The organism is Caulobacter sp. S45, from assembly GCF_009765965.1.
In the GTDB taxonomy this organism is placed as follows: Bacteria; Pseudomonadota; Alphaproteobacteria; order Caulobacterales; family Caulobacteraceae; genus CAHJWH01.
On record NZ_LMUL01000001.1, the window covers coordinates 55,276 to 112,946 of the forward strand.

Consider the following 57,671-nt stretch of genomic DNA (forward strand, 5'->3'; position numbering starts at 1 on the left):
GGATGGTCACCGCCACGATCACCGCGCTTCGCAAATTGCCCAGGAACAACCACTGGATCACGAAGATCAGGATCATGCCTTCCAGCATGTTGTGCAGCACGGTGTGGGTGGTCACCGCGATCAGATCCGAGCGGTCGTAGATCTTCTCGATGTGCACGCCGGGGGGCAACACGTCGGTGGTGTTGATCTTCTGGACCTCGGCCTCCACCGCCTTGATCGTGGGCATGGACTTCTCGCCGCGGTGCATCAGCACGATGCCCTCGACCACGTCGTTGTCGGCGTCCTGGCCGGCGATGCCGAGGCGGGGCAGGTGGCCGACCTCGACCTTGGCCACGTCGCCGATAGTCACCGGCGCGCCGTTGGGCGCGGCGATCAAGGTGTGGCGCACCTGGTCCATGGAGTGGATCAGTCCCACGCCGCGCACGATGGCCGCCTGGGGTCCGATGTTCAGGGTCTGGCCGCCGACATTGACGTTGGCGTTGTTCAGCGCCGCGATAACCTGGCTCAGCGACACGCCGTAGGCCAGCAGGCGCGAACGGTCGATATCGACCTCGTAGGCCTTGGTCTTGCCGCCCCAGCCGGTGACGTCGACCACGCCCGGCACGGCCTTGAAGCGGCGTTGCAGCACCCAGTCCTGCAAGGTTTTCAGGTCGGTGACGGAATAGCCGGGCGGTCCGACGACGCGATAACGGTAGATCTCCCCGATGGGGCTCTCGGGCGAGATCAGCGGTTGGGCGTTGTTGGGTAGCTGGCCTAGCTGGGTCAGCCGGTTGATCACCCGCTGCTCGGCCTCGTCATAGGAGAAGTCGTAGGAGAACTGCACCTTCACGTCGGACAGGCCGAACAGCGAGATGGTGCGCACACTGGTGACATGCGGGATGCCGGCGAGCTGGATCTCGATCGGGATGGTGATGTAGCGCTCGATCTCCTCCGCCGACTGGCCGCTGTTCTGGGTGACGATCTCGACTAGGGGCGGGACCGGGTCGGGATAGGCCTCGATGTTCAACTTCAGGAAGGCGGCGATGCCGGCGGCGAACAGCACGGCCATGAACACGAGCATCAGCCCGCTGTGGCGCAGCGCGAAGGTGACGACCCGGTTCATCGGAGATCAGTCGCCCTTGGCCGCGCGGTCGATGAAGATGGCGCCGGAACTGGCGACCCGGTCGCCGGCGTTCAGGCCCGCGAGTACCTCGACCTGACCGTTCGCCGTGCGTCCGGCCTTGATTGGGCGCAACGCCAGGGTCCGATCCTGGCGCACCACCCAGACCCTGGCGGTGTCGCCCTCGAAGATCACCGCCGACGCCGGCGCCCCCAGCGCTTGCTCGGACGGTCCCGCGCCCAGCGCGAAGTCCGCGAACATCTCGGGCTTCAGCAGGCCGCCGGGATTGGCCAGGGTGGCGCGGACCGGCAGCCGTCGGGTGGCCGGGTCCAGCGTCGCGCCCACGAAGTCGATGCGGGCATGGAAGCTGCGATCGGGCAGGCCCGCCACCCGCACCTCGATCGGTTGGCCCACGTGGATGCGCGCGGCGTCCTCCTCGCGCACATTGGCCGTCAGCCAGACCTTGGACAGGTCGCTGACGGTGAAGATCGGCGTGGTCGCGCCGTTCGAGGTGGCGTTCAGATACTGGCCCGGGCCGACCTGGCGCTGGATCACCACGCCGGCGATCGGCGAGCGGAGGGCGGCAAGACCGTTGGAATTGATCTCGCCCTGGCTCACGACGCCCACGTCCAGCACTTTCAGCCGGTCACGCACGACCGCCAGGGCCGCGATATCGCTCTTCACCGCGCCCTGGGCGGCGGCGAGGTCGCTTTCGGATTGCTGCACGTCGCGCTGGGCGGCGCCGCTGAGTTTGAACAGGGCCTGCTGGCGCGTCGCGTTGGCGGAGGCGACCTGGAGCTGGGCCTTCGCGGTCGTCAGCGCAGCTTCGGCGGCGGTCAGGTCGTTGCGCGCCTGCGCCACCTCGGAGGCCTGGGCGGTCAGCATCACCTGCCTCTTCGCCACCCGGTCGCCCGCGCGGACGACCACCGAGATCACCCGACCGGAAAAGGGCGGGGTGATCTGCACGGTGGCGTCGTCGTCCACCGCGATCTTGCCGTCGGTGGAGACCTGGTCCGCGAAGCTCATCGCTCGGATCGGCGCAAAGGTCAGGGTGCGCCACTGCTCGGGGGTGGGCTTGAAGGTTCCCGGCGGGGGTTGCGGCGGCGCGACGTCCGGCTTGGCGGCGGCGGCGCGCAACGCCCAGGGGATCGTCACCAGCGCGAGGATCAGGACTGCTGCGAGTGCGATCAGCAAGCCGACCTGAGCCGGCGTCGACAACCGTCGCCGAGGCGGCGTCAACGAGGGCGTCTGGCTCAAGGTCGCGCTCCAGCAGGAATGGCGCGCGACCGCTGCTGGATGATTGCGGCAGCTATTTGTCCTGAGGCCAATCTAGCCAGCCATGCGCCGTTCGGCCGCTAAGCTAAGCTGTTAGGTCGCCTGCTGGGCAACGGATGCCTGTCGGACTCACTCGCCGGCTGTAAGCTCTGCGCGGCGGTCGAAGCGATGGGGGGCGATCATGGCGTCCCCGGCGTCCGTACTGAAGCGGAGCTGGCCAGCCTGGATGCGAACGCGCAGGCCACGATACCTCACCAGGTAGTGGAGTCCGACAATCGCCGCGGCGAAGCCCGAGGCGGCTCCGACGACCAGGGCCCAGCGTGGTCCAAACCTGTCGGCGATCCATCCGACCAGCGGTGCGCCAAGCGGCGTGCCGCCCAAGGCGATGGCGAGCAGGATCGCCATCACGCGTCCCCGCATCGCGGGCTCGGTGGCGAGTTGCACCGTGCTGATCGCGGTGGTGGTGAAGGTTTGCGCGGACACGCCGATGACGATCAGCGCCAGGCCGAACAGCCAGTAGTTGGGCATGACCGCGGCCAGTGTGAAGCCGAAGCCGAATACGGCTGCGGCGGCGAACAGGAGCGCGATGTGCGGCTTGGCGCGTCTGGCCGACAACAGGGCGCCGGCGACCGAGCCGATGGCCATGATCGAGGTCAGGAGCCCATACTGGCTGGCGCCCGCATGGAAGGCGGTGACGGACATGGTCGAGATGAAGATCGGAAAATTGACCCCGAAGGTGCCGATCAGAAACAGCATGAACAGGATGGCCTTCAGGTCCGGTCGCTTCCAGACGTAGCGGAATCCTTCAACGGAGCTGCCTCGGGTTCGAACGGCCTTGTCCTTCCGATGAAGCTCGCCGCCGCGAAGCAGGCCCAACGAGCAGAGCACCGCGACGAAGGACACAGCGTTGATCAGGAACACCCACCCCGTGCCGACCGAGGCGATCAACAGGCCGGCGACGGCTGGACCGATCATCCTGGCCGCGTTGAACGATGTGGAGTTCAGCGCCACGGCGTTCGACAGGTTCGCCTCCCCAACCAGGTCGGAGACGAATGTCTGGCGCGCGGGCGCATCGAAGGCGGTGACGCAGCCCAGCAGGAACGCGAACACGTAGACGTGCCACAACTGGACCAGGCCCGTGACGGTGAGCAGGCCCAGCCCAAGGGCCAGGGCCCCCATCGCCGCCTGCGTCGCGATCAGCAGCTTTCGCCGGTCGAGGTGATCCGCCGCGAAACCGGTCAGCGGCAGCAGCAGCAGCTGGGGTCCGAACTGGAGCGCCATGACCACGCCCATATCCGTTGCATTCTTATGGGTCAGCTGGGTGAGCACCAGCCAGTCCTGGGCGGTGCGCTGCATCCAGGTGCCCACATTGGATACGATGGCCCCGCCGGCCCAGACCCGGTAGTTGAAGCCGTGCAGCGAACGGAAGGCGCCGGCCGGACGATCGCTCATGTCTCGCCAGGCGAATTGCCGCCGTTGAACCGGCCAAACATGCGCGCCGTCATGATCCCGATAAGTAGAGCGCCCAATCCGGAGGCGACGACATCTTCAGTGGATCGGAGCTCGAAGGTTCCGACCCGGCATATAAGACCATACCCGACCGCCAGGTTCAGAAAACCCCAAAGTACATTTACCGTCGAGGAAGAAAGGCCCTGACCGGGCGGCTTCGCAAACGGGCTTTGGAAGGGCCGTCCCATCAAGCCGCTGACCAGGTGTGGAGTGGCGTTGACGAGAAAGGCCCCGCCGAAGAAGTAGGATATGTCGTGAAGCCAGTTCATCGTCGGCGCCTCATGCTCGGCTGCTGTCGAGCAGATCGATGATCTCCCGAGTCGTGCCGGTTTCACCCAGTTTCGGGAAGATGCGGGTGACGCTGTTGGTGTGGGCGTCGAGGTTCATGTCGGTCATGGCGTCGACGGCGAGGGTGACGTTGAAGCCGAGTTCGTAGGCCTGGCGAGCGGTCGACTCGACCCCGGCGCTGGACGAGACCCCGGCGATCACGACCTGGGTCACGCCCAACCTCTTCAGGTGTGCTTCCAAATCGGTGTTGGTGAATGCGCCCCAGGTCCGCTTGGTCACCACATGCTCCTGGGGCTGCTGGTTCAGCTCCGGGATGATGTCGGTCCAGCCGACCGGAAATTCGGCGGGGGGACGCGCTCGCTCCGTCCGACCCGGCGCGCCTCCGTCGACGTTGACGAGCACGACCGGCAAGCCTTGGCGCCGGAATGCGTCCGCCAGGGCGGCGGCCCGTTTCACGACTTCGTCGATGGGATGGACGGTCGGGTAGGCGACGATGCCCTTTTGCAGGTCGATGACGACCAGGGCGGTCTTCGGATCGAGGGTGGTCAAGGCCACGGGTGAATGCCTTTCGGGTTTCGGGGGATCACGTCTCGACGAGGCGTTTGAGCAGTTCGACGGCGGTCGCGAGGGTTTCCTGTTCACCCGGCGCCAGCTTGGTTTGGATGGCCCAGAACAGCCAGTCCTCCCGCGCCGTCCGGCTGGTCTTGATCATTTCCCGGCAAGGGGGGGTGAGGGACAGAAGGGTCTGGCGCCCATCGGCGGGGTCCGGCGCGCCGCTGATCAGCCCTGCCTGCTCCAGGACGGAGATGGTGGCGCCCATGGATTGCGGGCGCACGCCTTCGGCCCGCGCCAGGGTCGTCACCGTGGCCGATCCCTCGCGCTCCAGATGGACGAGCACCGCCTTCTGGGACCAGGTCAGGTCGCCGGGATTCGTCTGGTCGCGGAGCCGGCGGCTCAATTTCCCGAGCTGGACACGAAGGTCCACAGCCAAGGCCAAGGCGCGCGCCGCATCGAGATCGCCCTGGGGATCGTTCATTGCCGCAGTCTAGCAGGTAGGAAGGAAAACTACAAAGCTAACCTTCATATCGTGGCGATAGAAACGAACGCGGCGCCCCGGCGCTAACTGCTGAACCTCGGATTGTTCAGATCGCGGCGAGGCCGAAAGCCTGGACCAGCAGCACGAAATTGAGCGCCAGCACGATGAAGGCGCCCAGGATCGCGACAGCGTTCGTCAACAAGCTGTTCGCAAATTCACCCATGATGTCCCGGCGCGATGTGAACAGGACCAGCGTCACCATCGGCACGGGCAGGATAAACGAGAGGACCACCTGGCTCAGGATCAACGCCCGGGTCCCGTCGAAGCCGATGGCCACCACCGCGAACGCCGGCAGCATGACCACGCCGCGCCGCACCCAGATCGGGACGCGGACGCCCATGAAGCCCTGCATGATCATCTGACCCGCCATGGTGCCGACCACCGAACTGGAGACGCCGGAGGCGATCAACGCGCATAGGAAGACGCCAGCGGCTCCAGCGCCCAGGAGCGGCGTCAGGATACGATAGGCGGTTTCGAGTTCCGTCACCCCGCTGTGCCGGGCGTGAAAGGCCGAGGACGCCATCATCACCATCGACATGTTGATCATGCCCGCAAAGGCCAGGGCGACGACGACCTCCCGGTTCGAAAAGCGCAGAAGGGAGCGGCGCTCCCGTGCACTGCGTGCTGGGGCCCTGTTCTGGGTCAGGCCAGAATGGAGATACAGGGCGTGGGGCATGACTGTGGCCCCGACGATGCCGATGGCTATGGTCAGCGCCCCCGCCCCAGGCAGGGACGGGACGATCGCGTGCAGCCCCGCATCCTTCCAGGCGATGGGGGAGATGGCCAGTTCGACCAGGAAGCAAAGTCCGATCGCCGCGACCAGCGCGCCGACGATGAGTTCCATGACGCGATAGCCGCGCTTCTCGAACAGCAGCACGCCGTAGGTGACCGTCGCCGTCACCGTCATTCCGGCTAGCAGCGGAATCCTGAACAGCAGGGCGAGGCCGATGGCGCCGCCGACGAACTCGGCCAGATCGGTCGCCATGGCCGCGATCTCGCTGGCGGCCCAAAGGCCGTATACGGCCCACCGCGGAAACTGCGCGCGGCAGACCTCGGCGAGGTTGCGGCCCGTGACGATGCCGAGTTTCGCGGAAAGTCCCTGGAACAGCATGGCGATCAGGTTCGCCAGCACCACCACCCAGAGCAGGGCGTAGCCGTAGTGGGCGCCCGCCTGGATGTTGGTCGCGAAGTTTCCCGGGTCCATGTAGGCGACCGACGCGACCACCGCCGGCCCGGCGAACAGCAGGCTGGAGCGCACGCCCCGTTTACGGCCGGCGAGGACATCTCGGATGGCCGCCGTCGTCCGATCGGTGACGGGAAGGGCGCTGAGATCGGCTATTTCGCTCACAGCCCTCCGCCGCCTTCCGCGTCAGATCGTGGATTCGGCCACGGTGCGACCCGACGATGAGGCCGCGCCGCGTTCACCGCTCGCGAACGCGTGGGCCCCGCGGGCGCTCAGCCATCCCATCAGGCCGAAGAGCGCTGCCGATGAAGCGATTACGAGGCTGAACACGCCCAGGATGTCATAGAGAGGCCAGCGCCGCCTGAGGAGTTCGCCGAGCAGGAGTGGGCCGAAGATGGACCCGCCCTTGCCCACCCCCATCGCCCAGCCAAGGCCCGTGGAGCGCATGAAGGTCGGATAGAAGCCGCCCGCGTGGGCGTTGGCGCCGTGCTGACCGCCAGCCACGCAGAACCCGGCGACGAAGATCGTCGCGGTCAGGGGGAGGAACTTCACGCCCACAAGGCCGATCGAAACCGTGCTCACCGCCGCGACGAAAAGCACGAGCACCAGGACGCGGTAGGGATTGGCGCTGTCGATGAAGCGTCCGACGCCCACGGCTCCGCAGATGCCGCCGATACTGAAGACGGAGACTATGGCGGCGGCGTTGGCGATGCTCAGCCCCATGCCGTGGACCAGGGTCGGTAGCCACGGGATGAGGGTGTAGAGCGCCGCATTGTTGCAGAGGAAGGCCAGCCACATGACCACGGTCAGCGGGCCACGCCCTTCGGTGAACAGATGCTTCACCGGAAGCCCTGTCCGATGCATTTCCGATATGGAAAACACCGTGGAGGCGTCGAGGACCAGGTCGGGCGCCATGCGCCGGACGATCTTCTCGGCGGCGCGCCTTGATCGCTTGCGGATGATCAGAAACCGCAGGGACTCGGGCAGGAACCCTACCAGTACAAGCACGAGCGCGAGGGGCGCCAAGCCGCCGATATAGAAGACCGCTCTCCAGCCGAAGTGCGGCAAGACCTGCGAGGCGATCAGGCCGGCCAGCGTGGCCCCGACCGAAACCCCGGCGCCCACCGTGGTCATCATGGTGATGCGATGGGAGCGCGGCCCGTACTCGCCGGACAGGGCGATCGCGTTGGGCAGGGCGCCGCCGACGCCGAACCCCGTCAGGAAGCGCAGCAGGACCAGAGTGTCGATGGAGTTGGCGAAGATGGTGAGAAAGGAAAACAGCCCGAACAGCACCGTCGAAATGATCAGTATGGTCTTGCGGCCCCAACGATCCGCCGCCGTTCCCATCGCCAAGGCGCCGATGAGCAGGCCCGCGAAGCCGGCGCTGAAGACGGAACCGAAGGCGGCACGGCCCACGTGCCATGTGCGCGCCATGCCGCTGATGACGAAGCCGACGATCTGGGCGTCGTACCCATCCAGCAGCGCCGCCGAAAAGCAAAGGATCAGGACAGTCCACTGGAAGGGGCCGAATCTTTGTTTCTCGATCAGTCCTTGCACGTCAATGTCTGCTATCGCCGACACCTTTCCTCCCGCTGTGTTATTATTTCTATTTTATCGCAACGCTCTGCAAGGCTTCCCGTTCTGACCCGTGACGCCAGCCGCCGACAACGGGCGGGCGGTCAGTACATCAGATTTTTCCGAATGGTCGGTTCGAGATTGAAGATCCGGGCGGCGTTCAGGCCGAGGATGTTGCGCTTGGCTTGCTCGCTCAGATAGGGCAGGTCGTAGATCATCTGAGGGAGGTCGAAATCGAAATGCGGCCAGTCTGAAGCAAACAATAGCTGCGTCTCTGCATTTATCATTTCAAGTGTATTCTGGAGCGCCTTGGGGTGGGTCGTTTCCATGGGTTGGGTGGTATACCAACAGTTGTCGCGCATATATTCGCTGGGCAGGCGCTTCAGTTGCGGCGCTTCCGATTGGCGCATCAGGTACTGGTCGTCCAGGCGCTGCATCATGAACGGAACCCAGGCGAGACCGCTCTCCACCCAGATCGGCTTCAGCTTGGGGAAGCGCTCCGGGATGCCATTCAGGATCCAGTTGGTCATGTGGACCATGTTGCACCACACGAAACCGAGCGCATGCATGCCGATGAAGCGGTTGACTGTGGCCAGAGACGGGTCATGCCAATGATAACCGGCATGGAACGCCAGAGGTTTTCCGGTCTCTTCGATCATGGAATACAGCCGCATATAGTCGTTGTGATGCACCGGCTTGTAGCGTGTGCTCGGAACACAGAAACCGATCACACCCTTCTTGTCGGCGAATTCCGCCACCGTACGCTCGGCTTCCTTCGGTGTGTTGAACGGAAGGCAAAGCAGGGTCTTGATGCGGTCGTCCTCGGAAAGGATGCGGTCGATCAGCCAGCGATTATAGGCGCGGGTGAGCCAGACCTCCATTTCAGGTTGCGGATGCATGCCCAGGAACAGCATCGGCGTCGGGAATATGACCATGTTGTCGACGCCGATGGAGTCCATCGCTCGCCGGGTCAGTTCAACGTCGCGGTGCACGCCGGTGTCGGGGATTTTTTCCCTGCGCTCGTCCTGATGGGGGATGCGTCCACCGACCGAAGTATAGCGAAGACCCAGATCGCCGTTCAGTCCGTAAGGCGGTGCGCCTGTACGTTCCGAATGGAAACGCATGGCGTTGTCGCGGATGACGGGGTCCTCGATATATTTAACCACTTCGTGCCAGGAAATACTTTCGACATGGTGCGCGTCCACATCGCAGATGAACCAATCGGCCAATCCCCGCTTCAAGGCGTTCTTGCGCGCGTGGGCGAGCACATCGCGCGTATCGGTAAGGCCGTCGATAATTTGTATTGGAGCGGGATTGGCGTCGAACTTCGTTTGGATGTTCATCGTTGGTCTCCGAACTATATTATGTCTGAATCGGGGCGACGGCGATACCAGAGCGCCAGCTCCATTGGCCCCAGGCGCATGGCGCGAAGCAGCTCCGAGACGGCCGAAAGCAGTTCTGTCGGGCAGAGTTCGCTGTCGCGTTCGCCGGCGACGGGGCTGAACGTGCGCTCCTCGCCATCGGTCTTGGCGACGTAGAGGCGGATGGCGGCGGTCATGATCTGGGCGACCGACTGGTCCGACACCCGCGCCGCCTCGCCGTCGGTGAGCAGTTCACGCGAGGCGCTCAGAAGCTGGGGCGCAGCCTCATCGATCCAGGCGTAGCGATCGTTCCTGCGGTCGTGATCAGAGGCGAACATAGACCTGCCCCTCGCGCACAAAGACGTCCGCCGGGCGTAGTCTCACACGAGCATTTCCAGGGTGAGAGCCGGTCTTGATGCTGAATTCATAGCCGTGCCACGGGCAGACAATGTGCTTTTGACTGTCGTCGTATTGTTGTCCTCGCGTACAGCCCTCAGCGTCGGCGATCTCCAGCACCCGGCTCATCACCCGGCCTGTGCACACCGGGCCGCCTTGGTGCGGACAGAGATTGTGCCACCCATAGAATTCGCCATCGAGCTTGAAGATGCCGATCTCTTTGTCGTCGCAGGCGACGATACGCCGTTCATCATCGGCGAATATGTCGGCTGGGCCTACCTTGTATTCAGGCATTATCTGAACCTTCCATCCCTATAAGATTATCTACTTTGGAAGTGCAATTTCCTTCCATTCTCCCGTCGGGCGCGCATTCGGAATTCATTGGTCGCGCATGGCGATCCACGAAATGAGCGCGCTCATTTTCTCCACGATTGACACGCCGCCATGATGTCGTCAAGGGAGATCGAACCCGACGATCCGCAAAGCTCCCGTTGGCGATGACGCAAATGATATTCCAGATGGGAGCCGCAGTTGTCCGGCCGTCGTGAGAACAACAAGGTCGAACGGCGAGAACGTATCCGCTGCGCCACGCTCGATATTCTGGCGGAGAAGGGGTTCGAGGCTGCGACAACTCGCGAAATAGCGCGTCGAGCGGGGGTCGCTGCCGGGACTATATTTCTTTATGCTGAAAACAAGGTCGACTTGTTTTTGATGAGCTTGAATGATGAGTTGGATCGGCTTAACGACGCCGCCTTCGCCGGCCTGGAAGGCGACCAACCGCTCATCGAGCAGATCATCGTCTTCCTAAGGCCTCGCTATGAATTCTGGAGCCGGCACCCTGACCTCTACCGGGCGTCGACGGGCGACAGGGCGGCCTATTCCGTTGTCGAAACCAGTCAGGCGCTGGCGCCTGGCATCGGCCGCCGCGCCCATGCCCAGCAGAGGTTGGGCGAAATCCTTCGGCGAGGTTCGGCAAACGAGGAGGTGCGACCCGAACTCGATATCGATGGGCTCGCCAGGATAATACTCGACGTCTATCTGACCGAACTCAGGTTTTGGCTGAGCGCAGATTCTCGAGATATCGAGGACGGCCTTCAGAAGCTCCGGTACCTCTTGAACATGATCGTCGCCTCGATAGTCGAGGGGCGTTCAGCCTAACCCAGCGCCCGACCGGCTGGCGTGCGCCATCAACGCCGCCTTGGCTCCGGCGATGTTGGTCAGGCGCATCTCGGCGTATTTGCGCGACAGCACCACGCCCGAGGCGCCGGCTTCCAGGGCGGAAGCGGTGGCGGCTTGGACGTCTTCGGGACGGGTGCGCTTTTCGTCCAGCGCGGTCGGGATGTCGATGTCGATACCCGGATAGATCGGGATGGCGCCTTCGACATCGGCCACGGCGCGCCGGGTCTCCACCCCGACCGAGGCCCCCGACAGCCCGGCGGTCGGCAACTGCGCGAGCGTCGGCTCGCCGGACAGGCCCATCATCCGGTAGTGCATGTCGAGCACCTGCTCGGGCGTGGAGTCGCGGAAGATGGTCGACTGGACGTTGCGGATATACTGCGCCAGCCGTGGGCCGGCGCAGTTGTTGTAGGGCGACGGCTTGAGGAAGTCGGCGATGTGGGCCAGGCGGGCGTAGTCGGTGTCGGCGCTGTAGAAGGGGCTCATCGTCACCAGGTGCATGATGTGCCACCCGACCTGGAGTTTGGGCTTGATCGCCTTGGCGGTCCCATAGATCAGGCCGTACGCCTCTTCCTGGCTGGAGTACCAGAACCGCTCCCACGCCAGCAGTTCGGGATAGTTCAGCAGCACCCGCCACAGCGACACGAAGGTCCCGTCCGCCACCCGTGGACCGGCCAGGGTCTGGGTGACCCACCGGTCCAGCGCGAAGAAGCCCTCCTTGGCGCGCGGGCCGTCGATGCCCAGGTCGCGCGCCTTGCTCATGCAGTGCCCGCAGAAGCAGCCGATGGTGGACCGCTTTGCCTGCACCGAACCGAAATGCGCGCCGAGCATGTTGTTGAGCGGGCCCTGGCGCTCGGACTCCCACATCAGCCCGTCGATGTCGTTGCTGGTCACCCAGTCCGACACCATCGAGGCCAGGAAGCTGCGCGCATCGGGGTTGTTGAAACAGGTGGTGCGGCCGGTGCGGCCGTACAGGTCGACCTCGGCGATCTTGCCGAAGTTGGGGATCAACTTGGGGTTATAGTTCTCCTCGAACAGGGCGTAGGTCTGCATCCCCTTGGCCTTGGCGCGAGGGATGACGTCGGCGAGGATGTCGAACGATCCCAGGTCCGGCGCGCGGATGTCCTTGATCACCGAGCCGGCGTAGAACTCTGGATGCACCGCCGCATAGCTGCCGCCGTGGATGGTGTCGTAGGCCTGCACGCCGTGATCGGGCAGGGGCTCGTCGCTGGATTGGCGGCCGGCCAGCCCGGTTCCGTAGGTGAACACCGCCGCCATCACCACGTTGACGCCGCCGGTCTCGTGCAGGGTGTCCAGGCAGTGGTCCACCCCCTCGTCTACGAAGGAGCGTGCGCCGACCTGTAGGGCGACGAAGGGGTCTCGAGATGCGGGGCTCGAACCGTCTCGATGGGGGACAGGCGCTGGGGTCGCCCGGGCCGCCGTCGCGGCCAAGGCGGGCGCGGCGACCAAGCCCTGGAGCAGGTTGCGCCGCGACGTGTCCGTGGCTGATTCGTTCACGCCCGCCATCACCGCTCCCCGTTCATCGTATACGGTATCATCTGCGGGGCCGTTATCAACCGGCCTGATTTCCGACCTTCCGCTGTGGGCGTTCCAGCAGAGGAGACGTCACTGGCGCCTTGTCACTCCATCCGAATCCACCTGGTCCAGGGCCTGGACCACGCCTTCCCAAGGTGGGCGCGCCGCATTCTTGACCCGGTCGAAATGGCCTTTCGCGTCGTAGGCGGGCTCGGCCGGCAGGAGGTCATGGATTTCCAGCCGGCCGCTGGCCTCCAGCACCGACGCTTCCGCCAGGATGGTGTCGTGCCGGCTGCGGGCCAGGGCGAGCTGGGCGGAACGCAGGTTCTCGTCGGAAAGCAGCACGTCCCGGGTGGTGCGCAGGCCATAGCCGTACTCCGCCTGGGAACCCTTGAGCGCCAGGTCGGCGGCGGCGACCTGCGCCGCGTTGGCCTTTACCCCGGCCTGTCCCGACAGGAGTTGGTTCCAGGCCTGGGCGACGCTCTGAACCACTTGGCGGCGAACCATCTCGATGGCCACGCGATCACTGCTGTTGAGGGCCGTGGCCTGACGCACCTGGGACGCGGTCAGGCCGCCGGTCAGCAGGGGCAGCGTCATGGTCACGCCCGCCGTCACGTCCTGGCCGTAGTCGCGCGTGTCCAGCGGCGAGATCGGGCCAATGTAGCCATAGGTCCCCTGCAGCGCGACGGTAGGGCGATAGGCGGCCTTGGCGGCGGCGATCTCCGCGCGCGAGGACTGCTCCTTCAGCCGGCTCTGCGCGAGCAGGGGATTGGCGTCCTCGGCCAGTTCGAACGCCTGGTCCACCGAGATCGGCAGGCCCGGCAGTCCCGTGGGTTCGAGAAGCTCTCCTGGCGGCTCGCCCACGGCGGTGGCGTATTCGGCGCGGCTGATCTGGAGCTGTGCGTCGGCGGCCGCCAAGGCTGCGCGCGCGGATTCGAGCTGGGCTTCGGCCTCGGCGACGTCGGTCCTGGTCACCTGGCCGAGCTTGAACTTGGCGGAGGATTCCGCGACCTGACGTTCCAGCGTGGCCGCGTCCGCCTGGCGGACCTGTAGAATCTGCTGGTCGCGCAGTACGTCGACATAGCCCTGGATCACCGACAGCAGGACCTGCGACTCCGTGGAGCGCAGACCCTCCCGTCCGGCGCCGACGGACGCCTCGGCCGCCTTCACCGCCCAGGCCGTGCGCCCGCCCGTATAGAGCGGCTGGGTGACGGTGATGGCCGCCTGCCCGGAATTGCCGGACGCGAAGCCCTGGCTGAAGTCGGTCGAGTTCGGCCCGCGCTCGTACTGCGCGCCGGCGCTGAAGCTGGCGGTCGGACGCCATCCGGCCTTGGCCTGGACGTAACTCTCGTCCAGGGCCTGCTGCTGGAACCGCTGGCCGGCGAGCACCGGATTGGTGCGATAGGCCATAGCCAGTGCATCCTGTAGGGTTTCGGCGAGGGCCGACCCGGGAAAAGCCGAAACGGCCAGCCCAAGAAGCACCCACCCACGCCTATTCATGACGCAGCGCCTTGGCGGGTTCGGCCCGCGCCACCGCGAACGCCTGGCCCGCCACGGTAGCGAGCGCGATCGCCAGGGTCAGGGCGGTGGCGGCGAGGAAGTAGAGCGGGCTGAGCCCGATCCGCTGGTCGAACCCCGATAGCCAGTTCTGCATCGCCAGATAGGCCAGGGGCCACGCGATGAGGTTCGCCAGCAGAACCGGCCGCAGGAACTGGCCGACCAGCAGCTTGAGCACATCGCCGGTCGATGCGCCGAGCGTCTTGCGGATGCCGATCTCCTTCACCCGCCGCGCGGTGTTGAACGAGGCCAGCCCGTAGAGGCCGATGCAGCCGATGCCGACCGCCAGGACCGCGCCTATGGTGAACAGGCGTCCGTGCTGGTCGTCGGGGCGATAGTAGTGCTGGAGACTGTCGTCGATGGTCTTGGCGCGGAACGGCGATGTGGGCGCGATACGCCGCCAGGCCGTAGCCAGGCGCGCCATGACCGCCTGGGGATCTGCGCCGGAGAAACGCACGCCCGCCGCCGACTCCTCGATATTGACCAGCGAGAACCGGTAGATGGTTGGCGGCACCGGATCCCGGGGGGAGCGGAAGCGGATATCCTCGACCACGCCGATGATGGTGTGGGGTACGAAGGTGTTCAGCCCAGCGCCTTCGCCTATCGTCTTGCCGACAGCTTCCTGGGCGCTGTGAAAGCCCAGCGCGCGCACCGCGCTCATGTTCAGGACGACATTGCCAGGAAGCGGCTTGACCTTGGCGCCTTCCGGCGGCTTCGGCGGAAAATCGCCGCCGTGGCTGCGGTCCGGGAAGCGACCCGCGATCAGGCGGGCGCCATAGGTCTGCAGGAAGTCCTCGCCGCCCCAGACGTAGTTGAAGCTGCGACCTTCGCCCGGCGTCCCAGGCAGCTTGGTGTTGCCGGAGTTGGTGTTGTCGTCCACGCCGGGAGCGATGTCGCCCAGGGTGGCGTGCACGACCCCCGGCACGGCGCGCCAGGCGGCAAGTATGTTGGCGCGCTGATCCGCCGTCAGGGCCGAGTCGTTGATGGACTGGATAACGATCAGCCCCTCGCGCCGGAAGCCGAGGTCGGCCCGCCGAAGATAGCCGGTCTGGTTGACGATCACGCCGGTGCCGATGGTGAAGGCTATGGCGATGGCGAACTGGATCACCACCAGCACCTCGCGCACCCGCCCTCCGGCGCGGCCGCCGCCAGGGGTCCGCGCCGAAGCCAGCACCGCCGCCGCGTGGAACCGGGACAGCACCAGAGCCGGATAGAGCCCCGCGCCGAACCCGACCACGGCCACCACCAGAAGCACGGCCAAGAGCAGACCGTCCGAGCCGAAATAGTCGATCTTCAGCGACAGCCCGCCCGCGGCGTTCACCAGCGGCAGGGCGATTTCGCACATCGTCAGCCCGATCAGCGCGGCGAGCAGGGCCGTCGCCAGCGCCTCGCTCATGAACTGGACCATCAGCAGGGAGCGGGTCGCGCCCATCACCTTGCGCACGGCGACCTCACGCGCCCTTAGCCCTGCGCGGGCGGTGGCGAGGTTCACATAGTTCACCCCGGCCAACAGCAAGGTAAGCAATCCCACCGTGCTCAGGCCGGCGACTACGGCTGCATCCTTGGGGTTGAGCAGGTGCGCCGCCGTCAGCAGCAGCGTGCGGATCCGGATGGTCGTGTGCGCGGGCCCTGGACCGAGATCGGACCCCGCGTGCCGGTCGGAAAAGCGGTCGAAATCGTCGTCCAGCGCCTTGGCCTGCTCGGGCGTCTGGAACCGCAGGTAGGTTGAAAGCTGCTGGCTCCCCCAATGCCGCCAATACGGGTCTTCGGCGAGCGAGGGGATTTTCAGCGGAACCAGGAAATCAAGCTGGAGCTCGGTGTTCGGCGGCAGATCCTTCAGGACGCCAGCGACCCGGTAATCGTGCGCCTCGCCCCTGAAGAACAGCGTCAGAGGCCGGCCGATCGGGTTGGCCGCGCCGAAGTAGAGCTTCGCCTTGGCCTGGGTCAGCACCACTTCGTCGGGGCGGCGTAGCAGTGTCGCCTTGTCACCGGCGATCAGCGGCAGATCGAACACCTGGAAAAAGCTCGGATCGACCTGGGTGAAGCCCTCCGGCGTTATGCGCGCGCCCTGTCGAACCGAACCGCTCGCCCCCCAGGTGCGGACGCCGACGAGCTGCGGATAGTCCCCGTGCAACTCGTCCAGTATTGCGCCCATGCTGCTGTTCACGGGCGGCAAGCCGCCGCCGGGGCCCACCCATGAGGTGCGCAGCGTGTAGATCTGGCTGGCGTTGGGGATCCACCGCTCGAAGCTGGTCTCGAAGCGCACGTCGAGCCACAGCACGAGGAACACCGCGATCCCGACCGCCAGGCCGAACACGTTCAGCGCCGCGTATAGCCGGTGACGGGTCAGCGAGCGGTAGAGCGTCAGCAGGTAGTGGCCCCACATCGCCTGGACTCAGATCGCGCGGCGGGCGGAGACGACAACGCGGCCGTCCAGCATGTCGATCCGGCGCTTGGCCAGGTCCGCATGGCTGGGGGAGTGGGTGACCATGACGATGGTGGCGCCCTCCGCATTCAGGCCCTGCAGGATGTCCATCACCTGAGCGCCGTTCTCGGTGTCGAGGTTGCCGGTGGGCTCGTCGGCCAGGATCAGGCTGGGGCGGCCGACGATGGCGCGGGCGATGGCGGCGCGCTGCTGTTGTCCGCCGGAGAGCTGGTGCGGATAGTGCTTGGCCCGGTGCGCGATCCCTACTCGGTCCATCGCCGCCTCGACCCGCACACGCCGGTCCTTGCCTGCCCAGCGGCGGTAGACCAGGCCCAGCTCGACGTTCTCGGCGATGGTCAGTTCGTCGATCAGGTTGAAGCTCTGGAACACGAAGCCGAGGTTGTCGCGGCGCAGGCGGGCCAGTTCGGCCTCGGACAGCTCGGTGATCTCCTGGTCGCGGAAGCGGAATTTACCGGACGTCGGCCGGTCGATCGTGCCCAGGATGTTCAACAGGGTGGACTTGCCGCAGCCGGACGGCCCCATCACCGCGACGAACTCGCCCTCCTCGATGCTGAGGTCGATGTCGCGCAGCGCGGTCGTCTCCACCTCGTCGGAGCGGTACAGGCGATGCACGTCGGCGAGCGTGATCATGGGGCTCTCTTCTCGATTCAATGCAGGATCAGGTGGGTGAACTTGTCGAACCCGGCATAGCTGGAGACGATCACCCGCTCGCCGGGATCCAGGCCCGAGGTGATCTCCACCTGTTCTGGATTGCGGCGGCCGATGGCGATGGTGCGGCGGTCGGCGCGATGTCCGCCCGCAGCGACCACAAAGGCGTAGGTTCCCCCGCCGCCCTCCAGCCAGCCGCTGTTGGGCAGCACCACGGCGGGGCGGGTGTCGCCGAGCGTGATGCGGATATCCACGCCTTCCCCGCGCCGCAGACCCGCCGGGGGCTGACCCTTGAAGATCAGCTCGGCGCGGAAGCGGCCGTTGGTCACTTGGGGCAGCACCCGGCTGACGCTGAGCATCACGCTGCGACCGTCCAGGTCGGCGCTGGCCTGCTGGCCCGGCGTCACCCGGCCGAGATAGAATTCGTCCACGTCGGCGGTGAGCTTGTAGGCGCCTTCGGAGTCGATCTGGCCGGCCGGATCGCCGGCCTTGAGCGATTGTCCGGGCTCCAGGGTGAAGTTGGTCAGCCGCCCCGCCACCGGCGCGCGCACGACCAGGGCGTCGAGGCTGGAGCGGACCACGTCCAGGTTGCTGTTCAGCCGGCCGCTGGTTTGGTGGATCTGGGCGGCCTGGGCCCCGGCGATGGCGTCTTCCTGATGCTGCCCGGTCTTCAGGTCCTTCAGCCGGTTCTGGTAGTAGTTCGCCTCGTCGCCGTAGGTCTTCACCTCCGCGTCGGAGACAAAACCCTGTTCGTGCAACCGCTGGCGGATGTCCAGGTCGTGGCGGGCCTTGAGCAGGCTGTAGTCGGTCTCAGAAATCTCCTTCTCCCGGTCGAGGCGGTTGCGCTCCAGGGTGAGCTGCTGGGCGCTGGCGTCGCCCATGCGGCCGGCGATCTCGGCCTCCTTGGAGGTGACGTCGAGCTTGAGTTGGGGGTTGGTCAGGGTCGCGAGCGCCGTTCCGGCCGCCACCTCGGTCCCGTCCAGCACGATCACCTTGTCGACCTGACCGCCCTCCACCGCGGTGACGAACACGGTGTGAAGCGGCGCAACCTCGGCGCGGACGGGCAGGTAGTCCTGGAACGGCGTACGCGCGACCTGGCCGATCTCTACATCCGAGGTCTTGACCGTCAGGCTGCCTGGCGGCGGGATCAGGCGTACGGCCAGGGCGACCACCGCCACGGCCAGGACCGCCGCGCCCACGATCAGGGCCAGCCGGCGATGCTTCCAGCGCGGCTTGGCCACACGCCGGTCCATACCCTGTCCGGCGGCGGGGAGGGGAGGTGTCTGCGATTCCAGGTTCGGGCGGTCGGCGATATTCACCCGCACAGCTTACGATGGGCGGCCGCATAGGCTAACCATCGGTCTCTATTGACTTTTTCTTGTGTTGAACGTTGCATGTGTTCGGCTGAAGACAGGACTGTCCGGTTCCGAACATGCAAGACGAACTGTCAAGTGCGGCCAGCGCCGCGCGCCGCGACCATGTGCTGTTCGTCGACGACGACGCCGATGTGTTGAAGGCCGCCGGCCTCCTGCTCGATCGGCACGGCTTGCGCATGACCGGCGCGCGTCATCCGAGCGAGGCCTGGAGCGTCCTGGCGGCGGAGCCGGTGGATGCGATCCTGCTCGACCTGAACTTCGCGCGCGGCGCCGTTTCCGGCGAGGAGGGCTTCCGTTGCCTGGACGAGATCATGGCCCACGATCCGGATGCGGTGGTGGTGGTCGTCACCGGCCATAGCGGGGTCAATGTCGCTGTGGCCGCCATGCGGGCGGGCGCCAGCGACTTCGTCACCAAGCCCTGGAGCAACACCCGGCTGATCGCGACTTTGGAGACGGCGCTGGAGCTGCGTCGACGGCGGCGGGAGTCCGCGGCGTTGAAGGCCGATGGCGCCGCCCTGCCGCGCGAAGTGGGCGATACCGACATGCTGTTCGGCGACAGCCCCGCCATCGGTCGGGCGCGGGATCTGATCCGACGGGCGGCCCCTACGGACGCCTCGGTCCTGATCCACGGCGAACCGGGGACCGGTAAGAGCCTGATGTCGCGCATGCTGCACCGCCAGTCGGCCCGCGCGTCGGGCCCCTATGTGCCGGTGGACCTGACCGCCCTGTCGGCGGACGAAATGGAAACGGCCCTGTTCGGCGATCGGCGCAACGACGGCGAGACCTTAGGGGCCTTGGCCGACGCCCGCGGTGGGACCCTGTTCCTGGACGAGGTGGGCGCGTTGACCCCCGCGGTGCAGGCGCGCCTGCTCGCCGCGTTGGAGGTGCGCGGGGTCAGGTCGCCGGGAGCGGACCGGACGGTCGCGACGGATGTGCGTATCGTGGCGGCCACACGACGACGGCGCGAGGAATTGAATGGACGCGGCGGCCTGCGCGCCGACCTGTTGTATCGGCTGAACACGGTGGAGGTGTTCGCGCCGCCTCTGCGAGAGCGTGGCGGCGACACCTTGATGCTGGCCCACTATTTCCTGCGCCTATTCGCCCTTCGCTACGGCCGGCCGCTCAAGCCGCTGACGGACGAGGCGTCCGATGCGATCGTGGAGGCCTCGTGGCCCGGCGATGTGCGGGCCTTGCGCCAGGCCATGGAGCGGTGCGTGATCCTGGCGGAGGGCGATCGTTATGAGATCGCCGATATCCCCTTTCCCAATAACGGGGGGGAGGGTGAAGCGTCGATGCGTCCAAACCTGAACCTGGGCGAATCCGAACGCGCCCTGGTGGCGGCCGCCCTGAAGCGCAACAGTTTCAATGTCAGCCACGCCGCTAAGCAGCTCGGCCTCACGCGCGCGGCGCTCTATCGGCGCATGGCCAAGCATGGGCTTTAAGCGGGTCGTCCTGCTCGGCCTGGGCCAAGTCCTGCTGTTCGCCTGCGGCGTGGGCGCGACTGTTTCGATCCAGGCTGGACTATACGCGTGCGCCCTGGCCTTGGCCTTGACCGCGCTGTGGCTGGGCGCCTCAGCCGCCTGGGCCGGGCGTCCGAGCCCGCCCATGCGCGCCGCTCCACCGATGCCGGACATGGAGGCCGTCCGGGCGGATCAACGCCTGCTTCGCAGCCTGATCGACCAGACCCCCGCGCCCCTGCTGATGCTGCATCCCGACGGCGTGATCACGGCCGGCAATCGCGCGGCGAGGACCCTGTTTCGCACCGACGACCGCCTGGTCGCGCCGCCAACGGCCCTGACGGAGGCGCTGAAGGCCGGCGCGAGCGGCGGGCGGCTGACGGTGGAGTTGGTTGCGGAGACCAGCCGGCGCACCTACGCCATGTCGCTGGCCGATCTCGCCGGCCCCCATGGGACCATCCGATTGGCGGCCCTGCTCGATATCCAGCCGGAAATCCATGCGGCCGAGGCGGCGGCCTTGCGCGACCTGATGCAGGTGCTCAGCCACGAGATCATGAACGCCCTCACCCCTGTGGCCTCCCTCGCGGCGACGGCGACCGAACTGCTGGCCGACGAAACGCCAGCCTCGCTCGCCTTGGCGCGGGACGCCGTGGCGACCCTGGCCCGTCGCGCCGAAGGGCTGATGCGGTTCGTGGACGCGTATCGCACCCTCGCCCGACTGCCGCCGCCCGACCCTAAACCGACCAGTCTGGCGGGACTGATGGAGGAGACCGCGCGGTTGTTCCGCAGTCGCTGGGAGCCGCGAGGCGTCCGCTTGGAGTTGACCTGTCCCAGTCCAGACGTCGTGCTGGAGCTGGACGCCGACCTGGCTATCCACGCCTTGTCCAACATCCTTTCCAACGGCGCGGAGGCGGCGCTGGAAACGCCGGCCCGCACCCCGACCGTGCGGTTCGCCGCCCAGACCGATCCGGCGGGCGCGACCTTGACGATTTCCGACAGCGGACCCGGCGTATCGCGCGAACACCGCGAGCGCATCTTCCAGTCCTTCTTCACCACCAAGCCCGAAGGCGCCGGGGTGGGGCTGAGTTTCGCCCGCCAGGTCGCGCTCAGCCATGGCGGGGACCTGACCTTGTCGGCCCAGGCGCCGGGCGAGGGCGCGGTGTTCCTGATGCGGCTGTGAACGTCTCTATGCGTGCAGTCCGTTGTCGGCATGCGGCTCAAAGCGAAGCTGGTGGCGACGGCCCGGGGCTCCGGCTAGGCTCCCACGTGCGTTCGTGCGCTGGAGGGTAAGCTGATGAAGAGGTGGCTTTGGCCGATGATCCTGCTGGCGGCCGGATTCGCCGTTCAGATGAGCGGCGTGGCCTTGGCGGCCCTCCCTCCCGGTTCGACGGATGAGGAGCGCGCGTTCCTGCAGAAGAACGCGACCGCCGAAGGCGTCGTCACCTTGCCTGGCCTCCAGTACAAGGTGCTGAAATCGGGACCGGCCGACGGACCTCACCCGCTCCGGTCGGACGAGATCAAGGTCCGTTACGAAGGCAGGTTCATCGACGGCAAGGTGTTCAACACCTCTCCCGACGCGGGCGTGGGCGAGACGGACTTCCCCCTGCAGAAGCTGATTCCGGGCTGGATCGGCGCGCTGCAGATGATGCGTCCCGGAGACGTCTGGATGCTCTACATCCCAGCCTATCTGGCCTACGGGGCCGCCGGCAAGACCTACATCCCGCCGAACAGCACCTTGATCTTCCGGGTCGAGCTGGTGGCCGTCAGCAAGCCCCAGCCCGAAAAACCGTAGGGGACCGACGCCGGCTACTTCCCGGTGATTTCCTTGATGTGCGCCTGGACCTGGGCCTTGCCGCCGACGCTCCAGACCAGCTTGAGGTGCGCCAGGGTGCGGGCGGCGGCGCCTTCGAACTTCCACTCGCAGTTGTCGAAGCGGCATTGGTCGAAGATCGGAACCGCCTCGCCGGTGTAGACCAGGCGGCAGTCGCGGAATTCGCAGCCTTCGAAGCTCTCGCCGTCCAGGACGACGGTCTCATGATTGTAGCTGGTCGAAACTTGCATAGGGATTTCCTCAGGCCTCGTCGGTCGATGGCGCGGACGGGGCGTCGTTGATGGCGGCTTGGGCCAGGTCGTGTTCACGCTGCAGGCGCTTGGCGTCGGCCTTCTCGGCGGCCTTGGCCGCCTTGAGGCGCTCACGTTCCTTGCGTTCGAAAGAGTAGTTCGGCGGTCGCGCCATGCTGGTGACTTCCTGCTCGTAAGGGAGCGCGGACACCGGACATGGCGCGCAAAACCCGGCGGGGTGACGGTTGGATTAGACGGCGGAGCGCTTATCGCTCCCTCCGGCTCGTGTCGAGCTTACACTGGCTTGAAGCCGTCCGGCTGACATTTCGCCGACGCCTCGGCGACCATGGCCGAAACCAGGGTCAGGACACCGGGCGCCTGCCGGTCTGGTAGCGGACGATAGTGGTGGATTGCGGTGGCAGCACGAGGCGGAAGATCGGGCGGCCATCCTTGACCCCGGCCTCGTGATCGGCGCGCACGAGCGAAGAGCCGGCGGGCAGGGACAGGCGCAGTTCGAACGTGCGGGGTTGGGAGCTTGCATTGCTGATCTCCACGCGGTTCTCGTCGTCCAGGCGCGCCGAGATCGCCCAGAGCAGCCCAGGAATGATGGGTATGGGCTGTAGGTCGGTGCGGTCGATCGTGCGATGTTCGTGGGTCTGGACGATCTGCAGGTCCGGCGACTCGCCCAGCCGCCACTCCACCTCCTCGTCCTCGGCCAAGTCGCGGGTGTTGGTCTCGCCGACCAGCAGGGGCCGTCCGCCGCCTGGCTGGAAGATGGCGATGCGGCCCGACGGCAGGGGCAGGCCGAGGTGATGCGCGGCGTCGTTGCGGGTGCGCAGCAGCACCGATGCGGCTTGCGCGGGCCGGTCCAGTTGGCTGGGCAGGTCCGCGCCGTAGATGCGCTCGACGGGGACGGCGAACTTGTCGAGCAGGCGGACCTGCTTGGACTGGCGGGATGCGATGGTGGTGCGCGAGGGCGTGCGGTAAAGCTTCAGGTCGCCGAGCTGTTCGAGTTTCGCGCTCGCGGTGACAATGACTTCACGGACTGACATGGGCGCCGGCGCAGCACCGGCGGCAAAGGCGTAACCGCCCATCAGGAAGTTGGCCGACGCTCGTCTCATCTCGAGCCTGACCGGCTCTGGCGTATCGCTGGTCGAGCCTCGCGGCCAGCACTTGGCGAGGATCGCGGTCCCCGCGTCGATGGGCTCGACCTGGCCCGTCCGGTGGTTCAGCCGGCCAGCGACCACCTGGGTCCGCGCCTCGGGAAAGCCCGTCCCGTTCGAGTTGGCCAGGGTCAGCCATGCGCCGAGGTCCAGCGTGTTTCTGTCCTTCGACAGGGTCGCGACATAGTCGGCCGACCAGTCGAACCCGCGCGCCAGATAGGACAGGGTCACCGTGGCGGTCACCGGCTTGGGACTGCGGGTCAGCACCGACAGGGTGGGCGTGGCCGACAGTCCGGTGGTGTCGCTGGCGAAGCTGAAGCTCTCCGACAGGCCCGAGCAGCGCAGCGCCTCGATCCCGGCCGAGGTCTCGAACACCACCCCGCCCTCGGCGTCCGACAGGATCCGCCCCGCCACTCGCTCGGTCCCGCCGCCCTTGGGGTGGGTGCGCACCAGCTCGACCGGATGACCGACCGCGAGCGCGATCAGGGCCGAGGGGCTGAGCAGGTGGGCGTCGCGGTTCTTCTCGATCACCCCGGACGGCAGGCCGACGACGATGGCGCTGGCCGGATCGATCCCGTCCGCCACGCCCTCGAACCGCAGTCGGCTCTCGCCCGCCGGCAGGGTGACGACCCGCGTCTCGCTCACCAGCGCAAAGCCGTTGAGGAATCGGAGGTCGATTCCGCCCGCGCCGCGATACGGCGAGCGGTAGACGGTCACCGACAGGTCGCGGGGCGGCGAGGCGGCGATATCGGCGGCCCGGACCGGCGCCGCGATCGCCAGGGCCAACAGCAGCGCGAGGCCGGTGCGCACGCGAGGCTTCTTAGAATCGAGTGTCGAAGGTGGCGGTGACGTGCGCCTCCCCGTTGGCGGGTACGCTGACCTTCCAGACGGCGACATCGGCGCTGCGCCGCTCGCTCTTCTGGCTTTCGGTCACGATGCGGGTGTCGCCGACCAGGCCGTCCTGCAGCAGGTCCACGGTCACCGGATGGGGCATGGCGTTGGTCAGGGTGTAGCGCATGGCGGTCTTCCAGCGGAACAGCCCCTCCTGCTCGCGCGCCGTTTGGACGGGTTTGACCTTGACGTCGAAAGCGTCGCCGGTGGACAGCGACAGGGTCGAGCCCATGGGCGTGTGGTCGATGCGGCTCTCGCCGATGAACTGCGGATCGCCACGCCTGTCGCGCATGTAGAAGCGCAAGACGCCTGCCGGAAGCTGGTCGCCGAGCCCGGCCGTCGAGCCGGTGCTGAAGCGGTAGACGCTCTTGGCGCTCTGCGGCTCGTCGGAGGTCTGCAGCCAGCCGTTGCGGTACTCGTAGGCGTGTTCGGCCGGCACCCCGTGGACGTCGAGGAAGCTCACCTGCTTGGTCTGCTGGTTGGCGATCGTGGTCCGCTCCGCCAGCGGGTAGAGGTAGAAGTCGCCGAGCCGCTCGCGCCCGCCGCTCTCCACGCCGGCCTTGACCAGGGTTGGGCGAGATTGTCTCCACGGCTGGTAGACCGCTCCCTGGTTCTCGTCGCCAGGCGAGCCGGCGACGAGCACGGTCTCGGCGTTCTCGAACGTGGTCCCGGTGGTGTTGGTCAGCGTCACCCAGCCCTGCACGTCCAGCTTGCTCGCCGCCTCGTCGTAGGAGGCCACATAGTCCGCCCGCCAGCCGAGCCCCGGCGTCAGGTAGGACAGGGTCGCAGGCCGCGCGCCGCCACGCCTGGCGTCGACGATCACCGACAGGGTGGGGCGCGCGCGCAGGTTGTCGGGCACCTTCTCGAAGATCACCCGCACCGGCAGTCCGTCGTCGCGCAGCACCTCGATCCGCTGGCCGATCTTGAGCACCGCGCCGCCGTTGGTGGCCAGCACCTCGGCGGTTTCGCGGGTCTCGGCGCCGGTGGCGGGGTTGGTGCGCACGATGGTGACGGTCTTGCCCACCGCCTTCTCCATCAGCTTGGCGGGGGTCAGCAGGTCGAAGTCGAAGTTCTGCTCCACCACCCCCAGGTCGGGCGCGCCCAGCGACACCGTCTCGGGCCGGATCTTGCCGGACACGTCCTGGAACTCGATCCGCTGGCGACCGGCGGCGACGTCGATGTCGCGGCGGTCCTGCACCAGGGAGAGGTCGTTGTTGTAGATGGTCACCGCCAGGGTGCGTCCGGACTCGGCGGCGCCGGCGGAGGCGCATGACACAACCCAGGTCGTGGCCGCAACGACGGCGACAGCCGCAATTTGAAAGCGCAGCATCGTCTTCCCCAACTTCGAGGCGAAGATGGAACATGCCGCGCGCGCTGTCACCTGGGTGTTCGCCCTGCAGACCGCCTTCGTCTCGGCCGGAATGGGCCGTTCCCCTGGGGTTGGAACGCGCAAAGCGGTGGGTTCGGACATTCGCTAGGCGACGTCGGTAGCGGAGCGCACCATGAGGGGCAGTCGGTGTTCCGCTCGTGAGGTCTATGCAGAACGCCCTTTCCATCGGCGGGGCATGCAAACACACTGCCGCTGCGGAAGATTTCGGGGGCGAGATGAAGCGGGCGGATCGACTGAATGTGGCGCGGGCGATGGCGGTGGGGCTCGCCGGGCTGGCCTGGGCGAACACGATGGCGGTGGCGGCGCCTGCATCCCCTTCGCCCGCCGCCGACCCACCGACCAACCCGCTCTGGAGCGAGCAGAAGGTGCGCAACTACCTGCCGGACATGAGTTGGCCGGAGGTGGAGGACCTGCTCAAGCGCACCGACATGGTGATCATCCCGGTCGGGTCGTTGGAGGAGCACGGGCTGCACGGCCCCATCGGCACCGATTTCCTGAACGGGACCGAGCAGGCCAAGCTGATCGCACAGAAGACCGACGTGCTGGTGGCGCCGATCCTGATGCCCGGCAATTCGCCCTACCACATGGGTTTTCCGGGCACGATCACCCTGTCGGCCGAGACCATCGAGAAGGTGTATTTCGAGGCGGTGCAGAGCCTGATCAAGCACGGCTTCCGTCGCTTCCTGCTGCTGAACGCCCACGGCGGCAACGCGGCGACCACCCGCTTCATCGTCGACCGGATCAACCAGGAGACGCCCGGCGTGGCGGTTGAGCTGGGCGAGGCGGCTGGGCCCTTCATGTCGGGCGCCTACAAGGCCGCGGTGGCGAAGGGCGCGAAAGAGTTTCCGGAGCCCAGGGTGTTCGACCGCCATTCCGGCGTCGGCGAGACCAGCGATTCGCTCTACCTGATCCCCAACCTGGTGAACATGAAGGCGGCGCGCACCGCCAAGATGACCCTGCCGCCCCACCTCCAGGCCATGCTGCCCCAGGTGATCGCCAAGGACCGCACCGCCAACCTGGTCTTCCTGGCCGAGGCGCTGAAAGCCAAGGAGACCGGCAAGCACACCTCGACCCGCGAGATGTCGGACACCGGCGTCTGGGGCGTGGCCGACATCACCACCGCCAGCGCCGCCCAGGGCAAGGTCCAGACCGAGACCTTCGTCGACGCCTCGGTCCAGTTCATCGAGGCCTGGAAGAAGCTTCGTCCGATGGGCGTCAACTGAGACGGGTCACGTCGCCGCGGAGATCGCGATGATGCCTATCGGGGCTGCAGCGAGGCGGCGATGACGTTGTCGCTCTCGGTGCGGATGGTGCGCTTCTTGTCGTTCAGGGCCTTCCAGGTCGGATCGTCGACCAGCCCGGCGCGCACCTTGGCCACCACGGCTTCGCGCCGTCCGAACGCGGCGAGGTCGCGGTAACGGTAGACGAACAGGGAGTCCCAGCGTCGGCCGACCGGATCGCGGTTCATGTAGATGCGGTAGCCGGCCAGGACGCCGTCCTTCATCCAGCCCCGCACCTGGGGGATCACATAGCCGTCGACATAGGCGGAGTACTCAGCCTCGCTGTTGTACTCGTAGGGGATGACGTAGAAGACGCTCCCCGCGCCGTCCCAGTCCCCGTCGGTCCAGGGCATGTCGGCCGAGTAGGTCTGCGCCGGCGTCCCCAGCGCCAGGCCCTGCGCGTCCAGGCCGCCGGGTTGGGTCCGCTCCACCTGGTCCTGCCAGCGCCCGACCGAGGCATAGTCCGGAAAGCGCACCACGAGCATGGCGTCCCAAGTGTCCACGTCGTCATAGACGTTGAACAGGATCTGGTAGTCCTTCAGCAGGCCCTTGGCTTTCCAGGCCGCCAGCCGGGCTAGCTCGACGTGCTCCAAGTAGGTGCGGAACGCGGGGCGATCGGCCGGCTTGCTGCGGTAGGTGATCAGCAGGTTCTGCGGGCCGTCGGCGGGCGTTTCGGCCCTGGCGGGCTTGGGCAAGGGGAAGAGCCCAAGCCACGCGACCGCCGCGAGGCCGCAGGCGAGGGCGCGACGAGACGGCTTGGGTCCGGGACGGAACATGCTTCTAACCTCTCGTTCGGTCGCATCGGTGGCTTGATATGCTCCGTGCAGCATCGACCTCATCGGCTGTCGCGAACCTGTCACCGGCATTTGATCCGTATACGGATTTTTCCTCTACCTCGTCTCCAACACGACGATGTCGAATGCGCCGGGGGCCGGGACCTCACGTCCGCCGGTGGCGGATTTCACCATCCGCTTGGCGGCCGGCAGATAGACGCGACCCGTGCGGGGGTCGAAGGCGCCGGTGCGGGCGCCGGTCTCGGTCGCCGCCATGCTGATCACGCGCGGCGCACCACCGGACAGGGCCGTCACGGTCAGGCTGCCTCCGTTGGCGGGCGAAGGTATGAGGGCGCGGTCGCGGGCGGCGTCGTAGAGCACCGCGTCGGCGTCCTCGCCGGTCTTCAGCATCGCGATCGTCCGGCCTTCGGGCGAGATGACCTTGGCGAAGCCGTTGCCGCAGGCGGTCACCATCACCTGGGACTTCGGCGAATAGATCAGTCCGGTCGGGCCCTCGCAGCCCTCGAGCTTGAAGCGGGCGGCGACCTTGCCGGTGCGCAGGTCCACCTTCACCAGTTCGTTCCTGTCCTCGACGTTGACGAACAGCGCGCCTCGACCGTCCACGACCGCGGCTTCCAACTTGCCGCCGATCGGGATCGGGGCGCCGGCGACCTTGGCGGCGAGGGGGTCGATCAGGGTGATGTCGCTCGAGGCGCCGTCCATGACCGCGACCAGCTTTGTAGCGGGATCGTACACCGCGCCGTCCGGCTTCTTGCCGGTGGGCAGGGTGGCGACCACCTGGCCGCTGCCGATGTGGAACAATACAGCCGTTGCCGCGTCCCCGTTGGTCGAGATCGCCAGGTCGCCGAAGGGGAGCGGCAGGGCGGAATGGACGCGCTGGCCGGGGAGGAGTTTCTCGGTCACTACGCCGCTATCAAGGTCCACCGCCATCACGCCGTAGCCCCGCGCCACCAGCAGGCGATGCGGATCGGTGGAGACGCTGGCGTAATCCCAGGGCCCATCCGGGCCGGCGATGTGAGCCACCACTTTCGGCGGCGCTTCGCCTCGGGCCGCAGGGGCTGCGGCCGCCAAGGTTAGGCCTGCGAAAAGTCCAAGGTGTCCGAGCCGCATCGAATAGGTCTCCTTTGTCCTCGTCACGCTAGGCGGGGCGCCTTACGGCAGCCTGACGGCGGCGCCGTCAGGCTGGGGACAGGTCGAACGCGCAGGAATTGGCTGTATTAGGGTTGGCGAACGCGTGGGTGGGTCCACGCGCTGGCCTTCACCCCAACAAAGACGGTCCCATGTCCCGCGTCCTGCTCGTCGAAGACCGTGCGCCGATGCGGTTGCTGATCGCGGCGCACCTGCGTGAGCGCGGCTTCGTGGTGGACGAGGCGGGGACGGCGGCGGAGGCGCGCGATGCGCTGGCGGTCGGGGTGTACGCCGCCCTGGTGGTCGATCTCGGCCTGCCCGATGGGGATGGGTCCGAGCTGCTGGGACCGCAGGCTCAGGGCTTTGGGCGTTCAGCCCCGCCGGCCCTGATCATCACCGCGCGCGACAGCGTCGGCGATCGGATCGCGGGGTTGAACGCCGGGGCCGACGACTACCTGACCAAGCCGTTCGACCTGGAGGAACTGGAAGCGCGATTGCGCGCGATCCTCCGCCGGCCCGGCGCGCGGCGCGATGTGCGGCTAAGCGTGGGCGATCTAGTGTTCGACACCACCGCGCGTCAGGCCTGGGTGGGCGAGACCGCGCTGCCGCTGCGCCGGCGCGAGTTGCTGCTGCTGGAGACGCTGATGGTCTCGGCCGAGCGGATCATGGTGCGCGACCTGCTGGAGGAGCAGCTCTACGGCTTCGAGACCTCGGTCACGCCCAACGCTTTGGAGGTCTCCATCTCCCGGTTGCGCCGCGCGCTGGAGCAGGCGGGCTCGACAGTGCGATTGGAGACCAACCGGGGCATCGGCTACCGCCTGACCGCCGAGACCGCGCGATGAGGGTCTTTGCAAGTCTGAGGGCGCGCCTGGTGGTGGCGCTGACGACGATCTTCCTCTTGGGCGCCGTGGCCACCTTGCTGATGATCTCCAGCCACGCCCGCAGCGTCGGCGAGGTGCTCGAGGACGCCAGTCTCGAGACCCAGGCCCATGACCTGATTGGCGCCCTGCGGTTCGACGCCGCCAAGCGGCTGGTCGCCGTGCGCATGCCACCGGTCTGGGCCCAGGCCTACGCCACCGGCAAGGCCGCCTACGCCGTCTATGGTCCCGATGGCCGACTGGAAGCTCGTTCGATGGGCGGGGGAGCGCCGCCGGCGCGGTTCGCGCCGAAGCCGGGGCAGGACGCCACGCCGCTGCGCCTGGTCGGGTCGGCGCAGGACCTAGCGCTGGGGGCGAGCGCACCATTTGGCCGCTCGGTGGCGGTCACGCGGATCAATCCGGGCCTGCCGCATCCTGACGCGCCCGATCCCTGGGACAGCATCGTGCCGCTGACGCTGGTGGCGACCTTGGCCGCCGCCGCGGTGCTGGCGTCGTGGCTGGTGGCCGGCTGGAGCCTGCGGCCTCTGAGACGAACGGTGCAGGAGGCGACGGCGATCGGACCTGAACGCCCGGCCGCACGCCTGTCGGTGGCGGGCCTGCCTTCGGAGTTCCAGCCCTTGGCCACGGCGCTGAACCGGGCGCTGGACCGGGTCGCATCGGCCTACGTGGCCGAGCGCCGCTTCACCGCCGACGCCGCCCACGCATTGCGCACGCCATTGTCGGTGCTGGACCTGAGGCTGCAGCGCGCCCAGGCCGGCGGCCATGTCGACTGGCCCGTGGTGCGCGCCGATCTGGCTGAGCTGGCGCGGGTGGTCACGGCCCTGCTCGCCCTGTCGCGCGCCGATCGTGTGTCCGGGCCCGAACCGCACGCCGCGCTGAACCTGGCGCGCATGGTGCGCGAGGTCGCCGCCGCCATCTCACCGGCCTTGGAGGCCGAGGGCCGTGGCCTCGGCGTGTCGGCCCCGGCCACCCTGAGTCTCAAGGGAGACGCGGGCGAACTGCGCGACCTGCTTTACGCCCTGCTCGACAATGCGCGGGTGCATGGACGCGGCGAGGTGTCGGTCATGCTCCATCAGGTCGAGGCGCGGGCGGTGCTCATCGTGCGCGATCAGGGCGACGGCGTGCCGGAAGCCGAGCGCGAGCGGATGTTCGAACGCTTCCGCCAGCGCGATGCCAGCCGAGGCGGCGCTGGCCTGGGCCTGGCCATCGTGCGCCAGGCGGCGAGGAATCATGGCGGCGAGGCGCATTTCAGCGGCCCGGCCGAGATCGAAGTTCGGCTGGACCTGGGCTGATCGTCCTCCAGTCAGGCTGACGTAAGCCAACCGGGTCAAGTTGGCGCCATGCCGAGCCTTGCCAGACTCTTGTCGACCTGCGTGGCGCTCTCCGCGACCCTGCTCGTGGCGGGATGCGCCAGCTATCGCCCGCTGCCGCTCCCGACCACGCCGACGCCCACAGTCGAGGCCGCCGCGCCTTTTCCCGATGGCCCGCTGACATCGGAGCAGATCACCGCCCTGGTGCTGCGGGATGACGCCGAACTGATCGCGGCGCGGCGACAGAAGGGCGTAGCCGAGGCGCAACTGCTGCAGGCGGGCCTGCTGCCCGATCCCAGTTTCGGCGGGGCGATCCTGCCGCTGACGGCGGGGCCGGGGACGACCTTCGCCTGGAACGCCAATATCCAGGAGGACCTGCGCGCCCTGGTGACGCTCAAGGCGCGCAAGCAGGGCGCCCGCGCCGCCTCGCTGCAGGTGGACGCCCAACTGCTCTGGCAGGAGTGGCAAGCGGTGGGCCAGGCGCGGTTGCTCTACGCTCAGATCGTCTCCGGCGAGCGGGGCATGAGGCTGTTGGTCGAGACCCAGCGGGTGTTCGCCGACCGCACCGCGCGGCTGGACCGGGCGCTGGCGGAGGGGAACGCCACGCTGACGACTTCCGCGCCTGATCTGGCGGCGCTGCAGGCCGCCCGCGCCCAGGTGGACGCGCTGGAACGCCAGCAGCTCGTGCGCCGGCACCAGCTCAACGCCCTGCTGAACCGCGAGGCCGACGCGCCCCTACGGCTGGCCGACGCGCCCGCCGCGCCGGACGTGGACCTCGCCGCCGTCGACGCCTCGGCCGTCGAGATCGCGCAGCGTCGCCCCGACATCATCGCGCTCCGGCTCGGGTACCGGGCGCAGGAGGCGCGCACCCGTCTGTCGATCCTGATGCAGTTCCCGGCCTTCAACTTCGGCGTCGGCGGGGGCAGCGACAACAGCAACGTGCGCTCGGTCGGCCCGCAGTTCAGCACCACCCTCCCGGTGTTCGACCGCAACCAGGGTGACGTCGCCGCCCAGCACGCCACCCGCGAACAGCTGCACGCCGAATACCAGGCCCGGCTCGACGCCGCCTATTCCCAGGCCCGCGCCGCCGTCGCCGAACTGCGTCAGGCGGAGCGCCAGCTGGCGGTGGTGCGCGCCGATCTGCCCGGGACCCGCCGCGCCGCCGCCCAAGCCGCCAGCGCCTTCCAGGCCGGCGCGTTGGACGAACTTGGCTACGTCGACCTGATCTCCGCCAACCTGACCAAGCAGCAGGAGATCGTCGCCCTCGAACAGACCGTGCTCGAACAGCAGGTGGCGCTGGCGACCCTCACCGGCGCCGGCCTGCCCGCCATCGACGCCCTTCCGGACACCGCCGCATGACCCGTTCGTTCGCCCTCGCCCTGCTCGCTGTCTCCGCCGTCGCCGCGCCCGCGCTTGCGGACGGGACCACCCTGGTGCGCACCGAGACGCCGCGCCGTGGAAGCGCGCCCCGCACCTTCACAGCCTATGGCTCGGCGGCGGCCTCCAGCTTGGCGGCGCGCTCACTGACCCTGCCGCAGACCGGGCAGGTGGTCTCGGTGCTGGTGACCCAGAGCCAGGCGGTCCGTAAGGGGCAGGCCCTGCTCAGTTTCGCCACCGCCCCCTCGGCGATCAGCGGCTATCGCCAGGCCCAGACGGCGGTGACGCTCGCCAGGGCCCAGCAGCAGCACGCCGTCCAGCTCTTGGCCCAGCAGCTCGGCACCAAGGACCAGCTCGCCGTGGCCGACAAGGCGGTCGCCGACGCCCAGGCCCAGCTATCCGCCCTGGCGCGCGAAGGCGCGGGCCGGGCGAGCGTCACGCTCACCGCCCCCTTCGACGGGGTGATCGCCACCGTTCCTGTGGCTCCCGGCGACCGCCCGGCCGCCGGCGCAGCGCTGGTCACGCTGAACCGCAGCTCGGGGGTGCAGGTCTCGCTGGGCCTGGAGCCCGGCTGGAGAAGTCAGGTCAAGGTCGGCCAGGCCGTCCGGCTGGAGCCGCTGGGCGGCGGCCCGGCCATCGACGGCCATGTGATCCGGGTCGACGCAGTGCTGAACCCGCGCTCGCGCCTGCTGGACGTGGACATCGCCGTCCCCGCCGGCCAAGCCATCTCCGGCGAGGCCTTCCGCGCCCGCGTGGCGGTAGGCGTGCTGCAGGGCTGGCTGCTGCCCCACGAGGCGGTGCGGGTCGAGGACGGCAAGGCCTTCGTATTCCAGGTCGCTGGTGGCAAGGCCCACCGGGTGGACGTGGAAGTGGCTCAGGCCGGACGCGACGTGGATGTGGCCCAGGGCCCGCTCGATCCCGCCCGGCCGTTGGTGACGGTGGGCGCCTATCAGCTCGACGACGGCGACGCCGTCCGCACCCGCTGAGACCGAATATCATGGGTTTCGCCGATTTCGTGAAGAGCCAGGCGCGCGCCCTGGTGGTCATCGCGCTGGCCCTGGCGGCGGCTGGGACGGTGGCTGGGCTCGGCCTGCCGGTGGGCCTGTTTCCCCAGACCTCGTTCCCCCGCGTGGTGGTGGACCTGGACGCCGGCGACCGCCCGGCCGACCAGACCGCCCTGCTGGTGACCAAGCCGATCGAGGAGGCGGTGCGCGCCGTGCCGGGCGTGCAGGACGTGCGCTCGGAGACCACGCGCGGCTCGGCCCAGATCTCGGTCGACTTCGGCTGGGGCCGCGACATGCAGGTCGGCACGCTGAACGTCGACGCCGCCATCGCCCGCGCCCTGCCCAACCTGCCGGCCGGGACCGCCTATGGCGTGCGCCGGATGGACCCGACCGTCTATCCGATCATCTCCTACGCCCTGCGCTCCGACACCCTGACGCCGGTCCAGCTCCAGGACCTGGCCGAGCTGCAGATCAAACCGCTGCTCTCCTCCATCCCCGGCCTGTCGCGGGTCGACGTGCAAGGCGGCCACGTGGCCGAGGTGCAGGTGCTGGCCGATCCGCACCGGCTCGACGCCTACGGCCTGGCCCTGTCCGACCTGACGACTGCGGTCGGGGCCGGCAACGTGATCAAGGCCACCGGCCGGGTGCAGGATCGCGACAAGCTGTTCCTGGTGCTGGCCGACCGCACCCTGCATTCCGCCGCCGACGTCGGCGAGATCGTGGTGCGCTCCGATGCCGACGGCGTGGTGCATGTGCGCGACGTGGCCGATGTCGTGGACGGCGAGACGCCCAACTGGATGCACGTGTCGGAGGACGGCCGCCCGGCGGTGCTGTTCAACGTCTATGAGCAGCCCGATGGCAATGCGGTGACGATCGCGAAGGCGGTGCGCGACAAGCTGGCCGCGTTCAGGCCGCCGACGGGCGTGCGCATAATCAACTGGTACGACCAGAGCCAGCTCGTCACCCAGTCCGCCGACGCCGTGCGCGATGCGGTGCTGATCGGCCTGGTGCTGGCCGCCATCGTGCTGATCGCCTTCCTGAGGAGCTGGCGGGTCACCCTGATCGCGGTGATCGTGGTGCCGGCGACGCTCGCCATCACCGTGCTGGTGCTCAGCCTGCTGAAGATGAGCTTCAACATCATGACGCTGGGTGGGATCGCGGCGGCGGTCGGCCTGCTGATCGACGACGTCATCGTCATGGTCGAGCACATCGCGCGCCGGGCCGGGGCGGTGGACGAGCACGGCGAGGTGGCCGGGGCGGACGCGGTGCTGCCGGCCGCGCGCGAGTTCCTGCAGCCATTGACCGGTTCCAGTCTCGCCACCCTGATCGTCTTCATCCCGTTGAGCTTCCTGTCTGGCGTGACCGGTGCGTTTTCCAAGGCGCTGTCGATCACCATGGCCGCCTCGCTGGTGATCTCCTTCCTGCTGACCGCTGTCGTGGTCCCGGTGCTGGCGCGAAACCTGATCGATTTCCGCAAGTGGCGCGATCCGGGCGCCAAGGGCGACGGGCCGCTGAACCGCGTGCATGAGCGCCTGCTCGACGCCCTGTTGCTGCGGCCCTGGATACTGGCCATCGCCCTGGTCCCGCTGCTGGTGCTGGGCTTTGTCGCCGCCAAGGCGGTCCCGACCGGCTTCATGCCCAAGGTCGACGAGGGCGGGTTCGTGATGGACTACTACACCAAGGCGGGCACCTCGCTGATCGAGACCGAGCGCGAGATGGCCCAGGTCGACGCCATCATCCGCGACATGCCCGAGGTGGACACCTTCTCGCGACGCCTGGGGACGGGGCTCGGCGGCGACCTGGGGCAGAGCTATCACGGCGACTACTTCGTGCGCCTGAAGCCCGACCATGCGCGCTCCACCCCCGACGTGATGGAGGCGGTGCGCAAGGCGGCCGAGGACCAGGTGCCAGGCGTGGAACTGGAGCTGGCCCAGCTGATGGAGGATCTGATCGGCGACCTGACCTCGGTGCCCGAACCCGTCGAGATCAAGCTGTTCGCTGCCGACCCCTCGGTGCTGATCCCCCAGGCCAAGGCCATCGCCGCCGCGGTGCAGAAAATTCCCGGCGTGGTCGAGGTGAAGGATGGGCTGCAACTCGCTGGCGACGCCCTGGACGTGAAGATCGACCCCGCCCGCGCGGCGGTGGAGGGCGTCACCCCTGACGACGTCTCCCAGGCGGTGGACCAGGCGCTGAACGGCGCGCTCGCCACTAGCCTGCCACAGGCGTCCAAGGTGGTGGGGGTGCGGGTGCGCATACCCGGGGCCATGGACCTCAGCGAGGGCGACCTGGCGGATCTGCCGATCCGGGCCAAGGACGGCCACGTGTTTCCGCTCAGTCGCGTGGCCGACATCGTGGCGGTGACCGGCCAGCCCCAGATCGCGCGTGAGAACCTCCAGCCCATGATAGCGGTCACCGGACGTATCGAGGGCCGGGGGGTGACGGCGGCTATCGGCGATGTGACCCGCTATCTCGACAAGCCGGGCGTACTTCAGCCGGGCGTGCGCTACGACCTCGGCGGCCTGTATCAGCAGCAGAAGATCGCCTTCGCCGGACTGACGCGGGTGTTCGCCGCCGCCCTGATCGCGGAGTTCGTGCTGCTGCTGGTGCTTTACCGCCGGTTCTGGACCCCGGTGATCGTGATCGGCTGCTCGCTGCTGTCGACCACCGCGGTGTTCACCGCGCTGTGGCTGACCCATGTGGAGCTGAACATCACCGCCCTGATGGGCATGACCATGATCATCGGCATCGGGGCGGAGATGGCGATCTTCTACGTCTCCGAATGGGAAGAACTGCGCGTCCACATGCCAGCCCGCCAGGCCCTGCGCGAGGCCAGCCGCAACCGGGTGCGTCCGATCACCATGACCACGCTGGCGGCGATCCTGACCCTGGCGCCCCTGGCGCTCGCCATCGGCGCGGGATCGGGCATCCAGCAGCCCCTGGCCATCGCCATTATCGCCGGCCTGCTGCTGCAGTATCCGTTGGTGCTGCTGGCCATGCCGGTGTTGTTCGGGCTGACTCTACCGAAAGCGGAGGCGGGTGGAGCGATCCCCGATCCCGGTTGAGGCTGCGTCTCGAACCGGGAGCCTTATTCGTGTGCAGGTTCGGCCGGGATGACGCGCGACATCCGGAGCCACGATAGGAATTGTGCGGGCCAATCGGCCGTCGTGGAGCCGGGACGGCCCAGGCCAAATCCATGGCCGCCGCGCTCATAGAGATGGACTTCCAGCGGGCGTTTCGCCCCCCGCCAGGCGTCGAGCAGGCCGTATCCCCTCCCGCCGAAGGTCGCATCGTCCATCGCCGACGCGATAAACAAGGGAGGCGCGTCCGTCGGCGCCGGGATCGCCTCCAGCGGCCCATATATCGATGCGACGAAATCCGGGCGGGCGTCGGTGTTGGCGGCGGTTGCGACTTTCAAGGCGGTGATCGCGCCGGCCGAAAATCCAAGCATGCCGACCCGATGCGGATCTAGTCCCCATTCACGAGCGTGCGCTCGGATCGAGCGGATCGCGGCCTGTCCGTCCGAGACGGCTTCGGGATCGCTGTAGGCCATGTAGGCGCTCTCGCGGCTTGCGGCGTGCAGGTCCGCCATGATCTGTCCCATGAAGGCGACCCGGTCGGCGGGTGTCGGCTTGAGCCGGTATTTCAGCACGAATGCCGTCACGCCATGGTCTGCAAGATAATGCGCGACCCTGAGCCCTTCAGTGTCGATCGCCAGATAGCGGTAGCCGCCGCCCGGAAGGACGATGACCGCTGCGCCGGTCGCGCGACCGGGAGCTGGGAGAACCGGGGTGAGGGTGGGATCGCTGACGTTGCGGACACCGGGGCTGTCGAACACAGTCTCGGCGATCTCCGATGAGGAAGGCCCGGCCATGCGAGGCGGCTGCCCGTAGAGGTGGATCGAGCCATCTGGAGTCGCCGGTCCGCTCGGTGCCGCCTCGACGATAGGCGCCCCGCAAAATAGTCCCAGGAGGATCAGCAACAGGCTCACAGGCGGCGGCTTGATCCGCCTAAGGCCCCCCAGGCCAACTCGGAAATCGTGCCGATCGAGCCGATCCGTATCGTTGGCTCTGGAAACCGGGTTTGGGGTGCGGTGGCTGGGCCGGCGTGGCGATTCCAAGTTCATGTCGCACCGCATGAGGGCAATTTAGGATTGCTGCGGTATTTGGTTCTGTCGCGTGTGGAAAGAGCCGTTGAAGGGCTCGCGGAGGTCGCGCGGGCGATCCGCCAGCCCGGAGCCTCTCCGGCCTTAGCGCTTCCCAGGTTCCGACGAGGGCTCCCACAGGTCGGGCGTCGTTGCGGCTAGCGACTTACTGTCGGTCCAGCTCCGCGCGCCCGGCGCCGTCTTCTGTCCAAGCGTCGCCGCCGTGGCGAAGGCGATCATGCGGCCGAGGACGCGTTGCTGTTCCGCCTCGGGCCAGGTTTCGATCGGATGGGGCGCGCGCACCACCACCAACTCCTTCAGCCCGGTCGCGCGGTCATAGGCGACGACGGCGCCTTCCAGGCTCTCGGCGAAGTCCCACAGGCCCCGGCCGATGAACAGGGCCGGCCACTTGGGTACGCTGGCCAGGATCGCCGAGCTGGGGAAGAAGGCGATGTGGTTCTGCACCTCCGTGCCGCCTTCGAACAGGATGCGGTCGTCGTCCTCTTCGTCGGTGGGGTAGGTGATGTAGCCGGGGCCCGCGGTGTAGTCGGAAAGCTGCATAACGCCGACGAGGTTCTTCAGCCCCACGGGCGGTCCGCAGGCGACGGTCGGCATGTCGTATTCGCAGGTCTTGTCGAAGTTGCGCGCCATGGCGAAGCCGCTGGTCATGGTGCCGCGCGAACTGCCCATCAGCAGGACGGGCAGGCGCCCCGCGTCCACCCCCGTCATCACCGCCCTGGTCGCAGCGCGGCCCTCGAGCACCTGGCCCGTGGGCGTCGCCACCCGCACGCCGTCGCCGGTCTTGAGCTCGGTGATAACGCGGAGCACGTCTCGGGCCTGCTGCACGGTGTCGGTGTCGTCCACGCCGCTGGATAGTCCCACGCCACGCCGGTCGTAGCTCAACACGTCGAAGCCGGCCTGGTTCAGGATGTACATGAACCGGCGCCAGGCCCGTTGACCGGTCACGCCGCTGACAGCGCTCGGCAGCTTGTTCAGCACGCTGCGGCCCGTCTTGGGGTCCATGTGGTAGAGTTGGTTCGTCGGGTCCTCGATGGCCACGATCCGGCCGCCGCCACCGGCGCTCATGATGATCAGGGAGCGGACCTTGCGCCCCGCGCCGTCGTCCACCCCTTGGCCCCGCATATACCAGCCGCGCAGCTTGACCGGCGTATCCAGATGCAGCGTCAGCCGTTCATACGGATCGCGGTCGGTGGTGAACTCCACGACGAAGGTGTCCGCGTCGGCCTGCGCGATCGGCTCGCGCCAGGGCGCGGCGCCGAAGAAGGCCGGCCGTCGGATCGATGTTAGGTCGCCGGTCCCATCCGGGTTCACGCGACCGAGCAGGTAGAGCCCGTGCGGGTCGGTGGTGCGATGGTCCTTGTTCGGCGGCGCGCGGCCGGTGATGTGGGGCTCCAGCCGCGCGTCGCAGGCCGTATCCGCCTTGCAGACAGCCCAGGCCGCCCGCATCTTGGCGTCGGTGAATTCGTCGACGTAGTAGTCGCCCCGGTAGCCGGCTGGCGGCTTGGCCGTGGTGGCGGTGAAGGGCACGCACCGCCGCGCCCCGTCCGACGAGGCGATCAGGTAGCCGGGAAGCTCCGCATTCAGATTGTAGCCAACATGGGCCCTGCATTCCGCGGGCGCGATCGGGCTGGGCGTCGAGGGCGCGGCTTGAACGATTGCGGCCGCCCCGAGGGCTGAGGCGCAGGACGCCGCGAACAGCAGCGGTGATCGGAAGGTCTTGGGGCGAGGGCGGGCTTGGCGCATTGGACGATCATCCGCCTATAGGCTGACGCGAACCTGTCACCCCTTCGGTTTGCGTCCGATCAGAACGAACCCCGCCTAACCTTTCTGCGCCTAGGGCGACGGCGCCTGTGTGACGCCGGCCGTAGCCAGTTCGCGACGCGCGGCGTCCAGCTCCGGCTTCAGCGCCGGCGCGCGCAGCAGCTCCACCCCGATCGCTACGCCCATGGCCTGACCGGCGACCACGTCGCTACGGTAATGGGCGCCGCAGACCAGACGGTCGTGGGCGTAGTCGGCGGCCCGGGCCAGCACCGACTGGGCCTGCTCGGGCGCCAGGTCGGCCATCACCACGGCCAGGGTATAGCCCAGGGTCGAATGGCCGCTGGGATAGGCGGACTTGCCCTTGTCGCCGCCGTGCGGGCAACCGACGATGGCGGGGTCGGCGACCCAGGGCCGCGTGCGATGGAACTCGCTCTTGGCGCGCTTGGAGATCGCGGCCTGCTCGGCGCGGACGTCCTGCAGCAGGCGGGCGGTGGCGGGCAGCTTCGCCAGGTCGAACTTGGGGCCCATGGCGGAGGCGAAGGCGGTGGCGTCCTCATGCTCTGCGTTCCACTTGGCCCGCTCGAACTCGGCGGGCGTACGGGTCGCTTGAAGGCGGCGAAGCTCGGCCAGTTCTTCGGCCTGCGTCGCCGATCCGTCCACCGGGAAGGGCGGCAGCAGCCGCAGGGGGTCGATGGCGATCGGGTTCAGGATCTGCGGTCCAGCCGCGCCGCCGGCTGGTTTGGCTTGAACGACGCCGGCATGGGCGAGCAGGGCCAGCGCCAAGGCGCCGCCGAGAAGGCGGAGGGACATGGAAACTCCGAGAAGGAAGAGGGGGAGGGGCCGCGACATGGCCCCTCCGCAAGGTGTGCGCCCTTAGAGCGTGGCGCGCAGGGTGAACTGGACGCTGCGGCCCGGCTGGAAGAAATACTGGTCGTGGTTATTGAGCGGGCTGGGAGCCGGACCGCCGAACACCGCCGTGCCATCGTTCTGGGTGATGGCGGTGACGTTGGTGTTGTCGAACAGGTCGTAGATGCCGATCTGCGCCTTGATGCGACCGAAGTCGTAGCCAAGGATCAGGTTGGAGGTGTTGTAGGGGTTGATCTTGTAGTTGCTTGGCTCGCCGGCGATCGCCCACTGTGGGCCGATAAACTTGTTCAGCAGCGCGACGCTGACCTTGTTGTACTTGTAGATGCCGCCGATGGCGGCGACCCAGGTCGGGGCTTCGGCCACCTGCTTGTGGGTGCTGTCCTCGGCCGAGTTGGTCGAGCCGTTGGCGAATACGGCCAAGCCCGGATAGAGCGCGTAGGTCGCCTCGCCCTCGATCCCCTTGTAGATCGAGGTGCCCGGATCGTTGGCTTCCACCGGGTTGGAGTCGGAGCCGGTGACCTTCACGATCGCGTTTTTAAGCTCGATGTAATAGTAGTCGGCGTCGAAGGTAAATTTGTTAGTGTTGTACACCGAGCCGACTTGATAGTTGGTCGACGTCTGCGGCTTAAGTTCTGTGGCGCCGGGGGCGAGCACGTAGAAGATGCTCAGCGGCGGGGCCAGGAAGCCCTGGGCGTACTGGGCGTAGGCCGACCAGTTGTGAGCGATCAGGTAGTTGGCCGAGGCGAACGCCAGCGTCCGCTGGAAGGTCTCGGCGCTGACCGTGTCCTCGACCCGGGTCTTGGAGTTGACCGGCGAGTCGACCTTGCGGTCGAGGTTGAAGTACTTCACGCCCGGCGTGATGGTCAGCCCGGGGAACGGCTTGATGTCCACGTCCACGAAGGGCTCGTAGTGAATCCACTTCGAGCGCTCTTGGAACTGGATGTTGGCCGGCGGAGCGGGGCCGATGGCGGGCGCCTTCTCGATCGGGTTCGGCGCGTTGTCCAGGGTGCGGTCGAGGTCGAAGCGGTGGCGGTTGGTGACTGCGGTCTCGTACCAGAGGCCGGCGCGGACATCGACCATGCCCAGGTCTTCCTTCAGGCGCAGGATGTTGCCGAAGACCCTGTATTCGTTGAGCTTGTCATAGCCCAGCACATCCAGGTTGCCCTTGGGGGCGGCCTTGGAGCCGACGGCGTCGGTGGGAAAGGTTCCGGCCGCCACTTCCGCGGCGTCCTGGGTGGTGTCGGTGGCCGACAGGGTGTCGTTACGATAGGCGTAGGTGTAGACGCTGTCCTCGAAACTGAAGCCGGGGTCGTAATTGCCCTTCAAGCGCATGTATTCGAGGTCGGTCTCCTTGCTGACCGTGTTGTAGCCGTAATAGGTCGGCGAAGCCGGGTTGTTGGTCAGCGAGAAGTTCTTACCGTACTTCTGCTCCTGGGCCATGGTCACGCCGGGATTGTCCGGCTCGTTGTCGGTGCCGCTGTTGTGGGTGGCGAAGGCCGAGAAGGTCAGGTGCGAGTCGATCGGTGTTTCGATCTTCAGGAACTGATTGTACTCGTGGACGTGGTTGAAGCTCAGGGCGCCGCTGGAGTCCAGTTCCTGGAACCCGGCTGCGATGCGGGTGTCGTGGAGCTGGCTGATCTTGCCGCTTTGCAGGGTGGTGACGAAGTTGCTGGTGTCCCAGCTGCCGTAGGTGGCCTTCTGCTGCAGGTAGGCGTCGTCGGTCAGGGTGCGCGAGAACAGATTGATCGAACCGCCGTAGGTGGCCTGGCCGAGGTTGCCCGCATCGCCCGGACCGCGGTCGATCTGGACTGCGCCGAGGGTGGAGGCGGGGAAATAGGCGGTGGAGTGGTGGGTGGGGTCGTTGGTATCGGCGAAGGGGATGGCGTCGAAGGTGACGTTGTACTCGCCGTCCGTAAAGCCGCGCAGGGTCGGCTCGCTCTCGCCCAGGCCCGGCCCGTTCGAGGACGGGGCGGCGGTGACACCGGGCGCGAACATCACGATCTCGTTGTAGTCGCCGGTGTCGGGGACAGAGTCCTCGATGAAGGTCCGGTTGATCACCGAGGCCGGCTCGCGCGTCGTCAGGGGCGCGGTCGCAGGCGCCAGGGCGGCGGCGGTGCCGCGCGAGGCGGTGACCACCACGGTCTCCAGCTCGGGCGCATCCTTGGCGTAGGTGGTCGGGCCGGTGTCCGGGGCGGCGGTGGCGACAGGCGCCGCGGCGTCGGCGGCCCGGGCGGTGTTGGCTGCGCCTGCGAGAACGCCCGCTGCGGCCAGGGCGAACAGCGAGCCGGCGGTGGAGGCGCGGCCCGTAAGATGGCGAGAACGGCGTGACATGAGTGTATCCCCCGGAAGTTGGGCGGCTTTCACCCGATCCCTCCCCTCCGCGACAAGTGAAGGATAACCGTCAGTTTCTTGTCAGTTATATTACAGTGTCGGCTAAAGTGTTGCGGCGTCAGCGGAAATCGACGCAATGGAAGCGCGGGTAATCCGTGTCCGCCCTACATTGAGATATCTCAATGTTTGCTGTAGTTGCTTGGTTCGCCGAGACGGCCTATTCGGGACGATCCGGCGATCCACCTGGATTTTCCGTCATGACGGTGCAACCTTTTCGGGAAGACGCGTTTCAGGCCCTGCGGTTGCTCGTGATCGAGGACGAGGCCGAGGCCGCCGCGCGCATGGCGCGCGGGCTTGAGGACGCCGGTTGCGCCGTGGAGATCGCCCCCGATGGCGAAGACGGCCTGAGCCGCGCCTCCGCCGGCGGTTACGACGTGATCATCGTCGATCGCATGCTGCCGCGCCTGAACGGCCTGTCGGTGGTGCAAGCTTTGCGGGCCGGTGGGAGCCAGACCCCGGTGCTGTTCCTCACCGCCATGGGCTCGGTCTCCGACCGGGTGGCGGGTCTTGAGGGCGGCGGCGACGACTATCTGGTCAAGCCCTATTCCCAGGCCGAGCTGAACGCCCGGGTCAACGCCCTGGCCCGCCGCGCTGTCGCCCCCTTGCGCGAACGCACGGTGCTGAAGGCCGACGACCTGACGATGGACAGGTTGGAGCGCACCGTTCGGCGGGGGAACCGCGAGATCGATCTGCTGCCCCTGGAATTCAAGCTGCTGGAGTTCCTGCTGCTGAACGCCGGTCAGGTCGTCACCCGCACCATGCTGCTGGAGCGGGTCTGGGGCTTCCACTTCGATCCGCGCACCAATATCGTCGAGACCCACCTCAGCCGCCTACGTGGGAAGATCGAGACGGAGGGCTCCGCGCCTATGATCTCGACCATACGGGGAGCGGGCTACGTGATCGGCGCCGCATGACGCCGCCGCGCGGGATGTCGCTCCGCCCTCTGATGGCGCGCACCGGCGTGCGGCTGGCGCTGGTGAACGCCGCCGTGGTGCTGGCGGCCTTCATCCTGGCGGGATGCATGGCCCTGCTTTCGATCCAGCACCTGAGCCGGGAGAACATCCGCGACCACGTCTACGGAGAAGTCGTCTCGCTGGACGACGAATTCGTCCAGAAGGGCGCGGTCCACCTGCGCCACACCATCGCGAAGCGGGAGCGGCTGTGGCGCGGCTTCGACTATCGCCTCACCGATCCCCAGGGCGTCTATCGCGGCGGTCGCCTGCCGAGCGGGGTCGGCCCGGGCTGGACCGACCTGCGCGTCGGATCGCGCACCTTCCTGGTGTTCTCCAGGCGGTTGCCGGATGGCGGATTGCTGACGGTAGGCCAGGACCTGACGGCGGCGTCGGGTCAGATGGCCTCCACCGCGCGCAGCCTGCTGGTGTTCGGCGGTCTAGGCGTGGGGTTTTGCCTGCTGACCTCCTACCTGTTCAACCGCCAGGCCTGGAGGCGCATCGGCGCCATCGCCGACGCCGCGCGGCAGGTTGCGGACGGCCGGCTGGATGTTCGCGCGCCCGTGCGGCGAGGGCGTCGGCGCGACGATCTCGACGAATTGGGGCAGATGTTCAACGGCATGCTCGAGCGCATCGAGGTGCTGCTCGACCAGCTCCGACAGGTGTCGGTGGACATCGCCCATGACATGCGCACGCCGCTGACCCGCGTGCATCAGAAGCTCGAACGGGTACGGGCCGGCGCGGCGCGCGATCCCGCGCTGCTGGCCGAGATCCGGGGCGTCGAAGACGATATCGCCGAGGTGTTGCGGACCTTCGACGCCCTGCTGCAGCTATCGGAGATCGGCGGCCAGAGCGGCGGGCCGTCCGACCCTCGGATCGACCTGGGCGAGGTCGCCGAACGCGTGGCGGAAGCCTTTCGCCCGGATATCGAGGACAGTGGTCGGCGGCTGGAGGTGGATTGCGCCTCGGCCCATCTCCACGGCGACGGCCAGCTGCTGGCGCAGGTGGTGTCGAACCTGCTGGAGAATTCGCTGCGTCACACGCCGGTCGGCGCGCGCGTCCGGGTGGAGGTCCGCCACCAGCGGGGTCATGTGGCGCTGTGCGTCAGCGACGATGGCCCAGGCGTTGCGCTGGCGGACCGCGAGGCGGTGCTGAAACCCTTCGTCCGGTTGGAGCCGAGCCGGCACACGCCAGGCTCGGGTCTGGGTCTCTCGATCGTCTCGGCCATCGCCGCCCGGCACGGCGCCAGCCTGAGTCTCAATGACGCCCGGCCCGGCCTCGGCGTCGAGCTCGCCTTCCAGGTTCCGGACCTCGAGACCAGCCGCTAGGCGAGACAGCCCAATGGGACGTCCACCTCGGCGTCTAGCCGTTCGGGCGGCGCGCCGCTTCCTTGATCAGCTGGCGCGCGATGATGTTCGTCGGCTGAGAAAGCCTTGCGCGTTGAGGGTTTTGTCCTACCCATAGGCGAAGCAGGGCTAGGGCGTGACGGGTGCGGCGAACGGGCGACAAGGGTGGCGACGGCCGCTGGGCGTGCGCCCGGCCGCACACCTTGGCTCTGGGTCCGAGATGATGGCGAAGCCCGGGACGGATGCGACGCCCAGGGCGCGGCTATTCCTCGGGCACCCCCTTGGCCTTGGCTATCTGACTTTCGCCGACGCCTGGGAGCGCTTTTCCTTCTCCGGGATGCAGGCGCTGCTGGTGCTCTATATGGGGCAGCGGCTGCTCCTGCCCGGCCATGTGGAGCATGTCGCCGGCTTCGCGGCGTTTCGCGGTGCGGTGGAGCACCTGTATGGCCGTCACCTCTCGGTCGGCGCATTGGCCTCGGCCATCTTCGGTCTCTACTCCGGCGGCGTATACCTGACGCCGATCGCCGGCGGCCTGCTCGCCGACCGGGGGCTCGGGCGGACCCGCACGATCACGCGCGGCGCCTGCCTGCTCGTGGCCGGCCACTTTCTCATGGCCTTCGAAGCGCCGTTCCTGGTTGCTCTCGCCTGCCTGGTGATCGGTGTCGGGTGTTTCAAAGGCAATATGGCCACCCAGGTGGGAGAGCTCTATGCGCCGGGCGATCTGAGGCGCGCGGACGCCTTCCAGATCTACATGATCGGGATCAGCATGGCGGCGATCGTATCGCCCCTGGTCTGCGGCGCCCTGGGCCAGCGGGTCGCCTGGCATTGGGGCTTCGCCGCAGCGGGCGTGGGCATGCTGGTCGGGCTTGCCGTCTATCTCTCCGGAACGCGCCTATATCCGGAGGCTCGGCGCACGGGGAAGCGCGATGACGCGCCCCGGCCGAGGTTGGTGAAGGGGGAGGGGCTGACCATCGCCGTGTTGTTGGCGCTTTTGCCAGCGCTCGCCCTGTCCTCGGTCGGCAACCAGCAGATGTTCAACGCCTATCTGGTCTGGGGCGACGCGCACCTTAACCTTCGGGTATTCGGCCAGGCCCTGCCGGTGACATGGCTGATCTCGGCGGACGCCTTCATCGCCACGGGCGCGATGGCCTTCACGGTGATGTTCTGGCGTTGGTGGGCGATCCGACGCCGCGAGCCCGACGAGATCGTAAAGCTCGTGCTTGGCGTGGCCATCTCGGCGACGGCTCCGCTGATCCTGGCCCTGGCGAGCGCACACGAAGCCGTCAGCGGACGGCGGATCGGGCTAGCCTGGGCGTTGGCGTTCCATTTCGTCAACGAGGTCGGCGTGGCCAACGTCTTTCCCGTCGGCCTCGCCCTGTTCTCCCGCGCCTCGCCGAAGGCCGTGGGCGGGGTGATGATCGGCGTCTATTATTTGAGCCTGTTCGCCGCCAACATGCTGGTCGGCTGGCTGGGCGGGCTGCTGGAAACCATGACGCCGACCGCCTTCTGGCTGCTGCACTCAGGCCTGGTCGCCTCAGGCGGCGTCATGCTGCTGGGGCTGGCCCTGGCTTTCCGGCGCATCCTGACGCCGATGGTCGATCCGGAGGCGAGCGCCAAGGTTGCGCCGTCCCCTACAGCTCAGGCGAACCCGGCCATTTCGTGAGCCTGAGCCTCGAGGTCTTCAGTCCGCGATTGCAGGCGTTTTAGCTGCTGGTCTCAGCGGTGCGATGTGAAGCTCGCCGAAGCGACTGTCTTAATTCCCGGCGCGTTCGCAGCATGCGCCGCCAGCACCGTCGCTATGGCGATAACCGGAAGCACGAACGCGATCACATAGTCGCGGACTGTTTTCGAGCGGGAAGGCGACGTGAGCTTGAGCACGGGCGTTGCGGGTCCGGTCTGACGTAGCCCATGCATGCCCGTCGCCACGGCGGATGGCCAACCAGCTCTTCTGAAGGCGCTATTAGAAATGGCGTCACGCCGGGGGCGGCGGAACGGCTATTCCGCGCGCCAATTTATCGGCGTTTCCAGGGTGGTCGCGGGTCCGTACGGGCCGGGCGTCAGCTGGAGCAGCTTGGAGAACTTCAGGGTCGCGCCGCCAAAGCCGTAGCCCTTCGGGGTTTCCTCCAGGACGGTGCAATTGGTGAGCAGGCCCGAGGGCCGCACCCGGCACCTGATCCGCACCCGGCCGTCGATGTGGGCGGCCTTGGCCTTGCGCGGGAACAGCTTCGCGACCTGACCGCCGGTCGGCACCTTGAGCCAGGGCTTCTCCCCCACCGCGAGCGGCCGGTTGATCAGCGCATCGGGTGCGGGGGCGGGCGTGAGTCCTGGCGCCGGCCGATGGCGGGCCGCCGTCTGGCAGCCTCCCAACGCCAGGACCGTCGCACTCGCTAAAAGGACTGGGGATCGCATGGACCGATGGGGTTAGGCGCTCTTGGACTTGATGTAGCTGTCGATCACCCCGTCCAGGATGTCCAGCGGCACGCGGCCGTAGCTTAGCCCGGCCTCGTGGAAATCCTTGATGTCGTAGCGCGGTCCCAGGGTGTGCTCGGCGCGGGTGCGGGCGCGGGTCCACACCGTATGGCCGATCTTGTAGCTGCAGGCCTGGCCGGGCGTGGAGGTGTAACGCGCCACTTCGCGATCCGAACGGCCGGGGGAGTCGCCGTCGGTCTGCACGAAGTAGGCGATGGCCTGCTCGCGGCTCCAGCCCATGTGGTGGATGCCGGTGTCGACCACGCAGCGGCTGCAGCGGAACAGTTGCGCCTTCAGATAGCCGACCCGGCCGACCGGATCGTCCTTGTACATGCCCAGTTCGTCGGCGAGCTGCTCGGCGTACAGCGCCCAGCCTTCGGCGTAGCTGGAAAAGCCGCCGACCTTGCGGATCAGCGGCAGGTCCTTGTTAGACAGGGCCAGGCCGCCTTCGAGCTGGTGGCCCGGCAGGCCCTCGTGGAACACCGTGGTCGACAGGGCGAACCTCGGCCACTCGGCGGTGTCTTGCAGGTTGATGTAGACGAGGCCGGGCCGGGACCCGTCGATGGCCGGTCCCTGCGAGAAGGCCGAGGCGGCGCCGGCCTCGGTCTGGGGCGGCACGCGGCGCACCTCGAACCTATAGGGCGGCAGGCGCTTGAACGCGCGCGGCAGCTCCGGCGTGATCTCGGCCAGCCGCTTGTTGCCGTACGCGATGCAGGCGGCTTTGCCGGCGTCGGTGTTGGGATAGAGGTACTGCGGGTCCTTGTAGAGGGCCGATACGCGGTCGCCGACCGTGCCCTGGGTCAGGCCCTGGGTCTTCAGCACCTCGTCCATACGGGCGATGATTTCCTTGCCCTGCTCCAGGCCCAGCTTGTGCACTTCGTCGGGCGTCAGGTTGGTGGTGGTCGCTGCATGCAGGGCTGCGGCGTAGAAAGCCTCGCCGTCCTTCAACCGGCGCAGGCTGGCGTCGTGGCCGGCGCGGGCGCGGAACCTGCGCATCTCCGCGGTCTGGCGCTCCAGCGCCGGACTGATCTTCTCGGCGTAGATCTTGGCGGCGTCGGCGGCGTAGCGATCGGACAGGCCCTTGTCCTTGGCTCGTTTGGCGATCGAGGTGACCAGCAGCGACTGTTCGGGGGCGGTATGCATCGCCGCCATCTGGGTCAGGCTGATGTCGCAGATGAAGTCCGGCGGGATCACGCCCAGGCCCGCGTCATGGCGCATCTGCGCGGTCTGGTCGTCCAGTTGCACGGCGAAGGCGGCCATGCGCGAGAGGTAGGCGTCGGCGTCCTCAGTGCTCGTGATCTTGTGCTTGGTGTCCAGGAAATCCGGCACGCTTTGGTAGACGCCGGTGAGCTGGCTGACCACGTAGGGCGACGGCCCGAACGCCGCGCCGCCGAAGTCGAACGCCTGGACGCGCCGCGCGCTCTCGCGGGTGTAGACCACCACGTCGTAATTGATCCGGTCGGCCGGCGAGAGGCTCTCGCGCGGGAAGGCCTTGAGCCTGGCGAGTTGGGCGGCGGTAGACGCCTTGACGGCGGCCCGGCCGGTGACGCTCTCGTCGCGCAGCTTGCCGCGCAGGTCGGCGTTGGGGCCCTTGTCGAGGCCGAGTTGGGTGGCGCCCTCGGGGCTGAGGCGCAGGTCCTCCTGGAACAGCGCCTTGAACAGCTCGTCCAGCCTTGCGTGGGAATCGTTGTCCGCCTGCGCGAGCGCGGGGCCGGCCGTCAGCGCAGAGGCGGCGGCGGCCGTCGTGTAAAGGAAACGCCTACGATCCATCCGATCTTCCCCATCGACTCCGTCTAAGGACGGCGGAGTCCGCTACACTTCATCCGCGACGACTTCGAACTTCGTCAAGAGAGCGGCGCCAAAGCTGGTGCTGATGGCGACATCGGTGGCGTCTCGGCCGTAGCCTTGAAGGATGCGCCCAATACGTGGGCGGTTGTTGCGCGGATCGAAGATATACCAGCGACCGCCGATGAAGACCTCCATCCAGGCGGAGAAGTCCATGGGCGGGACCAGCGGAACACCGATGTCGCCGAGGTAGCCCGTGCAATAGCGCGCCGGGATGTTCATGCACCGGCATAGGGCGATGGCGAGGTGGGCGTAGTCGCGGCAGACGCCCAGGCGATCGACATGGGCGCTGTTGGCGGTGCGGTCCAGCCGGGCATGGTGATAGCCGAACTGAATCCGGTCGTTCACGTAGTCGACGATGGCCTGCACCCGCCGCCAACCGCCCTGCACACGGCCGAACTCCTGCCAGGCGACATCCATCAGGACGTCGGTTTCGCAATAGCGGCTCGCCAGCAGGAACAGCAGCGTGTCGTCCGGTAGATGCTCGATCCCGTGCTGCTCGGCGTCCAACACCACCACGTCCGGTTCGCCGGAATCCGAGATGGTGAAATCGGCGCTGAACCGGATCGGGCCGCCGGGAGCCAGCAGGCGATGACAGGTGTTGCCGAACTGATCGTGATAGACGCTGACCGGGACGTCCGGGGTCACGGCCATGATCTGGGGTGTGAGCAGGTCCGGCAGGCGCTCCGGGCGGATGCTCAGCACCAGGAGCATGGGCGTCGGGCCGAGGCAGTCGTAGCCGATGTCGTAGCCCGCGCGTATCTTCAAACTGGTCGATCCTGCCCGGCGCCGGCGGATGCTCGACCTGACAGTGAGAAGCCAAGCGGCTGCGGAAGGCAATGGGCGGCTCGATCAGGCCCCCGGTAAAACCCCGATTGCCCTGGGGCGGTGGTCTGCGCATGCCTGCAACGCCTGACCCCGGAGCAGATCCTGGGGTCCATCCAGAAGATCTATGCTCCCAGATCGGGCAGGAAGGCCTCGCACCCGGTATGGGTGGCGCCGGGCTCCGAACGCGTTCTCGTTTTCAGTGGGTCGAGCGTAAGAGACGCCATGAACGCGACGCGCGTTCAGCCATGGCGGCCATCCTGTCCCACCGGACGTCTGACGTCCTGGGTCCGTGTGTGCTCCAACACCACGCACAGAAGCATTCGGAGAGCCGTATTGAAACCGAATTGGCCCGTCTTGGCGCTCGCCGTCGGCGCATTCAGCATCGGCGTCACCGAATTCGCGCCCATGGGGCTTTTGCCGGTGATCGCCGACGGCCTGCACGTCTCGATCCCCACGGCAGGTATGTTGGTCACCGGCTATGCGCTGGGCGTGCTGGCCGGCGCGCCGCTGATGACTCTGCCGACCGGCGGTTTTGACCGCAAGCACCTATTGTTGGGGCTGATGGCGCTGTTCACCCTAGGCAGTTTCCTGTCGGCGGCAGCGCCCGGCTATGGCTGGCTGATGGCCTCGCGGCTGGTCACCTCGCTCTGCCATGGGGCCTTCTTCGGGGTCGGCTCGGTGGTGGCGACCAAGCTGGTCGGCAAGGGCAAGGAGGCCGGCGCGGTGGCGGCGGTGTTCAGCGGCCTGACCATCGCCAATATCGGTGGGGTGCCGCTGGCGACCTGGGTCGGCCAGCACATCGGCTGGCGCGCGGCGTTTGCGGGCATCGGTGGGCTGGGCGTGCTGACCCTGATCGCCTTGGCTGTGGCCCTGCCGCGCATGCCGAGCCACGAGAAGGTCGACATCGGCCGCGAGCTGCGCGTGCTCGGCCGTCCCGCGGTGCTGCTGGCGCTGGCGACCACGGCGCTGGGGTCGGCGGCCATGTTCACCGTCTTCACCTATATCGCGCCGATCCTGCAGCACGTGACCCATGCAAGCCCGACCTTGGTCACCGTCGCCCTGGTGGTCTACGGGATCGGGCTGACCATCGGCAACGCGCTGGGCGGCCGGTTCGCCGACAAGGCGCTGACGCCGACGCTGGTGGTGGTGCTTGCGGCCCTGACCGGCCTGCTGCTGCTGTTCGCGCTGACCATGCATTCCGTCATCCCGGCGATCGCCACGGTGTTCGCCTGGGGCGTGGCCACCTTCGCCCTGGTGCCGGCCTTGCAGGCGCGCGTGATGCAGGTGGCCCACGATGCGCCCAACCTGGCCTCTTCGATCAATATCGGGGCGTTCAACCTGGGCAATGCAGCCGGCGCGGCGCTCGGCGGCGGGGTGATCGCGCTCGGCCTGGCCTATCCGTGGGTCTCCGTCGCGGGGGCCGGCATGTCGGCGGCGGGCCTGCTGATGGTGCTCGTCGCCGGACGATCCGGCCGCAAGGGCTGACCCAGCCGCTCGGCGATATGCTCCGCCACCCTCAGCGCATTGGCGATGATGGTCAGGGTCGGGTTCACCGCCCCGATCGAGGGGAAGAAGGAGGCGTCGACCACGTAGAGGTTGTCCACCTCGTGGGTCCGGCAGTTCAGGTCCAGCACCGAGTTCTGCGGATCGGTCCCGAAGCGCAGGGTCCCGGCCTGGTGGGCGGTGCCGCCGATGGGGATGTCCTTGCCCAGATAGAGCGAGCGCGACAGCAGGTGCGGATGGGCGTCGACCGCCGACAGCAGCCCCTCCAGCTTATGGCGCAGCCGCCGGTGCGCCTCGTCGCCGGTCGGCTTCATGTCGAGCATCACCCGCCCGTCATGGCCCAGCGTGATCCGGTTGCTCGCCAGCGGCAGGTCCTCGGTCATCACCCAGAAGTCCAGCGAATGGCGCGCCAGTTCGTCGAACGGCTTTTCCGGGAAGAACGACAGGAACGGGGGCAGGGCTTCGCCGCGCACCTGCTCCCCGTGCGACTTGCCGATCATCTGGATGCAGCCCATCGGGAATTGGTAGTCCTCGGCCCCGAAGTAGAAGTCGCAGAGCGACAGGGTCTTCTGGAAAACCGTGTCGTTGGGCTCGCGGGAGATGGCCATGAAGGCGGAGTTGTTGTGGCGCATGTAGTTGCGCCCCACCTGGTCCGAACCGTTGGCCAGCCCGTTCGGATGCGCCTCGCTGGCCGACCGGAACATCAGCAGGGCCGACGACAGCGCTCCGCAGGCGGAGACCACGATGTCCGCGCTATAAATCTCCGAAGCGCCGTTGCGGGTCACGTGCACGGCGGTGACCGTGCGGCCAGAGGCGTCGGTCTCCAGCCGCTCGACATAGGCGCCGGTCAGCAGGGTCACGTTGGAATGCTGGATCGCCGGGTCGACGCAGATGATCTGGGCGTCGGCCTTGCCGTTGGTCAGGCAGGGGAAGCCGTCGAAGGCGTCGCAGCGCACGCAGGCGCTATGGGGCGAGACCTTGCCGTCGACCTCGTCCAGCAGGATCGCCAGCGGCTGGGGATAGGGGTGGTGTCCGGCCTTCTCCAGGGCGTCGTTCAGGGCCTGGATGCGCGGCTCGTGACGAACGGGCGGATGGGGGTAGGGCGCGCTGGCCCAGGGCTCGGTGGGATCGGCGCCGCGCAGGCCGTGGACGTGGAAGAGCTGTTCGGCGCGGGTGTAATAGGGCTCGAACACGTCGTAGCCCAGCGGCCACGCCGGCGAGACGCCGTCCTGGTGGACCAGTTCGCCGAAGTCCTGCTCGCGCAGGCGGAACAGGGCGCCGCCATACACCTTGGTGTTGCCGCCCACCACATAGTGCAGGCCGGGATGGAAGGCGTGGCCGGTCCCATCGTACCAGGTGTCCTTGGCCTGGTACTTGCCGTCGACGAACACGGCCTTGGAGTCCCAGTTGTCCCGCTCTCGCTTGAGGTAGTCGCCGCGCTCCAGCAGCAGGATGCGCTTGCCTGTCCGCGCCAACTCCAGCGCCAGGGTTCCACCGCCGGCGCCCGATCCGATGATGATGAGATCGTAGCGGCCGTCGACCATGGCGCATCCCCTTGTGACGCCGCGCGTTCATCGGCAGGGGGCTAACGCCAAGCTTGCGCGTCCGATCCGCCCCCTTGGGAATTCAGCCATGGTTTGGACGACGGCGGCGATCTGGATCCTGGCGCGGGTCTGCCTGGTGGCGATGTTCCCCTTCAGCGCCGCCGACAAGGTCTGGCACTGGAACAATTCCCTGGCCCAGGCGCGGTCCGACAAGCTGCCGGGCGGGGCGGTCATGTTGGTGCTGGCCATCCTGGTCGAGGCGATCACGCCGATCTGTATCGTCACCGGCCTGTTCGACCGACCGGCGGCGGTGATCCTGGCCGGGTTCTGCGTGGTGACAGCCGTGCTCTACCACCCGTTCTGGGCCTACCCGGATTTCTTCAGCCCAAACGACGACAGCAAGGGACGCGACCACTTCTGGCAGTTCCTGAAGAACTTCTGCATCGTGGGCGGGTTGATCCTCGTGGTTTTCGCCGGTTCGCTCACCCCGCTGGGCGATGCGGTCAAGCCATCGACCTGGTCCTCATCGGGACGTTAGAAGCTGAACGCCTCCACCGGCGTGCGGCGGCCGAGCATGAAGGCGTCCGCCACCAGCTGGAAGGGCGCCGCATCGACCTTGGACTGGGATGCGTCCAGTAGGGAGGCGAATTCGCGGTAGATGTCGGGATACTCGTCGGGCGGCCCGATCAGGGGCGGCTGGCCCGCGATCTCGAGCCTAGCGCCGCCGTCGCTGAGTTTCAGCTTCAAGCCGTCCGTGGTCTCGACATCGATCTCCCAGGTCTGCGGCCCGGTCTGGCGCCAGTCCAGCACGCCGCGAAGCTGCTCGTCGGGTTGCAGGCCGGTGCTGAAGCTGAGATCGGCCGCGATCGGCCCTTGGCGGTTGGCCGGAACGTAAAGCTCGGCCGAGCTGATGAAGATGGGTTCGGGCATGATCCGGGTCAGGATCGACATGGCGTTTATGCCCGGATCGAAGATACCGAAGCCGCCCGCGTCCAAGATCCAGTCCTGTCCCGGATGCCAGCGTCGGATGTCTTCCTTCCAGGTGACTTGCAGCACCTTGACCCGCTTACCGGTCAGCGCCGCGGCTGCGGCCTTCACCGCCGCATTGTGCTGGGCGTGGTAGGTGGCGAAGGCGACCTTGCCGGCCGCCTTGGCGCGATGCTCGATGTCGGCAACCTCGGTGACCGTGCCGGCCGGCGGCTTCTCGAGCAGGATGTTCTTGCCAGCGGCCAGGCAGTCGGCGGCGATGGTCCGACGCGGCCCCGGCGGGGTGCAGATCGCCACGGCGTCCAGATCGGCGACCTGTTTGAGCATTTCAGGATAGGTCGCGAACGACGGAATCGAGCCGGGAGAGGGGCCGCCGCTCACATTCGAGATCGCGGCGAGCTCGAAGTTGGGCGAATTGACGATCGCCGGCGCATGCTGATCGCGCGCGATCTTGCCGAACCCGATGATGCCGATCTTGTATTTGGCCATGCCGCAGACCTAGCACGGCTTGGATCGAAACACGCACGCTGCCGCAGCAGGGCCTTCGCCGATCCGGCTTCGAGCGCTTTTCCGTGACGCCGAAACGGGCAGGGACCTACGCTTCCAAAAAGTCGCAGAGGTGGGAATGCGGACGGCGCACGAATATGTCCCGCCCATGCTATGGGCGTGGGATCGGTTTGCGCCCCATGTCCGCGATCGGCGCGACTGTTCTGTGTTCGTCGGAGATCGAGCGTGCTTGTCGCTGAGGCTTACGGGATCATAGGTGATGTGCTCGCACCGCTGCCCGTCGGCGACTTCTTCGACAAGATCGTCGGGCAGCAGTTCATCAAGGTGGCCGCCCAACCGATAAACTACAGGACCACGCTCCTAGGCCCGAATCCGGAAGATTGTCTCTTGTCGGCTTTCGCCGCCGTCGCGCCCAAGATCACGAGCCACGCCGCCGCGCCCATGGTTCCGCCGCCCCGCTCGGAGTCGGTGGCGAGCAAGGAAGCCTTCCGGAGCAAGATCGAGGCGTTCCACACCGGCGGATATACCGTCCGCATTCCCGATCTCCGTTCGCTTTCGCCTGGCTTGGACGCGTTCATGCGGGCGTTGGAGATCGTGCTGCACCAGCCGGTGGAGGCCGCTGCGTTCTGGAGTCGAGGGGATGCGGCGGCGCCGTTGCATCACGACGATCAGGACATCGTCGTGATCCAGCTCCAGGGACGCAAGCGGTGGCATATATCGTCTGGGCGATCCCCGCTTCCGAATGTCTGGAAGTCAAGGCCCAGCGAAAGTTATGAGCTCCAAAGCTACACGGAAGTCGAGGTGGGTCCGGGCGATCTTCTCTACCTCCCGCGAGGGACCGCACACCGTGTGGATGCGCTATCGGACTCCCTGCACCTGTCGATCGGGTTCGTGCCGCTGACGTTGCGGGAGGCCGTCATAGCGACCCTGGATCACCTGTCGGACCTGGATCGTCCATGGCGGGAAGGTGTGAGCAAGCATCTGGCTCTGGATATAAGGCGAAACGAGTTCAACGATTTGCCGACCAAGGTGCGCGCCGCACTGGGGCAGATGGCGCATCTGGCCGAGGACGACGGCTTCATCGCCCAGGCCTTGCAGCGGCGGTCGTCAAGGGTGATCGGCGATCTGAACAAGATGGCGCCCTCGACCTTCCGCCCGCCGCTGAACGCCACCACCTTGCTGCGGCACGCGACATTGGCGACCTGCCATCTGTCAGCCGACGACGACAGGTTGGACGTCAGCTATCCGGGCGGACATATCTATGTTCATCGCGCGGTCGAACAGAGCGTTCTGTTCATCGTCCATACGTCGCAATTCCGCATCCAGGATATTCCGGGCGTCCTGACCGACGAGGTCCGCGAAGCGCTCGTGGCGAAGTTCGTGGATAGCGGCTTTCTCCACGTCGTCCTGGAATCCTGACGCTTGGCCGACGGGCGGCGGCGGCGGGATGGATACGGCTTCGGCATACCGGCTCCTCACGCGGCGAAAATCCTCGCAGACATTGCGGCTGGCCCAACACCCGCCTAGCGTCGGGCCAGGGTTTGACGGGGTAGGCGATGAGAACGGGTATTCGGCGCGCGGCGCTGGCGGGTGTGGCCGCACTGGCGACGATCTCTGCGGGTGCGGCGGGTGCGCTCGACATTCCCGCCACCAAGGCGGCCATCGACCAGGGCCTGGATCGTCAGTATCCGCACCTCGACGCGCTGTACAAGGACATCCACAAACACCCCGAGCTCGGCTTCCTCGAAGTGAGGACGGCCAAGACCCTGGCGGCCGAGATGCGCGCTCTGGGCTTCGAGGTGACCGAAGGGGTCGGCAAGACCGGGCTGGTGGCCATCTATCATAATGGGCCGGGTCCGACGGTGATGGTCCGCACCGAGCTCGACGCCCTGCCGCTGCCGGAGAAGACCGGCCTGCCTTACGCCAGCACGGCGACCCAACTGTGGAAGGGCGTGGAGACGCCCGTCGCCCACGCGTGCGGCCACGACATCCACATGGCGGTCTGGGTCGGGACGGCCAAGACCCTGGTCGATCTCAAGGCGCGCTGGAGCGGGACCCTGATGTTCATCGCTCAGCCGGCGGAGGAGCTGGCCAGCGGCGCCAAGGCCATGGTGGACGACGGGCTGTTCACCCGCTTCAGGAAGCCTGACTACGGCTTCGCCCTGCACGTCGGCACCGATCCGGTCGGCGACGTCGCCTATCGCTCCGGCGTCATGAGCTCCAATTCCGACGAACTGGACGTGCTGTTCACCGGTCGGGGCGGCCATGGGGCCAAGCCGCACATCACCATCGATCCGGTGATGATGGCCGGCCGTTTCATCGTCGACGTGCAGAGCGTGATCAGCCGGGAGAAGGACCCATCCGCCTTTGGTGTGATCACCATCGGCTCGGTGCAGGCGGGCAACGCCGGCAACGTGATCCCCGACACCGCCCTGCTGCGCGGTACGATCCGCTCGTTCGATCCGGAGGTGCGCACCAAGCTGCTCGACGGGATCAGCCGCACCGCGCGCGCCGAAGCCATGATGGCCGGCGCGCCCGAGCCCAAGGTGACGTTCGGGGCGGGCGGCAAGGCGGTGGTCAACGATGCGGCCCTGTCGGATCGGAGCATCGGGGTGCTGAAGGCCGCCTTCGGGGCCAAGGCCGAGGCGATGGAGCAGCCCAACTTCGCCAGCGAGGACTATTCCGAATACATCATCGCCGGCGTCCCCTCCTTCTTCTTCCGTCTGGGCGGCATCGATCCGGGGGTGCTGGCCAAGGCCGAGGCGGCGCATACCTCGGTGCCGGGCAATCACTCGCCCTATTTCGCGCCTGTCCCGGAGCCTGCGATCCGCACCGGCGTCGAGGCGATGAGCCTGTTGGTGATGAGCACGCTGCAGCCCGCTGCTTCAGGCCAGGTCGGCGTCGTAGCGGCTCAGCGAAGCGGAGAATGACCGGGCGGGGCTGGGTCCTTATCCAGTCGCCTAGGCTTCTCCGGGGTTGAAGTCGGGCCGCAATCGGGCGGGGCGCACGAACCGCAGCGCCGCTAGCCAGCGTCGCAGCGGCCGGTCGTAGACGTGATCGGCCAGGGCGCCGATCATGACCAGGCCAAGCAGGAACAGGCCGCCGTTCACGAGCACCGACACCCCTTGCCCGCGATCGACCACCAACCCCACCAGACGGCCCAGGGGGTGATGCAGGACGTAGACGGCGTAGGACACTGCGCCGAGGAAGCCGAACAAGGCGCCGCTGACGCGCCCGGGCTCCCGCTGCACGGCCAT

49 protein-coding genes (1 of these 49 running past the window's edge) are annotated in these 57,671 nt (G+C 67.5%); 17 read left to right on the plus strand and 32 right to left on the minus strand.

The annotated features are described in order from the left end of the window. The 11 genes from GSQ87_RS00235 to GSQ87_RS00285 form a co-directional block, all read right to left on the minus strand. Positions 1-1,102 (minus strand): efflux RND transporter permease subunit (locus tag GSQ87_RS00235; RefSeq protein WP_174241384.1); only part of this gene is annotated, 1,102 nt, incomplete at its 3' end. 6 nt (positions 1,103-1,108) lie between these two features. Continuing rightward, on the minus strand, positions 1,109-2,356 hold the full coding sequence (locus GSQ87_RS00240) for an efflux RND transporter periplasmic adaptor subunit (protein WP_158912560.1): 1,248 nt from the start codon (positions 2,354-2,356) through the stop codon (positions 1,109-1,111). 147 nt (positions 2,357-2,503) lie between these two features. Next, positions 2,504-3,826, minus strand: a complete 1,323-nt coding sequence (locus GSQ87_RS00245) for an MFS transporter (protein WP_158912561.1) — start codon at positions 3,824-3,826, stop codon at positions 2,504-2,506. Further along, the gene (locus GSQ87_RS00250) at positions 3,823-4,152 is read right to left on the minus strand and encodes a hypothetical protein (RefSeq protein ID WP_158912562.1); all 330 of its coding nucleotides are present in this window, start codon (positions 4,150-4,152) and stop codon (positions 3,823-3,825) included. Before GSQ87_RS00250 ends, GSQ87_RS00245 begins: the two co-directional genes overlap by 4 nt. Before the next feature lie 10 nt (positions 4,153-4,162). Further along, complete coding sequence (locus GSQ87_RS00255) at positions 4,163-4,726, minus strand: isochorismatase family protein (RefSeq protein WP_158912563.1); 564 nt, start codon at positions 4,724-4,726, stop codon at positions 4,163-4,165. 28 nt (positions 4,727-4,754) lie between these two features. Then, entirely contained in the window at positions 4,755-5,207 is a 453-nt protein-coding gene (locus tag GSQ87_RS00260; protein WP_158912564.1) for a MarR family winged helix-turn-helix transcriptional regulator, read from the minus strand. 106 nt (positions 5,208-5,313) lie between these two features. Continuing rightward, positions 5,314-6,615, minus strand: coding sequence for an Nramp family divalent metal transporter (locus tag GSQ87_RS00265; protein WP_158912565.1), 1,302 nt, complete (start codon positions 6,613-6,615; stop codon positions 5,314-5,316). A 21-nt stretch (positions 6,616-6,636) separates the two neighbouring features. Further along, positions 6,637-8,031 (minus strand): MFS transporter, encoded by a 1,395-nt coding sequence (locus tag GSQ87_RS00270; protein WP_158912566.1) that lies wholly within the window; start codon positions 8,029-8,031, stop codon positions 6,637-6,639. 98 nt (positions 8,032-8,129) lie between these two features. Further along, a complete protein-coding gene (locus GSQ87_RS00275; RefSeq protein ID WP_158912567.1) occupies positions 8,130-9,368 on the minus strand; it encodes an amidohydrolase family protein in 1,239 nt (412 codons plus the stop codon). A 14-nt stretch (positions 9,369-9,382) separates the two neighbouring features. After that, the gene (locus GSQ87_RS00280) at positions 9,383-9,724 is read right to left on the minus strand and encodes a hypothetical protein (protein ID WP_158912568.1); all 342 of its coding nucleotides are present in this window, start codon (positions 9,722-9,724) and stop codon (positions 9,383-9,385) included. Further along, complete coding sequence (locus GSQ87_RS00285; protein ID WP_158912569.1) at positions 9,711-10,076, minus strand: Rieske 2Fe-2S domain-containing protein; 366 nt, start codon at positions 10,074-10,076, stop codon at positions 9,711-9,713. The genes GSQ87_RS00280 and GSQ87_RS00285 overlap by 14 nt, the downstream gene beginning before the upstream one ends. 237 nt (positions 10,077-10,313) lie before the next feature. On the opposite strand from GSQ87_RS00285, the gene GSQ87_RS00290 reads away from it, so the two are divergent. After that, positions 10,314-10,940, plus strand: a complete 627-nt coding sequence (locus GSQ87_RS00290; RefSeq protein ID WP_158912570.1) for a TetR/AcrR family transcriptional regulator — start codon at positions 10,314-10,316, stop codon at positions 10,938-10,940. On the opposite strand, the gene GSQ87_RS00295 is transcribed toward GSQ87_RS00290, so the two are convergent. From GSQ87_RS00295 to GSQ87_RS00315, 5 genes are all read right to left on the minus strand, one after another. Further along, entirely contained in the window at positions 10,932-12,476 is a 1,545-nt protein-coding gene (locus GSQ87_RS00295) for a hypothetical protein (RefSeq protein ID WP_216838855.1), read from the minus strand. The genes GSQ87_RS00290 and GSQ87_RS00295 overlap by 9 nt on opposite strands. A 108-nt stretch (positions 12,477-12,584) precedes the next feature. Next, positions 12,585-13,994: a TolC family outer membrane protein gene (locus GSQ87_RS00300; RefSeq protein WP_158912572.1), complete on the minus strand. Its 1,410-nt coding sequence runs from the start codon at positions 13,992-13,994 to the stop codon at positions 12,585-12,587. Continuing rightward, positions 13,987-16,437 (minus strand): ABC transporter permease, encoded by a 2,451-nt coding sequence (locus GSQ87_RS00305; RefSeq protein ID WP_158912573.1) that lies wholly within the window; start codon positions 16,435-16,437, stop codon positions 13,987-13,989. The genes GSQ87_RS00300 and GSQ87_RS00305 overlap by 8 nt, the downstream gene beginning before the upstream one ends. Positions 16,438-16,446: 9 nt before the next feature. Then, on the minus strand, positions 16,447-17,127 hold the full coding sequence (locus GSQ87_RS00310) for an ABC transporter ATP-binding protein (protein WP_158912574.1): 681 nt from the start codon (positions 17,125-17,127) through the stop codon (positions 16,447-16,449). A gap of 17 nt (positions 17,128-17,144) precedes the next feature. Further along, positions 17,145-18,398, minus strand: a complete 1,254-nt coding sequence (locus GSQ87_RS00315) for an efflux RND transporter periplasmic adaptor subunit (RefSeq protein ID WP_158912575.1) — start codon at positions 18,396-18,398, stop codon at positions 17,145-17,147. A 179-nt stretch (positions 18,399-18,577) separates the two neighbouring features. Here GSQ87_RS00315 and GSQ87_RS00320 point away from each other — a divergent pair, with 179 nt between their 5' ends. The 3 genes from GSQ87_RS00320 (at position 18,578) to GSQ87_RS00330 (ending at position 21,770) form a co-directional block, all read left to right on the plus strand. Further along, a complete protein-coding gene (locus GSQ87_RS00320; RefSeq protein WP_158912576.1) occupies positions 18,578-19,963 on the plus strand; it encodes a sigma-54 dependent transcriptional regulator in 1,386 nt (461 codons plus the stop codon). Continuing rightward, a complete protein-coding gene (locus GSQ87_RS00325) occupies positions 19,953-21,158 on the plus strand; it encodes a PAS domain-containing sensor histidine kinase (RefSeq protein ID WP_158912577.1) in 1,206 nt (401 codons plus the stop codon). Before GSQ87_RS00320 ends, GSQ87_RS00325 begins: the two co-directional genes overlap by 11 nt. 114 nt (positions 21,159-21,272) lie before the next feature. Next, the gene (locus GSQ87_RS00330; RefSeq protein ID WP_254062681.1) at positions 21,273-21,770 is read left to right on the plus strand and encodes an FKBP-type peptidyl-prolyl cis-trans isomerase; all 498 of its coding nucleotides are present in this window, start codon (positions 21,273-21,275) and stop codon (positions 21,768-21,770) included. A 14-nt stretch (positions 21,771-21,784) separates the two neighbouring features. Here GSQ87_RS00330 and GSQ87_RS00335 read toward each other — a convergent pair whose 3' ends face one another. From GSQ87_RS00335 to GSQ87_RS00345, 4 genes are all read right to left on the minus strand, one after another. Beyond that, positions 21,785-22,039 carry a hypothetical protein gene (locus tag GSQ87_RS00335; RefSeq protein WP_158912578.1) on the minus strand — a complete coding sequence of 85 codons (255 nt, stop codon included), beginning with the start codon at positions 22,037-22,039 and terminating at the stop codon, positions 21,785-21,787. Between the two features lie 10 nt (positions 22,040-22,049). After that, the gene (locus GSQ87_RS22295; RefSeq protein ID WP_174241385.1) at positions 22,050-22,214 is read right to left on the minus strand and encodes a hypothetical protein; all 165 of its coding nucleotides are present in this window, start codon (positions 22,212-22,214) and stop codon (positions 22,050-22,052) included. A gap of 187 nt (positions 22,215-22,401) precedes the next feature. Then, positions 22,402-24,012, minus strand: a complete 1,611-nt coding sequence (locus GSQ87_RS00340) for a DUF4139 domain-containing protein (RefSeq protein ID WP_158912579.1) — start codon at positions 24,010-24,012, stop codon at positions 22,402-22,404. A gap of 10 nt (positions 24,013-24,022) precedes the next feature. Beyond that, entirely contained in the window at positions 24,023-25,423 is a 1,401-nt protein-coding gene (locus GSQ87_RS00345; protein ID WP_158912580.1) for a DUF4139 domain-containing protein, read from the minus strand. A 275-nt stretch (positions 25,424-25,698) separates the two neighbouring features. On the opposite strand from GSQ87_RS00345, the gene GSQ87_RS00350 reads away from it, so the two are divergent. Beyond that, on the plus strand, positions 25,699-26,706 hold the full coding sequence (locus GSQ87_RS00350; protein ID WP_158912581.1) for a creatininase family protein: 1,008 nt from the start codon (positions 25,699-25,701) through the stop codon (positions 26,704-26,706). Between the two features lie 35 nt (positions 26,707-26,741). Here the strand turns inward: GSQ87_RS00350 and GSQ87_RS00355 are convergent, their stop codons facing one another. Continuing rightward, positions 26,742-27,539, minus strand: a complete 798-nt coding sequence (locus tag GSQ87_RS00355; RefSeq protein ID WP_158912582.1) for a hypothetical protein — start codon at positions 27,537-27,539, stop codon at positions 26,742-26,744. A gap of 114 nt (positions 27,540-27,653) precedes the next feature. Continuing rightward, on the minus strand, positions 27,654-28,667 hold the full coding sequence (locus tag GSQ87_RS00360; RefSeq protein WP_158912583.1) for a YncE family protein: 1,014 nt from the start codon (positions 28,665-28,667) through the stop codon (positions 27,654-27,656). A 170-nt stretch (positions 28,668-28,837) separates the two neighbouring features. Between GSQ87_RS00360 and GSQ87_RS00365 the strand changes: the two genes are divergently transcribed. From GSQ87_RS00365 to GSQ87_RS00385, 5 genes are all read left to right on the plus strand, one after another. After that, positions 28,838-29,527, plus strand: a complete 690-nt coding sequence (locus tag GSQ87_RS00365; protein ID WP_158912584.1) for a response regulator transcription factor — start codon at positions 28,838-28,840, stop codon at positions 29,525-29,527. After that, entirely contained in the window at positions 29,524-30,855 is a 1,332-nt protein-coding gene (locus tag GSQ87_RS00370) for a HAMP domain-containing sensor histidine kinase (RefSeq protein ID WP_158912585.1), read from the plus strand. The genes GSQ87_RS00365 and GSQ87_RS00370 overlap by 4 nt, the downstream gene beginning before the upstream one ends. 81 nt (positions 30,856-30,936) lie before the next feature. Continuing rightward, positions 30,937-32,232 carry a TolC family protein gene (locus GSQ87_RS00375; RefSeq protein WP_158912586.1) on the plus strand — a complete coding sequence of 432 codons (1,296 nt, stop codon included), beginning with the start codon at positions 30,937-30,939 and terminating at the stop codon, positions 32,230-32,232. Further along, complete coding sequence (locus GSQ87_RS00380) at positions 32,229-33,236, plus strand: efflux RND transporter periplasmic adaptor subunit (protein WP_158912587.1); 1,008 nt, start codon at positions 32,229-32,231, stop codon at positions 33,234-33,236. Before GSQ87_RS00375 ends, GSQ87_RS00380 begins: the two co-directional genes overlap by 4 nt. An 11-nt stretch (positions 33,237-33,247) precedes the next feature. Further along, complete coding sequence (locus tag GSQ87_RS00385) at positions 33,248-36,316, plus strand: efflux RND transporter permease subunit (RefSeq protein WP_158912588.1); 3,069 nt, start codon at positions 33,248-33,250, stop codon at positions 36,314-36,316. 23 nt (positions 36,317-36,339) lie between these two features. On the opposite strand, the gene GSQ87_RS00390 is transcribed toward GSQ87_RS00385, so the two are convergent. From GSQ87_RS00390 to GSQ87_RS00405, 4 genes are all read right to left on the minus strand, one after another. Beyond that, on the minus strand, positions 36,340-37,125 hold the full coding sequence (locus GSQ87_RS00390; protein ID WP_216838857.1) for an alpha/beta hydrolase: 786 nt from the start codon (positions 37,123-37,125) through the stop codon (positions 36,340-36,342). Between the two features lie 375 nt (positions 37,126-37,500). Further along, a complete protein-coding gene (locus GSQ87_RS00395) occupies positions 37,501-39,159 on the minus strand; it encodes a hypothetical protein (RefSeq protein WP_158912590.1) in 1,659 nt (552 codons plus the stop codon). Positions 39,160-39,249: 90 nt separating this feature from the next. Then, positions 39,250-39,987: a phosphatase PAP2 family protein gene (locus GSQ87_RS00400; protein ID WP_158912591.1), complete on the minus strand. Its 738-nt coding sequence runs from the start codon at positions 39,985-39,987 to the stop codon at positions 39,250-39,252. A gap of 63 nt (positions 39,988-40,050) precedes the next feature. Further along, the gene (locus tag GSQ87_RS00405) at positions 40,051-42,375 is read right to left on the minus strand and encodes a TonB-dependent receptor (protein WP_158912592.1); all 2,325 of its coding nucleotides are present in this window, start codon (positions 42,373-42,375) and stop codon (positions 40,051-40,053) included. Positions 42,376-42,671: 296 nt separating this feature from the next. Here GSQ87_RS00405 and GSQ87_RS00410 point away from each other — a divergent pair, with 296 nt between their 5' ends. The 3 genes from GSQ87_RS00410 (at position 42,672) to GSQ87_RS00420 (ending at position 46,394) form a co-directional block, all read left to right on the plus strand. Further along, complete coding sequence (locus GSQ87_RS00410; RefSeq protein WP_158912704.1) at positions 42,672-43,349, plus strand: response regulator transcription factor; 678 nt, start codon at positions 42,672-42,674, stop codon at positions 43,347-43,349. Positions 43,350-43,363: 14 nt separating this feature from the next. Beyond that, positions 43,364-44,713, plus strand: coding sequence for a HAMP domain-containing sensor histidine kinase (locus GSQ87_RS00415; RefSeq protein WP_158912593.1), 1,350 nt, complete (start codon positions 43,364-43,366; stop codon positions 44,711-44,713). Between the two features lie 238 nt (positions 44,714-44,951). Beyond that, positions 44,952-46,394, plus strand: coding sequence for a peptide MFS transporter (locus tag GSQ87_RS00420; RefSeq protein WP_216838859.1), 1,443 nt, complete (start codon positions 44,952-44,954; stop codon positions 46,392-46,394). 332 nt (positions 46,395-46,726) lie between these two features. On the opposite strand, the gene GSQ87_RS00425 is transcribed toward GSQ87_RS00420, so the two are convergent. Genes GSQ87_RS00425 through GSQ87_RS00435 form a run of 3 tightly spaced genes read right to left on the minus strand, consistent with a single transcriptional unit; the run spans position 46,727 to position 49,813 of the window. Then, positions 46,727-47,140 carry a TonB family protein gene (locus tag GSQ87_RS00425; RefSeq protein WP_158912594.1) on the minus strand — a complete coding sequence of 138 codons (414 nt, stop codon included), beginning with the start codon at positions 47,138-47,140 and terminating at the stop codon, positions 46,727-46,729. Between the two features lie 12 nt (positions 47,141-47,152). Then, complete coding sequence (locus tag GSQ87_RS00430; protein WP_158912595.1) at positions 47,153-48,970, minus strand: DUF885 family protein; 1,818 nt, start codon at positions 48,968-48,970, stop codon at positions 47,153-47,155. A gap of 42 nt (positions 48,971-49,012) precedes the next feature. Further along, entirely contained in the window at positions 49,013-49,813 is an 801-nt protein-coding gene (locus GSQ87_RS00435) for a transglutaminase family protein (protein ID WP_158912596.1), read from the minus strand. Between the two features lie 393 nt (positions 49,814-50,206). Between GSQ87_RS00435 and GSQ87_RS00440 the strand changes: the two genes are divergently transcribed. After that, complete coding sequence (locus GSQ87_RS00440) at positions 50,207-51,358, plus strand: MFS transporter (protein ID WP_158912597.1); 1,152 nt, start codon at positions 50,207-50,209, stop codon at positions 51,356-51,358. Here the strand turns inward: GSQ87_RS00440 and GSQ87_RS00445 are convergent. Continuing rightward, entirely contained in the window at positions 51,268-52,920 is a 1,653-nt protein-coding gene (locus GSQ87_RS00445; RefSeq protein WP_158912598.1) for a GMC oxidoreductase, read from the minus strand. The genes GSQ87_RS00440 and GSQ87_RS00445 overlap by 91 nt on opposite strands. An 88-nt stretch (positions 52,921-53,008) precedes the next feature. Here GSQ87_RS00445 and GSQ87_RS00450 point away from each other — a divergent pair, with 88 nt between their 5' ends. After that, positions 53,009-53,458, plus strand: coding sequence for a DoxX family protein (locus tag GSQ87_RS00450; RefSeq protein ID WP_158912599.1), 450 nt, complete (start codon positions 53,009-53,011; stop codon positions 53,456-53,458). Here the strand turns inward: GSQ87_RS00450 and GSQ87_RS00455 are convergent. After that, positions 53,455-54,396 (minus strand): Gfo/Idh/MocA family protein, encoded by a 942-nt coding sequence (locus GSQ87_RS00455; protein WP_158912600.1) that lies wholly within the window; start codon positions 54,394-54,396, stop codon positions 53,455-53,457. The genes GSQ87_RS00450 and GSQ87_RS00455 overlap by 4 nt on opposite strands. 243 nt (positions 54,397-54,639) lie before the next feature. Between GSQ87_RS00455 and GSQ87_RS00460 the strand changes: the two genes are divergently transcribed. After that, positions 54,640-55,833: a JmjC domain-containing protein gene (locus tag GSQ87_RS00460; protein WP_158912601.1), complete on the plus strand. Its 1,194-nt coding sequence runs from the start codon at positions 54,640-54,642 to the stop codon at positions 55,831-55,833. A gap of 137 nt (positions 55,834-55,970) precedes the next feature. Next, positions 55,971-57,344: an amidohydrolase gene (locus tag GSQ87_RS00465; protein ID WP_158912602.1), complete on the plus strand. Its 1,374-nt coding sequence runs from the start codon at positions 55,971-55,973 to the stop codon at positions 57,342-57,344. Positions 57,345-57,374: 30 nt separating this feature from the next. On the opposite strand, the gene GSQ87_RS00470 is transcribed toward GSQ87_RS00465, so the two are convergent. Then, positions 57,375-57,671: the 3' end of an acyltransferase gene (locus tag GSQ87_RS00470; protein ID WP_158912603.1), read on the minus strand. It continues 789 nt past the right edge of the window; only the last 297 of its 1,086 coding nucleotides appear in the window; the start codon falls outside the window, past its right edge — the gene reads right to left on this strand; the stop codon is at positions 57,375-57,377.

Excerpts from the sequence above, each read along its gene's own strand:
- GSQ87_RS00445 (WP_158912598.1), bottom strand. The coding sequence starts at position 52,920 with ATGGTCGACGGCCGCTACGATCTCATCATCATCGGATCGGGCGCCGGC.
- GSQ87_RS00250 (WP_158912562.1), bottom strand. The coding sequence starts at position 4,152 with ATGAACTGGCTTCACGACATATCCTACTTCTTCGGCGGGGCCTTTCTC.
- GSQ87_RS00390 (WP_216838857.1), bottom strand. The coding sequence starts at position 37,125 with ATGGCCGGGCCTTCCTCATCGGAGATCGCCGAGACTGTGTTCGACAGC.
- GSQ87_RS00315 (WP_158912575.1), bottom strand. The coding sequence starts at position 18,398 with ATGGACCGGCGTGTGGCCAAGCCGCGCTGGAAGCATCGCCGGCTGGCC.
- GSQ87_RS00245 (WP_158912561.1), bottom strand. The coding sequence starts at position 3,826 with ATGAGCGATCGTCCGGCCGGCGCCTTCCGTTCGCTGCACGGCTTCAAC.
- GSQ87_RS00425 (WP_158912594.1), bottom strand. The coding sequence starts at position 47,140 with ATGCGATCCCCAGTCCTTTTAGCGAGTGCGACGGTCCTGGCGTTGGGA.
- GSQ87_RS00325 (WP_158912577.1), top strand. The coding sequence starts at position 19,953 with ATGGGCTTTAAGCGGGTCGTCCTGCTCGGCCTGGGCCAAGTCCTGCTG.
- GSQ87_RS00380 (WP_158912587.1), top strand. The coding sequence starts at position 32,229 with ATGACCCGTTCGTTCGCCCTCGCCCTGCTCGCTGTCTCCGCCGTCGCC.
- GSQ87_RS00430 (WP_158912595.1), bottom strand. The coding sequence starts at position 48,970 with ATGGATCGTAGGCGTTTCCTTTACACGACGGCCGCCGCCGCCTCTGCG.
- GSQ87_RS00370 (WP_158912585.1), top strand. The coding sequence starts at position 29,524 with ATGAGGGTCTTTGCAAGTCTGAGGGCGCGCCTGGTGGTGGCGCTGACG.
- GSQ87_RS00415 (WP_158912593.1), top strand. The coding sequence starts at position 43,364 with ATGTCGCTCCGCCCTCTGATGGCGCGCACCGGCGTGCGGCTGGCGCTG.
- GSQ87_RS00330 (WP_254062681.1), top strand. The coding sequence starts at position 21,273 with ATGAAGAGGTGGCTTTGGCCGATGATCCTGCTGGCGGCCGGATTCGCC.
- GSQ87_RS00420 (WP_216838859.1), top strand. The coding sequence starts at position 44,952 with ATGATGGCGAAGCCCGGGACGGATGCGACGCCCAGGGCGCGGCTATTC.
- GSQ87_RS00275 (WP_158912567.1), bottom strand. The coding sequence starts at position 9,368 with ATGAACATCCAAACGAAGTTCGACGCCAATCCCGCTCCAATACAAATT.
- GSQ87_RS00350 (WP_158912581.1), top strand. The coding sequence starts at position 25,699 with ATGAAGCGGGCGGATCGACTGAATGTGGCGCGGGCGATGGCGGTGGGG.
- GSQ87_RS00385 (WP_158912588.1), top strand. The coding sequence starts at position 33,248 with ATGGGTTTCGCCGATTTCGTGAAGAGCCAGGCGCGCGCCCTGGTGGTC.
- GSQ87_RS00400 (WP_158912591.1), bottom strand. The coding sequence starts at position 39,987 with ATGTCCCTCCGCCTTCTCGGCGGCGCCTTGGCGCTGGCCCTGCTCGCC.
- GSQ87_RS00405 (WP_158912592.1), bottom strand. The coding sequence starts at position 42,375 with ATGTCACGCCGTTCTCGCCATCTTACGGGCCGCGCCTCCACCGCCGGC.
- GSQ87_RS22295 (WP_174241385.1), bottom strand. The coding sequence starts at position 22,214 with ATGGCGCGACCGCCGAACTACTCTTTCGAACGCAAGGAACGTGAGCGC.
- GSQ87_RS00465 (WP_158912602.1), top strand. The coding sequence starts at position 55,971 with ATGAGAACGGGTATTCGGCGCGCGGCGCTGGCGGGTGTGGCCGCACTG.
- GSQ87_RS00260 (WP_158912564.1), bottom strand. The coding sequence starts at position 5,207 with ATGAACGATCCCCAGGGCGATCTCGATGCGGCGCGCGCCTTGGCCTTG.
- GSQ87_RS00450 (WP_158912599.1), top strand. The coding sequence starts at position 53,009 with ATGGTTTGGACGACGGCGGCGATCTGGATCCTGGCGCGGGTCTGCCTG.
- GSQ87_RS00455 (WP_158912600.1), bottom strand. The coding sequence starts at position 54,396 with ATGGCCAAATACAAGATCGGCATCATCGGGTTCGGCAAGATCGCGCGC.
- GSQ87_RS00310 (WP_158912574.1), bottom strand. The coding sequence starts at position 17,127 with ATGATCACGCTCGCCGACGTGCATCGCCTGTACCGCTCCGACGAGGTG.
- GSQ87_RS00395 (WP_158912590.1), bottom strand. The coding sequence starts at position 39,159 with ATGCGCCAAGCCCGCCCTCGCCCCAAGACCTTCCGATCACCGCTGCTG.
- GSQ87_RS00280 (WP_158912568.1), bottom strand. The coding sequence starts at position 9,724 with ATGTTCGCCTCTGATCACGACCGCAGGAACGATCGCTACGCCTGGATC.
- GSQ87_RS00305 (WP_158912573.1), bottom strand. The coding sequence starts at position 16,437 with ATGTGGGGCCACTACCTGCTGACGCTCTACCGCTCGCTGACCCGTCAC.
- GSQ87_RS00365 (WP_158912584.1), top strand. The coding sequence starts at position 28,838 with ATGTCCCGCGTCCTGCTCGTCGAAGACCGTGCGCCGATGCGGTTGCTG.
- GSQ87_RS00355 (WP_158912582.1), bottom strand. The coding sequence starts at position 27,539 with ATGTTCCGTCCCGGACCCAAGCCGTCTCGTCGCGCCCTCGCCTGCGGC.
- GSQ87_RS00300 (WP_158912572.1), bottom strand. The coding sequence starts at position 13,994 with ATGAATAGGCGTGGGTGGGTGCTTCTTGGGCTGGCCGTTTCGGCTTTT.
- GSQ87_RS00335 (WP_158912578.1), bottom strand. The coding sequence starts at position 22,039 with ATGCAAGTTTCGACCAGCTACAATCATGAGACCGTCGTCCTGGACGGC.
- GSQ87_RS00360 (WP_158912583.1), bottom strand. The coding sequence starts at position 28,667 with ATGCGGCTCGGACACCTTGGACTTTTCGCAGGCCTAACCTTGGCGGCC.
- GSQ87_RS00320 (WP_158912576.1), top strand. The coding sequence starts at position 18,578 with ATGCAAGACGAACTGTCAAGTGCGGCCAGCGCCGCGCGCCGCGACCAT.
- GSQ87_RS00285 (WP_158912569.1), bottom strand. The coding sequence starts at position 10,076 with ATGCCTGAATACAAGGTAGGCCCAGCCGACATATTCGCCGATGATGAA.
- GSQ87_RS00345 (WP_158912580.1), bottom strand. The coding sequence starts at position 25,423 with ATGCTGCGCTTTCAAATTGCGGCTGTCGCCGTCGTTGCGGCCACGACC.